General features: G+C 62.9%; 59 protein-coding genes and 1 pseudogene (2 of these 60 only partly in view). 32 read left to right on the forward strand and 28 right to left on the reverse strand.

The features are described from left to right. The 4 genes from XI09_RS37260 to XI09_RS37275 form a co-directional block, all read left to right on the forward strand. On the forward strand, positions 1–686 hold the 3' portion of the coding sequence (locus XI09_RS37260) for an NADH:flavin oxidoreductase (protein WP_271571484.1). 415 nt of this gene lie to the left of the window's left edge; 686 of the gene's 1,101 nt are visible here — the last part of the coding sequence; the start codon falls outside the window, past its left edge; its stop codon occupies positions 684–686. Positions 687–743: 57 nt separating this feature from the next. Further along, positions 744–1,532 (forward strand): crotonase/enoyl-CoA hydratase family protein, encoded by a 789-nt coding sequence (locus XI09_RS37265; protein ID WP_271571338.1) that lies wholly within the window; start codon positions 744–746, stop codon positions 1,530–1,532. 635 nt (positions 1,533–2,167) lie between these two features. Next, complete coding sequence (locus tag XI09_RS46265) at positions 2,168–2,320, forward strand: integrase (RefSeq protein WP_442869647.1); 153 nt, start codon at positions 2,168–2,170, stop codon at positions 2,318–2,320. Continuing rightward, entirely contained in the window at positions 2,320–2,703 is a 384-nt protein-coding gene (locus XI09_RS37275) for a hypothetical protein (protein WP_271571339.1), read from the forward strand. Before XI09_RS46265 ends, XI09_RS37275 begins: the two co-directional genes overlap by 1 nt. Before the next feature lie 118 nt (positions 2,704–2,821). Here XI09_RS37275 and XI09_RS37280 read toward each other — a convergent pair whose 3' ends face one another. From XI09_RS37280 to XI09_RS37300, 5 genes are all read right to left on the reverse strand, one after another. Continuing rightward, positions 2,822–3,454, reverse strand: coding sequence for a class I SAM-dependent methyltransferase (locus XI09_RS37280; RefSeq protein WP_271571340.1), 633 nt, complete (start codon positions 3,452–3,454; stop codon positions 2,822–2,824). 47 nt (positions 3,455–3,501) lie between these two features. After that, complete coding sequence (locus tag XI09_RS37285) at positions 3,502–3,912, reverse strand: nuclear transport factor 2 family protein (RefSeq protein ID WP_271571341.1); 411 nt, start codon at positions 3,910–3,912, stop codon at positions 3,502–3,504. Positions 3,913–3,997: 85 nt separating this feature from the next. Continuing rightward, positions 3,998–4,597: an NADPH-dependent F420 reductase gene (locus XI09_RS37290; protein ID WP_271571342.1), complete on the reverse strand. Its 600-nt coding sequence runs from the start codon at positions 4,595–4,597 to the stop codon at positions 3,998–4,000. Positions 4,598–4,628: 31 nt separating this feature from the next. Next, the gene (locus tag XI09_RS37295; protein WP_271571343.1) at positions 4,629–5,381 is read right to left on the reverse strand and encodes an SDR family NAD(P)-dependent oxidoreductase; all 753 of its coding nucleotides are present in this window, start codon (positions 5,379–5,381) and stop codon (positions 4,629–4,631) included. Positions 5,382–5,432: 51 nt separating this feature from the next. Continuing rightward, positions 5,433–6,167 (reverse strand): SDR family NAD(P)-dependent oxidoreductase, encoded by a 735-nt coding sequence (locus XI09_RS37300; protein ID WP_271571344.1) that lies wholly within the window; start codon positions 6,165–6,167, stop codon positions 5,433–5,435. Between the two features lie 290 nt (positions 6,168–6,457). On the opposite strand from XI09_RS37300, the gene XI09_RS37305 reads away from it, so the two are divergent. The 3 genes from XI09_RS37305 to XI09_RS37320 all read left to right on the forward strand — a co-directional run bounded on the left by XI09_RS37305 (position 6,458) and on the right by XI09_RS37320 (position 10,703). Continuing rightward, complete coding sequence (locus tag XI09_RS37305; RefSeq protein ID WP_271571485.1) at positions 6,458–7,354, forward strand: LysR family transcriptional regulator; 897 nt, start codon at positions 6,458–6,460, stop codon at positions 7,352–7,354. 681 nt (positions 7,355–8,035) lie between these two features. Beyond that, a complete protein-coding gene (locus XI09_RS37315; protein WP_271571345.1) occupies positions 8,036–8,332 on the forward strand; it encodes a hypothetical protein in 297 nt (98 codons plus the stop codon). A gap of 103 nt (positions 8,333–8,435) precedes the next feature. Next, on the forward strand, positions 8,436–10,703 hold the full coding sequence (locus XI09_RS37320; protein ID WP_271571346.1) for a hypothetical protein: 2,268 nt from the start codon (positions 8,436–8,438) through the stop codon (positions 10,701–10,703). A 94-nt stretch (positions 10,704–10,797) separates the two neighbouring features. Here XI09_RS37320 and XI09_RS37325 read toward each other — a convergent pair whose 3' ends face one another. Next, complete coding sequence (locus XI09_RS37325) at positions 10,798–12,270, reverse strand: NAD-dependent succinate-semialdehyde dehydrogenase (protein WP_271571347.1); 1,473 nt, start codon at positions 12,268–12,270, stop codon at positions 10,798–10,800. Between the two features lie 161 nt (positions 12,271–12,431). Here XI09_RS37325 and XI09_RS37330 point away from each other — a divergent pair, with 161 nt between their 5' ends. Both XI09_RS37330 and XI09_RS37335 read left to right on the forward strand, forming a co-directional pair. Then, a complete protein-coding gene (locus XI09_RS37330) occupies positions 12,432–13,691 on the forward strand; it encodes a serine hydrolase domain-containing protein (protein WP_271571348.1) in 1,260 nt (419 codons plus the stop codon). 115 nt (positions 13,692–13,806) lie between these two features. Further along, positions 13,807–14,685: an AraC family transcriptional regulator gene (locus tag XI09_RS37335; protein WP_271571349.1), complete on the forward strand. Its 879-nt coding sequence runs from the start codon at positions 13,807–13,809 to the stop codon at positions 14,683–14,685. Between the two features lie 141 nt (positions 14,686–14,826). Here the strand turns inward: XI09_RS37335 and XI09_RS37340 are convergent, their stop codons facing one another. From XI09_RS37340 to XI09_RS37355, 4 genes are all read right to left on the reverse strand, one after another. After that, a complete protein-coding gene (locus tag XI09_RS37340) occupies positions 14,827–15,276 on the reverse strand; it encodes a DUF3551 domain-containing protein (protein WP_333939167.1) in 450 nt (149 codons plus the stop codon). Positions 15,277–15,370: 94 nt separating this feature from the next. Then, positions 15,371–16,048 carry a Crp/Fnr family transcriptional regulator gene (locus XI09_RS37345; RefSeq protein WP_271571351.1) on the reverse strand — a complete coding sequence of 226 codons (678 nt, stop codon included), beginning with the start codon at positions 16,046–16,048 and terminating at the stop codon, positions 15,371–15,373. An 807-nt stretch (positions 16,049–16,855) separates the two neighbouring features. Then, positions 16,856–18,793 (reverse strand): ABC transporter ATP-binding protein/permease, encoded by a 1,938-nt coding sequence (locus XI09_RS37350; protein WP_271571352.1) that lies wholly within the window; start codon positions 18,791–18,793, stop codon positions 16,856–16,858. A 187-nt stretch (positions 18,794–18,980) separates the two neighbouring features. Continuing rightward, positions 18,981–20,141: an AI-2E family transporter gene (locus tag XI09_RS37355; protein WP_271571353.1), complete on the reverse strand. Its 1,161-nt coding sequence runs from the start codon at positions 20,139–20,141 to the stop codon at positions 18,981–18,983. 836 nt (positions 20,142–20,977) lie between these two features. Here XI09_RS37355 and XI09_RS37360 point away from each other — a divergent pair. Next, positions 20,978–21,262 carry a hypothetical protein gene (locus XI09_RS37360; RefSeq protein WP_271571354.1) on the forward strand — a complete coding sequence of 95 codons (285 nt, stop codon included), beginning with the start codon at positions 20,978–20,980 and terminating at the stop codon, positions 21,260–21,262. A gap of 318 nt (positions 21,263–21,580) precedes the next feature. On the opposite strand, the gene XI09_RS37365 is transcribed toward XI09_RS37360, so the two are convergent. Next, positions 21,581–21,922 (reverse strand): hypothetical protein, encoded by a 342-nt coding sequence (locus XI09_RS37365; protein ID WP_271571355.1) that lies wholly within the window; start codon positions 21,920–21,922, stop codon positions 21,581–21,583. A gap of 499 nt (positions 21,923–22,421) precedes the next feature. On the opposite strand from XI09_RS37365, the gene XI09_RS37370 reads away from it, so the two are divergent. Continuing rightward, positions 22,422–22,709, forward strand: coding sequence for a hypothetical protein (locus tag XI09_RS37370; RefSeq protein WP_271571356.1), 288 nt, complete (start codon positions 22,422–22,424; stop codon positions 22,707–22,709). Positions 22,710–22,905: 196 nt separating this feature from the next. Then, entirely contained in the window at positions 22,906–22,989 is an 84-nt protein-coding gene (locus XI09_RS46270) for a DUF3309 family protein (protein WP_442869651.1), read from the forward strand. Positions 22,990–23,053: 64 nt separating this feature from the next. Here the strand turns inward: XI09_RS46270 and XI09_RS37375 are convergent, their stop codons facing one another. After that, positions 23,054–23,428, reverse strand: a complete 375-nt coding sequence (locus XI09_RS37375) for a response regulator (protein WP_271571357.1) — start codon at positions 23,426–23,428, stop codon at positions 23,054–23,056. Continuing rightward, on the reverse strand, positions 23,421–24,476 hold the full coding sequence (locus XI09_RS37380) for an HWE histidine kinase domain-containing protein (RefSeq protein WP_271571358.1): 1,056 nt from the start codon (positions 24,474–24,476) through the stop codon (positions 23,421–23,423). Before XI09_RS37380 ends, XI09_RS37375 begins: the two co-directional genes overlap by 8 nt. A 181-nt stretch (positions 24,477–24,657) precedes the next feature. Here XI09_RS37380 and XI09_RS37385 point away from each other — a divergent pair. Then, positions 24,658–24,810: pseudogene (locus XI09_RS37385) on the forward strand (IS5/IS1182 family transposase); the annotation flags it as partial. 12 nt (positions 24,811–24,822) lie between these two features. Here the strand turns inward: XI09_RS37385 and XI09_RS37390 are convergent. Continuing rightward, positions 24,823–25,323: a peptide deformylase gene (locus tag XI09_RS37390; RefSeq protein ID WP_271571359.1), complete on the reverse strand. Its 501-nt coding sequence runs from the start codon at positions 25,321–25,323 to the stop codon at positions 24,823–24,825. A 75-nt stretch (positions 25,324–25,398) separates the two neighbouring features. Here XI09_RS37390 and XI09_RS37395 point away from each other — a divergent pair, with 75 nt between their 5' ends. From XI09_RS37395 to XI09_RS37405, 3 genes are all read left to right on the forward strand, one after another. Beyond that, positions 25,399–25,983, forward strand: coding sequence for a TetR/AcrR family transcriptional regulator (locus XI09_RS37395; protein ID WP_271571360.1), 585 nt, complete (start codon positions 25,399–25,401; stop codon positions 25,981–25,983). A gap of 100 nt (positions 25,984–26,083) precedes the next feature. After that, positions 26,084–26,677 (forward strand): DUF308 domain-containing protein, encoded by a 594-nt coding sequence (locus tag XI09_RS37400; RefSeq protein WP_271571361.1) that lies wholly within the window; start codon positions 26,084–26,086, stop codon positions 26,675–26,677. A 381-nt stretch (positions 26,678–27,058) separates the two neighbouring features. Then, positions 27,059–28,483: an amidase gene (locus XI09_RS37405; RefSeq protein WP_271571362.1), complete on the forward strand. Its 1,425-nt coding sequence runs from the start codon at positions 27,059–27,061 to the stop codon at positions 28,481–28,483. 140 nt (positions 28,484–28,623) lie between these two features. Here the strand turns inward: XI09_RS37405 and XI09_RS37410 are convergent, their stop codons facing one another. Beyond that, on the reverse strand, positions 28,624–29,085 hold the full coding sequence (locus tag XI09_RS37410; protein WP_271571363.1) for a cupin domain-containing protein: 462 nt from the start codon (positions 29,083–29,085) through the stop codon (positions 28,624–28,626). A 184-nt stretch (positions 29,086–29,269) separates the two neighbouring features. Between XI09_RS37410 and XI09_RS37415 the strand changes: the two genes are divergently transcribed. Then, a complete protein-coding gene (locus tag XI09_RS37415; RefSeq protein WP_271571364.1) occupies positions 29,270–30,490 on the forward strand; it encodes an MFS transporter in 1,221 nt (406 codons plus the stop codon). Positions 30,491–30,576: 86 nt separating this feature from the next. Here XI09_RS37415 and XI09_RS37420 read toward each other — a convergent pair whose 3' ends face one another. Then, positions 30,577–31,449 carry a bifunctional helix-turn-helix transcriptional regulator/GNAT family N-acetyltransferase gene (locus XI09_RS37420; protein ID WP_271571365.1) on the reverse strand — a complete coding sequence of 291 codons (873 nt, stop codon included), beginning with the start codon at positions 31,447–31,449 and terminating at the stop codon, positions 30,577–30,579. Positions 31,450–31,863: 414 nt separating this feature from the next. Here XI09_RS37420 and XI09_RS37425 point away from each other — a divergent pair, with 414 nt between their 5' ends. Both XI09_RS37425 and XI09_RS37430 read left to right on the forward strand, forming a co-directional pair. Continuing rightward, entirely contained in the window at positions 31,864–34,113 is a 2,250-nt protein-coding gene (locus XI09_RS37425) for a DEAD/DEAH box helicase (RefSeq protein ID WP_271571366.1), read from the forward strand. Between the two features lie 58 nt (positions 34,114–34,171). After that, a complete protein-coding gene (locus XI09_RS37430; protein WP_271571367.1) occupies positions 34,172–34,801 on the forward strand; it encodes a hypothetical protein in 630 nt (209 codons plus the stop codon). Between the two features lie 61 nt (positions 34,802–34,862). Here XI09_RS37430 and XI09_RS37435 read toward each other — a convergent pair whose 3' ends face one another. Next, on the reverse strand, positions 34,863–35,276 hold the full coding sequence (locus XI09_RS37435) for a cupin domain-containing protein (protein ID WP_271571368.1): 414 nt from the start codon (positions 35,274–35,276) through the stop codon (positions 34,863–34,865). Between the two features lie 80 nt (positions 35,277–35,356). Further along, a complete protein-coding gene (locus tag XI09_RS37440; RefSeq protein ID WP_271571369.1) occupies positions 35,357–35,758 on the reverse strand; it encodes an Ohr family peroxiredoxin in 402 nt (133 codons plus the stop codon). 104 nt (positions 35,759–35,862) lie between these two features. Here XI09_RS37440 and XI09_RS37445 point away from each other — a divergent pair, with 104 nt between their 5' ends. After that, positions 35,863–36,366, forward strand: a complete 504-nt coding sequence (locus XI09_RS37445) for a MarR family winged helix-turn-helix transcriptional regulator (RefSeq protein ID WP_442869648.1) — start codon at positions 35,863–35,865, stop codon at positions 36,364–36,366. Between the two features lie 42 nt (positions 36,367–36,408). On the opposite strand, the gene XI09_RS37450 is transcribed toward XI09_RS37445, so the two are convergent. Genes XI09_RS37450 through XI09_RS37470 form a run of 5 tightly spaced genes read right to left on the reverse strand, consistent with a single transcriptional unit; the run spans position 36,409 to position 40,011 of the window. Next, complete coding sequence (locus tag XI09_RS37450) at positions 36,409–37,146, reverse strand: amino acid ABC transporter ATP-binding protein (protein WP_271571371.1); 738 nt, start codon at positions 37,144–37,146, stop codon at positions 36,409–36,411. Then, positions 37,130–37,783, reverse strand: coding sequence for an amino acid ABC transporter permease (locus XI09_RS37455; RefSeq protein WP_271571372.1), 654 nt, complete (start codon positions 37,781–37,783; stop codon positions 37,130–37,132). Before XI09_RS37455 ends, XI09_RS37450 begins: the two co-directional genes overlap by 17 nt. A gap of 4 nt (positions 37,784–37,787) precedes the next feature. Continuing rightward, positions 37,788–38,405: an amino acid ABC transporter permease gene (locus tag XI09_RS37460; RefSeq protein ID WP_271571486.1), complete on the reverse strand. Its 618-nt coding sequence runs from the start codon at positions 38,403–38,405 to the stop codon at positions 37,788–37,790. A gap of 50 nt (positions 38,406–38,455) precedes the next feature. After that, the gene (locus XI09_RS37465; protein ID WP_271571373.1) at positions 38,456–39,250 is read right to left on the reverse strand and encodes a transporter substrate-binding domain-containing protein; all 795 of its coding nucleotides are present in this window, start codon (positions 39,248–39,250) and stop codon (positions 38,456–38,458) included. Continuing rightward, positions 39,250–40,011, reverse strand: a complete 762-nt coding sequence (locus tag XI09_RS37470; protein ID WP_271571374.1) for a GntR family transcriptional regulator — start codon at positions 40,009–40,011, stop codon at positions 39,250–39,252. Before XI09_RS37470 ends, XI09_RS37465 begins: the two co-directional genes overlap by 1 nt. A gap of 140 nt (positions 40,012–40,151) precedes the next feature. Between XI09_RS37470 and XI09_RS37475 the strand changes: the two genes are divergently transcribed. Both XI09_RS37475 and XI09_RS37480 read left to right on the forward strand, forming a co-directional pair. Beyond that, the gene (locus XI09_RS37475; RefSeq protein ID WP_271571375.1) at positions 40,152–41,534 is read left to right on the forward strand and encodes an amidase; all 1,383 of its coding nucleotides are present in this window, start codon (positions 40,152–40,154) and stop codon (positions 41,532–41,534) included. Then, positions 41,531–42,268 carry a 2-keto-4-pentenoate hydratase gene (locus XI09_RS37480; RefSeq protein WP_271571376.1) on the forward strand — a complete coding sequence of 246 codons (738 nt, stop codon included), beginning with the start codon at positions 41,531–41,533 and terminating at the stop codon, positions 42,266–42,268. The genes XI09_RS37475 and XI09_RS37480 overlap by 4 nt, the downstream gene beginning before the upstream one ends. Before the next feature lie 81 nt (positions 42,269–42,349). Here XI09_RS37480 and XI09_RS37485 read toward each other — a convergent pair whose 3' ends face one another. The 5 genes from XI09_RS37485 to XI09_RS37505 form a co-directional block, all read right to left on the reverse strand. Next, positions 42,350–42,499, reverse strand: coding sequence for a hypothetical protein (locus XI09_RS37485; protein ID WP_271571377.1), 150 nt, complete (start codon positions 42,497–42,499; stop codon positions 42,350–42,352). 145 nt (positions 42,500–42,644) lie between these two features. Continuing rightward, positions 42,645–42,998, reverse strand: a complete 354-nt coding sequence (locus tag XI09_RS37490; RefSeq protein WP_271571378.1) for an MmcQ/YjbR family DNA-binding protein — start codon at positions 42,996–42,998, stop codon at positions 42,645–42,647. 65 nt (positions 42,999–43,063) lie between these two features. Beyond that, a complete protein-coding gene (locus XI09_RS37495) occupies positions 43,064–44,095 on the reverse strand; it encodes a threonine aldolase family protein (RefSeq protein ID WP_271571379.1) in 1,032 nt (343 codons plus the stop codon). After that, positions 44,095–45,345 (reverse strand): dicarboxylate/amino acid:cation symporter, encoded by a 1,251-nt coding sequence (locus XI09_RS37500; protein WP_271571380.1) that lies wholly within the window; start codon positions 45,343–45,345, stop codon positions 44,095–44,097. The genes XI09_RS37495 and XI09_RS37500 overlap by 1 nt, the downstream gene beginning before the upstream one ends. Beyond that, on the reverse strand, positions 45,342–46,025 hold the full coding sequence (locus XI09_RS37505) for a GntR family transcriptional regulator (RefSeq protein WP_271571381.1): 684 nt from the start codon (positions 46,023–46,025) through the stop codon (positions 45,342–45,344). The genes XI09_RS37500 and XI09_RS37505 overlap by 4 nt, the downstream gene beginning before the upstream one ends. Before the next feature lie 152 nt (positions 46,026–46,177). Between XI09_RS37505 and XI09_RS37510 the strand changes: the two genes are divergently transcribed. The 10 genes from XI09_RS37510 to XI09_RS37555 all read left to right on the forward strand — a co-directional run. Beyond that, positions 46,178–46,813, forward strand: a complete 636-nt coding sequence (locus XI09_RS37510) for a PadR family transcriptional regulator (RefSeq protein ID WP_271571382.1) — start codon at positions 46,178–46,180, stop codon at positions 46,811–46,813. A gap of 22 nt (positions 46,814–46,835) precedes the next feature. After that, positions 46,836–47,480 carry an O-methyltransferase gene (locus XI09_RS37515; RefSeq protein WP_271571383.1) on the forward strand — a complete coding sequence of 215 codons (645 nt, stop codon included), beginning with the start codon at positions 46,836–46,838 and terminating at the stop codon, positions 47,478–47,480. A 1,023-nt stretch (positions 47,481–48,503) separates the two neighbouring features. Next, positions 48,504–50,168 carry an acetolactate synthase large subunit gene (locus tag XI09_RS37520; RefSeq protein ID WP_271571384.1) on the forward strand — a complete coding sequence of 555 codons (1,665 nt, stop codon included), beginning with the start codon at positions 48,504–48,506 and terminating at the stop codon, positions 50,166–50,168. A gap of 209 nt (positions 50,169–50,377) precedes the next feature. Beyond that, a complete protein-coding gene (locus XI09_RS37525) occupies positions 50,378–50,725 on the forward strand; it encodes a Lin0512 family protein (protein WP_271571385.1) in 348 nt (115 codons plus the stop codon). Positions 50,726–50,729: 4 nt separating this feature from the next. Further along, positions 50,730–51,422, forward strand: coding sequence for a GNAT family N-acetyltransferase (locus XI09_RS37530; protein ID WP_271571386.1), 693 nt, complete (start codon positions 50,730–50,732; stop codon positions 51,420–51,422). Positions 51,423–51,496: 74 nt separating this feature from the next. Next, entirely contained in the window at positions 51,497–52,681 is a 1,185-nt protein-coding gene (locus tag XI09_RS37535) for a serine hydrolase domain-containing protein (protein ID WP_271571387.1), read from the forward strand. A gap of 95 nt (positions 52,682–52,776) precedes the next feature. After that, positions 52,777–52,986 (forward strand): YgaP family membrane protein, encoded by a 210-nt coding sequence (locus tag XI09_RS37540; protein ID WP_038967554.1) that lies wholly within the window; start codon positions 52,777–52,779, stop codon positions 52,984–52,986. Beyond that, on the forward strand, positions 52,983–53,504 hold the full coding sequence (locus XI09_RS37545) for an RNA polymerase sigma factor (RefSeq protein WP_271571388.1): 522 nt from the start codon (positions 52,983–52,985) through the stop codon (positions 53,502–53,504). The genes XI09_RS37540 and XI09_RS37545 overlap by 4 nt, the downstream gene beginning before the upstream one ends. Positions 53,505–53,585: 81 nt before the next feature. Next, a complete protein-coding gene (locus tag XI09_RS37550; protein WP_271571487.1) occupies positions 53,586–54,251 on the forward strand; it encodes a DUF429 domain-containing protein in 666 nt (221 codons plus the stop codon). 366 nt (positions 54,252–54,617) lie between these two features. Beyond that, positions 54,618–55,304, forward strand: the 5' portion of a protein-coding gene (locus XI09_RS37555) for a glutathione S-transferase family protein (protein ID WP_271571389.1). 18 nt of this gene lie beyond the right edge of the window; the window shows 687 of its 705 coding nt (coding positions 1–687); it begins with the start codon at positions 54,618–54,620; the stop codon falls past the right edge of the window.

Here is a 55,304-nt window from a genome sequence, read left to right on the forward strand (position 1 = left end):
TGAGCGAAGAGGATATCGCGGACGCTATTCGCGCGTTCGCCGATGCGGCGCTTGCCGCGAAGCGCTTGGGGTTCGATGCCGTCGAATTGCATGGCGCGCACGGCTATCTGATCGACCAGTTCTTTTGGGAAGGTACCAATCGCCGCGAGGATGCCTATGGAGGCAAGGATCTGCCGGGCCGGGCCCGGTTTGCCGCTGATATCGTCCACGCGGTGCGCAAAGCGGTGGGACCAGACTATCCGATATTGCTGCGGATCAGCCAGTGGAAGCAGCAGGACTATGAGGTAAAGCTCGCCGACACACCTCGGGCGCTGGAAGACTGGCTAAGACCATTGGTCGACGCCGGAGTTGACGTTTTGCATTGCTCACAACGGCGCTTCTGGGAGCCGGAGTTTGATGGCTCGGATTTGAACTTCGCGGGATGGGCGAAGAAGGTGACGGGCGTGCCGACGATTTCAGTCGGATCGGTCGGCCTGACCGGCGAGTTCATCGCAGCGTACGGCGGAGAGGGCTCCCGTCCGGCATCCCTCGACGAGCTGATCCGGCGCCTCGATCGCGAGGAGTTCGATCTCGTCGCGGTGGGGCGGGCGCTGCTTCAGGACCCGCAGTGGCTGCTGAAGGTACGCGATGGCCGGACGGAAGAACTGATGGCTTTCGAACGGACTGCGTTTGCGGCGCTGAGCTGAGCAATGAACGGTTTTGACGCCGCGCGTCGCCACTGCAAGCAAATCGGAGACTAGCAAATGAGCGAGAAGACGCAGGCCGGTCAGATCCGTACCGAGGTGCATGGGCATGTGTTCAAGATCGTCATCGACAACGTGGCGAAGAAGAATTCTTTCAGCCCGCAGATGATGGCGCAGATGTCGGATGCGATGACGCTTCTCGACCGCACCGACGACTATTGGGTCGGGGTTCTTTGCGCCGAAGGCCCGGATTTCACGGCCGGGTTGGATATGCCGAAGTTCTTTGGACCGACGGCCGAGAACACCGAGCTCAGGCCCGGCAACATCGATGCCTTCGCGTTGAAGAGCAGATGCCGTAAACCGGTTGTGACGGCGGTCCAGGGGATATGCTTCACGATTGGCATCGAAATGATGTTGGCCGGCGACATTGTTGTGGCTGCCGACGACGCCCGGTTCTGCCAAATGGAATCCAAGCGCGGGATCGCGCCGCTCGGTGGCGCCCATTTCCGGTACTTGACGCGGGCCGGCTGGGGGGACGCGATGTACCACCTATTCCTGTGCGACGAGTTCAGCGCAGCGCGGGCGTACAAAATCGGGTTTGTTCAGGAAGTCGTCGCTCCTGGTCAGCAGATTCCGCGCGCGATGGAAATTGCCGGTCTGATCGCCAAGAACGCTCCGATCGGCATTCAGGTAACTAAAGAGGCCGCGCTGAAGTACATCGAGGCCGGCGAAAGAGCGGCGATCGACTATATCCCGAAGATCAAGGATCGCGTTTTCAGCAGCGAAGACATGAAAGAGGGCATCCTGTCTTTCGTGGAACGTCGCTCGGCAGTGTTCCGCGGGAAATAGATCCGGCTGACACCCGATAGACGTTCGTTTGCGGGTCGGGGGAAGCGACAAAGAGAAGCATCAAGAGAATATTCATCCCCTCGGCAAGAACGCCTTTGTCTGTGCGGACCGAGCGAGGGAACAAGCGCCCTCCCGATCTCTGACGGTATTTGAATCTACACCGCACCAGTGCGCGCACGGCGATCTTCGCTACCCAGGCAGCGCCGATCAGTCGATTGACCCCGATAGGTACCGGAACCGCCAGCGTTGCGAGCGGCTCGAATTTTTCTGTGAATTCAAGACCGAAAAATTGCAGCGGCTATATCGTCGGAATTTGTCCGTCACACGTGAAGAATTGTGCTTGCAAATCAACGGCGAAACGTCGTCCGATATGATTGAGTGGGAGTAGGGGAGGTTGCGAGGAGCTTGGACGACTTAGCTTAATGACTTTGCGACGCGCATTCTGAGAGGGCTGCATTGGCTGTAAAGCACGATCTTCGGAAGTACATCGAGGCGCTTGTTCAGCATGAGCCGGCGATCGCCGAGGGCACGTTTTCAGGGGCTCCGTTTCGGTCGGTTCTGTACCATCATGTACCATGATGGTATCTGGCGGTGTACCATGATGGTATCTGGCGGTGAACCGAACGGAGAATACCTTGTTGACCGATACGGGACTTCAGAAGCTCAAGCCTGGCGAGAAGCTTTACACGCGCGGCGACCGCGACGGCATGTACGTTGCCGTCCTGCCCATCAACAGGCGCAAGCAGATCTCGGAAAGTGGCGACCACACCATCAAGGTGGTGCGTTGATGCGCGCCGCGTTGAAAGTGGTGATGGTCGCAATATTTGCCATGCCGGCTGCGGTGGCTCTGGCGAAGTCTCCGGACTGCGCGAGTTGGCCCACGAACATGGCCCTCACGCACCTCAAGAACGCCGGCCTGATTGATATCCCGTCAGTGATCGAGGCGCAGACCAAGGCCGTTCGTCTCGCATCCGAAAAGATCGGCAAAGACCTCTACCAGCAGGTTTACGACATCACGTTTCACACGAGGGATGGCAAGAAGATCGAGGTCGTCACGAAAAGCCAGGCATCAAGCGAGGAATGCTCGATGAGCGGCGTCGACGTCTACGTGGTCTCGAAGAAAATCGGCGGGTCGGCAGAGCAGCCATCTGAGGTCACGACTAAAAAGTGATCCGGCTGCACCGAAAGCTCAAGAACTGTAATTGACCCGCAGCGGATGCGAACAAATCCAGCGAAGACGTCGAGGCAACCCGCGGGGGAGGTCGATATGACGTGGGAGCCGCGACCCGTCAGGGCCTCACGAACCGATAGGCGAAGCGATCGGTCTTGCCCTTGATCGCGGGGTCGAACACCTTGATCGCGTGCGGATCGTCCTTGTTCGCGAGCATGGTGCTTTGCGCATCCAGGACGAAGCCGGCCGCCTCCACCTCCTCGCGAACGGATGCAGGCTCAATCCGATGCAGCGACTGGGCGTCGCTCGTGCCCGCCCCGACGGCGGCGGCGTGGTCGACGATGACGTAGGACCCGCCGGGCTTCAGCCGCTCGTAGACAGCTCGATTGAACTGGGCCGCCGTCGCGCCCCTTGCCTGCATCAGCGCGGTGTGGAGATCGTGGTAGAACAGGTGCAGCCACAGGACGTCCGCCGGTAGCGTGGCCTGCGGCATCGCCACGAGATCCGCCGAGGCGACTTCGACGTTCTCTCGGCCCGGCTCCTTCGCAAGCGTCTGCATGCGGCCGACAGGATCGGTCTTGAAGTGGGCGACTTCGACCGGCACGAAGCTGTAGACCCGTCCTTCGGGTCCCACGATCTCGGAGAACAGACGGGTCCAGTCGCCGTCGCCTGGGTAAACGTCGATGACGGTGGCGCCCGCCTCGACGCGTGCGAACCGGATCAACTCGGATAGCTTGGGTTGGTCGTACATCGGGATCTCCATTTCGGGCGGGCATTCAATTCACAGGTCGAACTTGACTAGGTCTTTGCATCCATCCGCGAGGCCCGCGCCAGTGCTTGCGTGTCGATGTACTCCTGGATGTGTGCGACTTTTCCATCTCGAACGGTAATGTCGAAGACCCACTCGTCCTTGTACGGTTTGTTCGTAGCGTAGATTTTTCCCGTGGCGACGCCGACGACCAGAACCCGGTCTCCCTGCGCCACGAATTCGGGGGGCTTCGGGTATTTCATTTCCACCTCTTCAGATGCCTTCTTAAGCACAGCCGCCAATTCCGCGTGCCCGCGGTGCGTGCCTGCCAGGGGCCAGCCCTCGCCCGGAATGATCCACTCGATATCTTCGGCAGCCAACGCCAGCAGATCGCGCTCGTCGTAGCTGCCCATTGCTGCAAAGAAATCCTTCACAATCTGGACATTCTCTTCGGTGCTCATGGTCATTTCTCCTTTTCGCTCCGATCGGATCGCGCTCGATCCGATCGCGTGCGTCGTATCCCCAACGGTGGGAACGTCGCGTTGTTCAGTCGAACCTGACCAAATCCTTGAAGATCAGCTGACCCCAGCTGTTTCCGCGCGCCTGCACAAGCTGCCCACCTTCCGAAAGCCCGCCAAGTTTGATCGGCGCGAAGCCGAGCTTTTCCGCAAGCGCGCCAATCTCCGCTGCGGCAGCGTCATCGTCGCTCGCCAGGAACACGACTCTCCTGCCACCATGGACGGCCGGATCTTGGCCGAGGACGGCAGCGGCCAAATGGTTGAAGCCCTTGACCAGTCGACCGCCAGTGAAGGCCTGCGCGACGGCCTTGGAAGAAGCTTGTCCCCCCAGTTTCTCGGGGGGCACGCCGTAGGCATTGGTCACATCGACGATCGTCTTGCCCTGCCAGGTGGACAGCGCCTTCGCGACATCCGGGTGCGACTCGAAGCGGACAGCCAAAAAGATGATGTCCGCCTTGACCGCGTCCGCCAGCTTTTTGGGAATGATCGTGCGGCCGATCGCGTCCGCATCGGGTGCAAAGCTTTCGGGGGCGCGCGTCGTTGCAACGGATACTTCGATGCCGTTGCGGGCAAACGCCGTGGCGAGGGCCTGGCCGATCTTGCCGAAGCCGACAATTGCGTAGCTCATGATGTTTTCCGATCTCGTGTTGATGCCGGGGTCAGACCTGCGCCATGCCTCCATCGACAGCGAGATCCACGCCGGTGATGTAAGAACTTTCATCGGAGGCGAGGAACGTGACGGCAGCCGCGATCTCCTCTGGCTTGCCCCTGCGACCCATCGGAATCTGTGTGGTGAACTGTGCGACCGCTTGCTCGGCCTGTTCAGCCGTAAGACCCGTCGTCGTTGCTAGGGCCGGGGTATCGATTGCTCCGGGGCTCATGCAATTCACGCGGATCTTGCGGTCTTTGAGTTCCAGTGTCCAAGCGCGCGCGAAGTTTCGCACCGCCGCCTTACTCGCGGCGTAGGTGCTGAACCCCGGCAGCCCCAATACGTTGGAGACCGAAGAATTCAGGATAATCGAACCGCCGTCTCTGAATAGCGGAAGGGATTTCTGTACTGTGAAAAACAGCCCCTTCACGTTCACATCGAAGGTCTGGTCAAAATGGGCCTCAGTCGCTGCCGCGAGCGGTGCGATTGTCCCGGCGCCCGCGTTCGCGAAGAGAATGTTGATGTGACCATGTTTCTCTTTCACGACGGCATAGAGCCGGTCCAGATCTTCCAGGCGCGAGACGTCGCCCACGACCGTCGTAACGTTTCTCTCGATGAGGGCTGCGGCCTCCTTCAGCTCTTTCTCGCGTCGCCCGGTGATCACGACGTGCGCACCTTCTTCCACGAAGCGCTGGGCTGTGGCCAACCCAATCCCGCTGCTTCCGCCGGTGATGACTGCGATCTTACCTTCTAGTGTTTTCATGTTCTTTTATCTCTCATTGTGTGTGGACCAGGCACGGGACCGCGCCGGGGTTCAGAGTTGCGCCAGGCCGCCGTCGACGGCGACTTCGCTGGCGGTCATGAAGCTGCTGTCCGACGACGCGAGAAAGGCGGCCACGGCCCCGATCTCGGCCGGATCGGCCATGCGCTGGAGCGGAGTCATCGAGGCGTAGACCTTCTGGCCTTCCTCGCCGAGCGCTGCCTTCGCGAGCTCGGTCGCAGTCGCCCCGGGCGACAGCACGTTGACCCGGATGCCGGTGCCCTTCAGGTCCTCCGCCCAGGTCCGCGCGAGGTTGCGGACTGCCGCCTTGCTGGCGCTGTAGGCGCTCATTGCCGGGGCGCCCGTGGTGCCGGCGCTCGATCCGGTCAGGATGATCGAACCGCCCCGGCGCATCAGTGGCAGCGCCTTCTGGATCGTGAAGATCGTACCCTTCACATTGGTGTCGAAAGTTTCGTCAATGTGCTTGGCCGTGATCTTGCCGAGCGGAAGCGGGCTTCCCGCCCCGGCATTGGCGAAGACGATGTCGAGGGTTCCGCGCTCGGCCTTCACCGCCGCGTAGAGTCGGTCGAGGTCGGCCTCATCCGAGACCGAGCCCTTCACCGCGCGGGCATTGGGCCCGAGGGCGGCCACAGCAGCGTCGAGCGCTTCCTGTCGGCGGCCGAAGATGAAGACGAAGGCGCCTTCTTCGATGAAGCGCTTTGCCGCGGCGCGGCCGATGCCGGTAGCACCGCCCGTAATGACTGCAATCTTACCCTTAAGCTTTCCCATGACTTCCTTCCAGGCTTCCGCCTCTGGTCGCTCGGGGACAATCCGAGACCCTCGACATAGGTCCGCCGGGGTCAGGCGTTGAGTGCGGAAACGCGCACATCGGTGGTGCGAAATCGATCCGGCTGCACGACTGACGCCAGCCGCGACGATCGGCGTCCGCCGTTCGGAATTGGGCGGTTCTTGTCGGCGCCGTCTATGATAATCGCCCCGTGCCACCCACATAGGAGATGCTGTTCGATGTGCTGGACACGGGCTTTGGAAAGGCGCACCGCATGGTGCGGGATTGCACCATGATCGACTGGGATGACGTTCGCTACTTTCTTGCCGTCGCGCGCGGAGGCTCGGTGCGGGCTGCCGCCGAGCGTCTCGGTGTGAACCACGCGACCGTGCTGCGACGCATCGCCCAGCTCGAGGAACGCCTCGGGGTCCAAATGTTCGAAAAGCTGCCTTCGGGCTACCGCCTGACGGCCGCGGGCGAGGAGGTTCTCGAGTTCGCGGACCAGATGGAAGCGTCGTCGCACCTGCTGGAGACGCGCGTCTTCGGGCGCGACCAGAGCGTGCGCGGGCTTCTGCGGGTGACGCTGGCGCCGCCCCTGGCGACACACCTGCTCATGCCGGACTTTGCCGATTTCGCACGTCTGCATCCGGACATCGAGATGGAAATCTTGTCGTCCGGCGAGCTGGCAAATCTGACCAACCGGGAGGCCGACGTCGCGATCCGCGTCGTCTACGACCGCAAAACCCTGCCGCTCAATCTTCACGGCCTGAAGGGACCGGAGCTGTTCGGCGGCGTCTACATGTCCAGGGATCGACTAGCCGCGTGGCGTGCGGGCGCGCCTGATCCCATCCGGTGGATCGTCATAAGCATTCATGGAATTCCGGATTGGGCCAGCGAGGGTGAGGTTCGCACCACGGGGGGGCCGTTCAGAACCACGGACGCCGAGGCGCAGATCGTTGCAGTCAGGCAAGGGCTCGGGATCACGACACTGCCGTGCTTCGTCGGCGATGCCGACCCCCTGCTGGTGAGGGTGCCGGGCACCGACCTGCACATGTACGGAACGCTCTGGCTTCTCACGCAGGGGGAGACACGCAAGACGAAGCGCGTGCAGCTCTTCACCGAGTTCGTATCCCGCAGGCTCGCCGCGTACGCTCCGCTTCTCGCGGGGCTGTCCATATCGCGCGACTGAGGCGCGGCAGGTCGCTGGCGATGCTTGCCATAAGCCGGTCGGAAGCCGAGCTGCGATCGCTCCAAGCGGCGTCGCGGTCAATCCCTCGCGCCGCAGACGGTAGTCTTCGACCATGTCGGCGGTGCGGCGTCGCCAGGGGATTCGAGAAAAGTGGACCGATCGATATTGATAGTCGCTGAAAGCGGGGCCTTATCAGCCTGGCAGACAATTTGGAGATATTGATCTCGCGCCAGACAAACGATCCCGATGGAGCGCGATCAATCGTCAATAGGACAGGCCACGCACTTGCACCGCAGCTGACGCCGTGTACCTCGTCGACACCAATGTACTGTCTGCCGCCGTCCTGATCGTCGCGCAGGTACCTAGCGCCAACGTCGGATGTGCGTCACGCTCCGGTCTTGACGTGAGCATACCTCGCAGGATGCGCACCGAGCTACTTCGATGCCACGACTTCGTCTCGTTCAGCCCCGGTGCTCAATTGTCGCACCTTGATGTGAAGCATCTCACACGCACGCTTGCGTCAATGCTGCGATAAAGTACCTGCTGTGATTGTACGTGGTGCATTGGGTCGATTTGAGATGCCCGCCACCACATCAGCTTGAAATGAGCTGCACACGCCAGAACGACATGTTGAAATAGTCTTCAATCGGCCGCTCGGCCGAGGAGAGCTATGGAGACACTATGGCTGACAAACACGAACGGAGCATGGTTGGTACGTGGACCAAAACCACGGCGGCTGCGTGTGCGGACAAATATCCCGCCACCATCACCTTCTCGACCGGTACCTACCGCGGCATGCGCGGCGAGGGGCAGGGCATGGTGTGGTGGGACGCGGGAATCTACCGTCTCGAGGATCCCAACACACTCGTCGTCGGGACGGCGAACGATGAACTTGTGACCTATCGCATTTCACTCGAGGCCGACCGGTTTGAGTTTACGGATTCCGAGGGCTGTGTCGTGACCTATCGGCGCGCGTAGGATTTTCGCACGCCACAGCTGACTTGAGATAACGCGGGTGTACCCGCGAACGAGCCCGATGCTCACGTCGATCGCCTCGCCATTTCAACGAGGAGAATACGACATGTGCAATTGCTCAGAGCATGAGTCCAGTGGCAGCCTTGCGAAGATGACCGGGGCATCGGTCGAGCCGGCGATGAAGCCGCAGGTACCCCTGTCGCGCCAGATCAGCATCAGCGATGACGATTCCGGCGAGCAGCCGGCCTCGACCGATCTGCAGCCCTTTCCGCCCTTCAAGCTGTGCAGGCTCGACTTTCGCGAAGGCTGCTACCAGATCAACTTCAAGCCGACGGCCGGATTCGTTTCCTTCGAAGGCACGCTGCGCGTCGATCGCTCGGCGCCCGACGGCGGCGCGGACCATCTGATCGTCAGCGGCGATCTCTACTCGAAGCGGCCGGTGATTGGTCCGATCCCCCATCCGTTGCCGCCCGTGGGTCACAAGGACGGAGATGAAGCCGCAGCGGACTCGGGATTGACGAGCGTGGCAGGTTCGCTCAGCGCGGTCGACGAGCCGGCTATTCCGTTCCCGATCCGCAGGCCGAGGATCCCCATCTTCCCTCGCGCGCGCTATCACTCCTATCTCAGGGTGACCAGCGTCTCCGCGCCCGTCGCGGTCCCGATCCCGAAGAAGTGCGAGCTCACCATCGTCGCCGAGCAGTTCAATTACACGCAGCCGCCGGTCGGCCAGTTCAAGGGCACGTTCCCGGCGACGCCGTCGCGCACCGTGACGATGAAGCTTTCAAAGGTGCCGGCGCCGTTTCCGTTCTCCCTGACCGGCGGGCCGTTCTACGAGGGCCGGCTGTTCGAGGGCGGTGTGGACAAGGGCAGCGTCACGCTCGCCTGGGTGTCGAAGTTCTTCCGCCGCGCAACGCTGGAGATCGATACGCTGGTCGGAGCCGTGCGGCCCGCGCCGGTGCCCGACGGCGCCGGCGGCACGGAGTTCTTCGACACGATCTTCGCCAGGACCGGCTGGCAGCTGACGGTCGTGCAGGACCAGCTCAACGTCCCGGTTCCCGCAGGCGTGGTGGCGACCAATTGCTGGAGCTCGGCGGATCTGCACGCGCTGATGACCAATGTGCGGAATCCGGCGACGAATCTCGACACCGAATGGCGCGTGCACATGATCGTCGTGCCCGCCAAGCTCGGGTGCTCGCGCGGCATCATGTACGACCAGATCGGCGTTCCCCGCGAAGGCTGCGCCAGTTTCTCCGATGACGGCTATCCCACCTCGGACTCGTCGAACTTCGGTCTGGCCGCGAACAGGAAGCAGCGCGACGTGCCGCTTGCGTTCCTGCGCAGCGCGACCCACGAGCTGACGCACACGCTGAACCAGATTCATCAGGAGCAGGAAACTGCGGCCGACAACTCGATCATGACCACGACGCCGAGCGTCGCGGACGTGCTCGGCGGCCCCGCGACCGGCGAGCCCGGCGTGTTCCCGGATCAGATCAAGCTCGCGCACAACACCAACGTCCGTCATCACCTGAACCACATGCCGGATCCGGTCATTCGTCCGGGCGGATGGCCGTTCGCAAGCTGGTTCCCGACCGGCGCGCCGCAGGCCGCCGACCGGCACGACTTCGATGCTTCAGAGCTGGCGCTGTCGGTGACGGCCACAACCGACCGCGTGGCGCTCGGCCAGCCGCTGGATCTGTCATGGACGATGACGAACACCAGCGGCGTGTCGCTGCGCGCGCCGAACGACGTCGGCATCGAGGCCTTGTTCGCGTCGATCACTGTCACCGATGCCGAGGGCCGCGAGCGTCCGGTCAGGCCCTTTGTCATCCTGTGCGAGCACGCGAAATTGAGCGAGCTCGAGCCCGGCAAGAGCGTCACGGCCTCGGCGAAGGTGTTTTGGAGCACGGCGGGCTTCGCCTTCGAGCGGCCGGGCCGCTACCGCGTCGACGTCGCCGTGTCGTGGTCGGCGCAGGGCGTGATGGTGGGCGTGCAGTCGGGGATCGACGTGTTCGTCGACTATCCGTCCAGCTCTGCCGACAACCATTCGGCCAATCTCGTGCTGCATCCTGAGGTCGGCAAATGGGTGGCGCTCGGCGGCGATGCCTATCATCTCGGTGAGGCGTGCCGGCGGTTGCAGGCTCTCAGTCAGACCGCGGCGCCGGCAGGCGAGCAGGCCATTGCCGGCGACGGTGCGCCTGCGCCGCACGTGCTCGACGGCTTCGCGGACCTGCTGCCGGACCGCGCCAAGCTCGCCAGATTGCGTCCCGAATTGACCGCCGACACAGGCGGCCGCGCGGGACGTGGACCGACGCGAGCAGCCCCAGGCCGTAAACGCGCGGCGAAGGCGAAGAAGCGCACGGGGCGAAAGGGGTAAGCCAAAGCCGGATCGATGGGTATCGTTCGCGCGACCCATCTCATCTTACGCGCGTCACCCGCGCCACGCCGGCGCGGGTGACTCACGAGGTCGTTCAGAACCGGGCGTCGATATCGACAACGTCGATCAGCTTGTGATTGACGAATTCCTTGAGGCCAAGCCCCAACAGTTCGCGCCCGTAGCCGGAGCGGCGGATGCCGCCGAAGGGCAGGTCCGCCTCGACCTTGGTGGGATGGTTGACGAACACCATGCCGGTCGAGATCTTCCTGGCGACCTCCGCGCCATGCTTGGTGTCGGAGGTGAACACCGAGCCGCCGAGGCCGAACGGGGAATCGTTGGCGATGCGCACGGCATCGTTCTCGTCCTTGGCGCGAAACAGCATCGAGACGGGGCCGAAGAATTCCCAGTAGCGCGCCGGATTGTCGTCGCCGACATCGGTCAGGATCGTCGGCTGCACGAAGGCGCCCTGATTGGGGACGGGTGGGCCGACCTGCTCCGCCTTCGCGCCATGGGCGACGGCCTGGCGGATCTTCTCCTTGATCTCATCGGCCGCCGCCTGCGAGGAGAGCGGGGCGAGCGTCGTTTCGGGGGCGAAGGGGTCGCCCGCCCTGAGGCTGGCCACGCCCTCGCGGTAGCGCGCGAGGAACTCGTCATAGACCGCGTCGACGATGATCATGCGCTTGGACGAGACGCAGACCTGGCCGCCATTCCAGTGACGGCCGAACACCGCCCATTTGATCGTCTCGGCCATGTCGGCGTCGGCCAGCACGATGAACGCATCGGCGCCGCCGAGCTCCATGGTCGACTTCTTCAGCGCCTTGCCGGCTTGCGCGGCGACGACAGCGCCGGCATCTTCCGAGCCCGTCAGTGCCACGCCATGGACGCGCGGATCGTTGATGATCGTCTCCACCTGCGAGCGTGTCGCGTAGAGATTGATGAAGGCGCCCTCGGGCAGTCCTGCGTCACGCATCAGCCGTTCGAACGCCGCCGCACTCTGCGGCACGTTGGAGGCGTGCTTCAGCAGCATGGTGTTGCCGGCCGAAAGCTGCGGGGCGATGATGCGGGCGATCTGATAGTAGGGGAAGTTCCAGGGCTCGATGGCGAGCAGCACGCCGAGCGGCTCGCAGACGATGACGGCTTCGCCCTCGGCGGGATCGGCGACAGGCAGCTTTTCCGGACGGAGCAGGCGCTCGGCATTTTCGACGTAATATTCGAAGATCTTCGCCGACAGCTCGACCTCGGCCTTCGCTTCGGCGAACAGCTTGCCCATTTCGAGCGTCAGGAGCCTGGCATAGGCATCGGCGTCCTTGCGCAGCAGATCAGCTGCCTTTTGCAGGATCGCGCCGCGAGCGGCGTAGGACGTCTCGCGCCAGGCCAGGAAGGCCGCATGCGCCGCGTCGATCGCGCGGGCGACCTCGGCATCGCTCGCGGCGGGGAATGTCTTGAGGACTTCACCCGTGTAGGGGTAGGTGGTTGCGTAGGCCATGCGTCGTCGTTCCTTTCGCCAGTGCTGACGAAACGATGGATCACAATGGAGTTCGTCACTTTGAGGCAGGTCAATCGGCACGCCTCAACGCCGTTCACGAGACAGCGATCGGACCGCGCGGGCGGTCGCTGGGGCGGGTCATCGTCAGGGTTCACTGCACAGCACCCCGGCACAAACGCGGGATGCGAGTTGCGCCGTCCCATGATACGCCAGCCACATCGCCCTCTCTGGAGCCAGCCTTCATGTCCGTCGCGACCGCCGCCAATCAAGCCTTCGCAACCGCCGCCGAGACCGATCCCGAAACGCTCGGCTGGATGAAGGGATTCCCGCCGGCGCCGGATCGCATCATCACCTTCCAGAACGGCTCCTTCCGCAGCTTCCCCGAGCTGCGCTGGGCCTGGAGCAACGTCCGCCAGCTGGTGCCGACGGTGAACGTCTGGCGCGGGGCAGGGCCCGCGTCGGTGTTGCCGCGCGAGGACCACGACATCGGCGCGGTCGCCTCGATCACCATGGACGGCCGTCCGATGACGTTTGCGAAGATGCTGGAGGAGACTTATGCCGACGGCATTGCCGTGCTGCACCGGGGCAAGCTGATCTACGAGCGCTACTTCGGTGCGTTGAAGCCGCACAAGCCGCATATCGGGATGTCGGTGACGAAGTCCTTCACCGGCGTGCTGGCCGGCATTCTGGTCAGCGAGGGCAGGATCGATCCGCAGGCGCCCGTCACGGACTATGTGCCGGAGCTGAAGGCGAGCGCATTCGGCGATGCGCGCGTGCACGAGGTCATGGATATGACCACCGGCCTCGAATACACCGAGGTCTACACCGACAGGAATTCGCATGTGTGGGGCCTGCGGCGCGCCAACGGCATGGCGCCGATTCCGCCTGACTATGACGGCCCGACCACCATCTTCGATTTCCTCATCGCGCAGAAGAAGCAGGGCGAGCACGGCAAGGCCTTTGCCTACAAGACCGTCAACACCGACGTGCTCGCCTGGATCTGCCGGCGCGCCAGCGGTATGACGCTGTCCGATCTTTTGTCCGAGCGCATCTGGCAGCCTATGGGCGCGGAGGAGGACGCGCATTATCACGTCGACCGCATCGGCACCGAGAGCGGTGGCGGCGGCCTGTCGACGACGTTGCGCGATCTCGCCCGTTTCGGCGAGACCATGCGCAATCACGGCCGCTTCAACGGCCGCCAGATCGTCCCGTCAACCGTTGTCGAGGACATCGCGCGCGGTGGTGACCCCGAAAAGTTCAAGCCGGCCGGCTACACCACGTTGCCGGGCGCGTCCTACCGCAATCAATGGTGGGTCACCCACAATGCTCACGGCGCCACCATGGCACGCGGCGTGTACGGCCAGGGCATCTACATCGATCCCAAGGCCGAGATGGTGATCGCGCGCTACGCCTCGCACCCCGTCGCAGGCAATGCCGCCAACGATCCGGTGACGCTGCCGGCCTACATGGCGCTGGCGAAGGAGCTGATGGCGGGCGGGTAGGGTGTCACCTCTCCCCGCTGGGGAGAGGTGAAGCCGGCACCTCGCCAAACCGCAAGATCGGTCGAGCAAATCATGGCCGTCAGCGACTAACTGGAGCCGCCACGGAGGAGGGACGATGAAGGCGGCGCTGCAAAACTATCAGGACCGGATGCGGCGGGTGCTGGAGCATATCGACCGGCATCTCGACGCTGATCTGGACCTGGAAAGCTTAAGCGCTGTTGCGGCCTTCTCGAAGTTTCATTTCCACCGGCAGTTCACGGCGACCTTCGGGTTGTCAGTGCATCGCTATGTCCAGTTGGCCCGTATGAAGCGCGCTTCCTACCGGCTGGCCTACGCGGACGCCCAAAGCGTCACCGACATCGCGATGGACGCCGGTTACGATGCCCCGGATGCCTTCGCCCGCGCCTTTCGGCAACGGTTCGGGCAATCGCCGTCGTCGTTCCGCAACTCTCCCGACTGGGAGCCGTGGCTTGTGGCCTTCGGGCCTCTCGACAACGCGAGGAGCAAGCTCATGAAGACTTTTACCAATGACGACGTGACGATACGCAATGTGCCCCCGACGCGGGTGGCGATCATGGAGCATCGGGGCGACCCGGCAACGCTCGGCGACACCATCCGGCGGTTCATCGCGTGGCGCAAGGCAGCGGGCCTGCACCCCAGGACAAGTCCGACCTTCAATGTCTGGCGGTCCGAACGGCGTCCTGACTCGCCGGCCGCTTACAGCACGGATCTTTGTGTCGGGACCGACCAGCCGATCGAGGCGAATGGCGAAGAGATCAAGGCCGGCGAGATCCCCGGCGGGCGCTGCGCGGTGCTGCGGGTCGTCGGCTACACCGACAATCTGGAGCCCGCCGCGCTCTACCTCTATCGCGACTGGCTTCCGGCCAGCGGCGAGGAAGCCCGCGACTTCCCGATCTATTGCCAGCGGCTGAGCTTCTTCCCGGAGGTGCCGGAGCATGAGACGGTTGCGGACGTGTTTCTGCCGCTGAAATAGCGCATTGGTGGAGATCGCAAGGGCTGTGGGGCGGATGGGCCGCAAGGCGTAATCCGCCGTTCTTTCCTCGTCGCGCGCTCGACACGGCGGATTACGCCGCCAGGCGGCAGACATGCGCGAACACGGTCGGCCCGTCATCCGTCACATGTATCGTCTCACGCTGTCGAGAAATCGTTGCTTTTCGCCCGGCGCATAGCCTTGGGAAGCTCCATAATATGGTTCATTGAATTGATTGTACGGTGCGGCCCGGTAGCGGATTGGCGGCTTGGGCGGCGTGTCCGTTTGGCGATAGTTACGGCGATTGTTCGCTCTGGCCGTCGCACCGGCGTAATACGGATTGAGGACGCACATCTGACCGTTGGCTGACGCCCTGCATTGGTCCATCGTCGTGTAGCTGCATCTGTAATATGGGGTGGCTCCGCGAGAGACGACGTTCAAGCAAACGGGGAAAGCCGGATCATATCTTTGAGCCCGGGCGTGCCCTGCTGTTAAGGCCAGACTCACTGTCAAAATCGTCAAAGCCCATTTGCGCATTGGAACCTCCTCCAAGTCCGCACGACACGGGGTGCATGATCTAGGCCGTGTACCCATAGACTTCGTGGTGTAACGCGACGATGTCCGCTTTGCTCACAGTGCGGCGGCGCAATATGTTGCGATGGGCCACTAGCGGTCTAGACTTTGCTTGTTAGTCATTCCGCTCTATCTCGGGCTTTTCATGCAAAACAGCGTTCAACAGCGAATTATGAACTTCTATCCTTCCATTGTAGCTGATGAGTCCAAGTTTGCGGAACTTGTTCATGAAGAAGCTCACGCGGGATCGGGTCGTTCCAATCATCTCTGCCAACGTTTCCTGGCTGATATCCAATAAGATAGGCTGAGGTATACCTTCCTTTCCAAAATGTGCGAGCAGCAGGAGAAGGCGCGCGAGCCGCTTCTCGCTTGAATTGAAAAGCTGGTCGATCAAGTCCTCTTCAACTCGGCTGTTCCGTGTCAAGAGATACGCCATGAACAGCTCGGAAAATTTCGGCTCAGTATGAAGGGTGGCAATCATCGCTTCTTTGGTTATTGAGGTAATCACACATTCTTCCATCGCCGTTGTGGTCGCGATGCGCAATGGATGGCCATTGAGGCATCCCTCGCCGAAGAACTGGCCCGGTTCTAAAATCCCGACTACGGCTTCCTTGCCTTGCTCGGATAGGACGGTGAGTTTGACCTTGCCTTTTTGAATGTAGAAAACCGTGTCCGCCACGTCTCCTTGCTCAAAGACGTGCCGAGCTTTCTCGAATTTCAGGATCGTCTTGCCCGCCCCTACCTTGGCGAGAAAGGCTTTGGGATCGAACTCGTTATTGGCTGGCGTCTCCACAGGAGCCTCCTTTGCTCCGATGAACGAGCGTGCTTCAAATCATAGCGGTTCCAACGCCGTAATGAAGCAGCTACTTTCGGTGATGAGGGAAATTTGACCGGCTGGAGCGAGTCCGGCGGGGGAAACCGGGACTCACTCATGCGCCAGACGTCGGACTGGCGGTGATTTGTTTCGAAATTGAGCAATATTGACCAGCGGTTCCGGAACCCGGAAGAGCACACTGTTTTCCATCACCGCCCCGTACAGGCTTTTACCGGTGACTGAGAGTGTCGCGCTCCCGCCTGATCCAAGGTGAGCACCATGCCATCCATGCATCCCGATCCACTTTACAGCCGGGCCGAAATCGGAATCCTGGCCTGCTCCAAGTGCCGCAAGCCAATGAGGCTGTCTTGTATCGAGCCGTCAGCGCCTGGCTTCGACATTCGCACTTTCGAATGCCTAGCGTGCAACAGGACTGAGAAGTTCTCGGTTGCGATCTAGGTCGCCTCTGTTGGCGTGCGTTTTGCCTTCCATTCATCCGCGCGTCGGTGGTTGTGGCGGGGTAACCGACCCGACGCAGGCAAAGCGAACGTTGCCCCCGACGGCCCGTTTCTCGAGTCGTTCAGACCAAATCTCCGGTTTGGTCCTTTCCGAACCTCCCGCACGCAATCGCGATGTTCGCTCACCCCGATGAGCCGACTTCGTCAGCTTAATTCCTTACGTCCGAAAAGTGCAAAAATCGGATGCCGCCGGGTCATTCAGTCGCGAAAAACGCGGGCTGTTTGCCCACCGGATTAGGTTTCCGAAAGGGACAGTCAGACGCAGGCTTCAGGCCACCTGCCGGGCCGGGCGCGGAGGCTCCTTGCGTTTGCGCAGCCAGCGTCCCATTAAGCGCCTGCGGCTATCAAGCGGAATCAGATCAATGTCGCTGACAAACCTCGCCCCGCCCTTGCGGCGCTCAAGCGTGATCTTGCGGCTGTGGAACTCCTCCAGTTCGGCGCGATGGGCAACGCTGACGACGGTCGCGTCCTTAAGTTCTTCGTTAAGCAGCTCCATCAGCTTGTCCTGACTGCGGTCATCGAGCGCGGACGTCGCCTCGTCAAGCACGATGATATCCGGGCGATGAAGAATGAGCCGCGCGAAGGCAAGCCGCTGTTTTTCGCCGCCCGACAACGTCTGGTCCCAGGGAGCCTCCTCCTCGATGCGCTCCTTCAGATGACCCAGCCCCACCTTGTCGAGCGCTTCCCCGATCTGCTCGATGCTCCAATCTTCGGCGGCCGCGGGATAGGCGGCAGCGCGACGCAACGTGCCCGACGGCACATAGGGTTTTTGCGGCAACATGAACAAACGGCGATCCGCATGGAAATCGACGCTGCCTCCGCCCCATGGCCAAAGCCCAGCAATCGCGCGCACCAATGTGCTCTTGCCGGTCCCGGACTCGCCTGACACCAGAACCCACTCGCCAGGTTCGATCAGAATCTCCGTCTCGCCAACCACGGCGGTGCCATCATCAAGTGTGACTGACAGGTCATTCAAACGAAGCATTGTATTGCCCTCGGTTTCGCCGCGCTTGATGCGATTGAGGCCCTCGCCACTTTCCGCACGTTCAAGCCCATCGAGGGACATCATCAGCGATGCAATGCGGCGCGCTCCCGCATTCCATTCTGCCAAGCGGGGATAATTATCCACCAACCAGCCGAAAGCGCTTTGAACGATGGTGAACGCCGATGCCGCCTGCATCACCTGGCCCAGCGTCATGCTGCCTTCGAGAAATTTAGGCGCGCAAAGCAATATCGGAATGACGGGCGCGATCAGGCTCGATCCCTGCGAAACGATGGTGGTGCGCATGTGCTGACCGCACAGCAGCGCCCATTGCTTCAGCACTTTGCCGAACGATTTGTCGATGCCCGAGCGCTCCTCTTCCTCCCCTCCCAGAAGCGCAATGCTCTCACCGTTCTCGCGTACGCGCATCAGGGCGTAACGATACTCAGCTTCAGTCTGATTCTTGCTTTCCGAAATGGCCACGAAATTTCGCCCGATGACGACCATCGAGCCGCTCGCGATCGCTGCATACAGCACTGCCGCTACGACGAGAAAGCCTGGAATCGTCGCAGTGGCGCCTGCAATTGTCAGCGTCAGCGAACCGCCGATCGTCCAGAGTACGATGATGAATGTCGTTGCCGACAGGAACGCGGACGTTACGCCGGTGGCGAAATCAATCGGCGCGTCGGTCGCCACGCGCAAATCCTCGGCAATGCGGTACTCCGGATTCTGGTGATCGCCGCTGACCAGGTTGAGCTGGTAGTAGCGACCGCTCTTCAGCCAGCGGGAAATAACCGAACTGGTCAGCCACGCCCGCCATCGCCTCTGGATGCCCATGCGGGTGTAGACCTGAATTACGCCAAGCAGCACGCTGCCGATTGCCAGTGGAAAGAACACCCCTGTAAGATGCAGCACGACGTCTGCATCCCTCCTCTCGATGGCATCGAAGATCGCTCTGTTCCAGAGGTTGATGCCGTACTGGAAGGAGAGCTGCAGGAATATCAGCACCAGCAATCCGCCGGTGAGAACCCAAGCCAGCCTGCCGCCAGCCGCTCCCCAAAAACCCTTGGCGCTGATCCAGAACCGCTTCAGTAAGTAGTCGCGGCGAATTTGCTCGACTTCTTCCGGCGACAGCCCAGGATCCGTTTCGAGAATCTCTGGTGGTGGGGCGTCGATCGTCTTGCCGGTTTCTGCGACGACGTTCTCGATCGGCTGCCGATTCATGCGCTGTCAACGCAAATGGAACCTGAAAGTTCCATTCCATGTCGCAGCGCACCAATTCGGCGGCTCGGCTGCCGCAACTGATTGCACGGGGCCGGACGACGAGGTCCGCGCAGGTCCGCATGACGCAAAACGAGCCGTTACAAACATCTCAGTTGCTATGGGACGTAGCAGCGAGAAGGCAATGCCACTATTCCCCTTCAAGGAAATGCCCCAGAGCCTTTAGCGGGCGCAACCTATCAGAAATGATCTTCAGGATAGCCAACATGGGGACGGCCAAGATCGCGCCAGGCACGCCCCACATCCAGAACCAGAACACCAGCGACAAGATGACCAACACCGGGTTCAGCGTGAAGCGCCGCGCAAGCAGCATGGGTGTCAGTGTTTCACCCTCGATGAGATGAATGCCAAAGTAGAGGGCCGGCGGCAGCAACGCCCACCATAAGCTTTCGAAGCTCAGCATTCCGACCAGCACGAAGATGCAGACCCCGAAAAACGGCCCCAAAATTGGAATGTAGTTGAGCAGGAAGGCTGTGGTGCCCCACAACAAGGGGTCTCCAAGGCCGCAAAGATACATCGCGGCCGCCGTCGTGATCCCCACCGCGGCATTCATGGCCGTGATCGTCACCAGATAGGCCGATACGTCCTCTTGGATCTGCTGAGAGATATCGACGGCTTGTCGCTTGTTGCTGAACGTCGGCAGGATTTCAACGATGCGTCGAAGGAAAATGTTGCCCGCTACCAAAAGAAAATAGAGCACCAAGACCGTCGTAAACAGGCCATCGAGCACTGAGCGCGTCCCTGCGAAAAGTGCGCCCGTCAGGCCAAGATCGCGGCGAACCGAAACGATCGAGCCCTGGCTAGGGGGAGCGTCTGCAACCTGCTCGGCCTGTTGGATAACCTTTTGCAATGCCTGGATTGGCCCTTTTATAACCTGCAGATGTGCTTCCAGGCGCGGTATGCCCTCGGGCAGCCGCTCAGCCCAAGTCGTGGCCGGTACCGATAAGGCTGCTATAAGACCCACCAGCGCTCCAATAACCAGGAAAACGGTCAAGAGCGCTGCGACAGCGCGGGGCAGATGCACACGGCCTAGAAGACGGACAGCGGGTTGAAGAAGGAGGTTCAACACGAAGGCGAGTACGACGGGAAGGATGATCGCGCTTGCCACGTAGAGCACTGCAAAGACACCCAACGCGAACAAACCGCCGAGAAAGAATGTCTGCAGATTGGACGGCAGCGGCATCTCCGTCTCGTCGGCAGCCTCCGTCACAGCAGCCTGTGGCTTTGGCAGATGGTCGTCTGAGACCGGCGTAATAGGGGGGCGCTGTGGTGGCGGTGAGGCAGCAATCATTGTTCTCCCTCCCGGACGCGAATGTCATCGTGCCAGACAGGAATTATACCGTTTTGGTCGACCTCGGGCGAGAGGATGAAAGGGCTTGATGTTGGCTACGGCGTACTCTGTCACCGGTTTGACCTGCGCCGGGCGGGGCAGCATTAGCAGTTCAATTGGCGTGGAAGGCGTTCTTGGGGCGAGAGTTGTACCAAGCGCCAGCGGATTGCTCTCAGTTATTACTGCCTTTGGCCAGCCATGATAAGATCAGGTCAAAATCATATCGGATGGTTTGATCAACGCAGCCCGAGGAATCCGGCAACGAAGATTATGACGACCACGACGCCGATGATGTAAAAAATGTTCATTGCACACTCCGAGATTGAGGCATGCGCGACTTCGGGACGAAAGCACGATGCTCCAATAGGAGACGTTTTGAGACGATACTAAGTTCCGAAGTTCACGAAACTATAGCGCCGCGAAGGAAGAGCGTAAGGCTAGGGCGTACTCATAACGGCGGATGTCAGCTTCTGACGTTCAAGCGGAAATCTTACGATCAGTCAGACATTACCGCTCGTGACGACCCGTGGCTGACATTCTTGAACTCGTCAGAGCGTCCATGTCCATCTCTGCGTCTCTCGACACGGCGACGGTCCACAAGGAGTGCAAGAGCTCCAGATTTGCACGCGGGACGTGGCTAGCGCGCCAAAAGCGTGGCCGAACTGCCTGTGCAACCGAACGTGCGTAAGCACTCCATCCTATCCGAACGCAAGGGTCTCTAAAAAATAGCTAGCGCCGGGAAACGTCTGGAATTTGGTGCGTTACCACGTCAGGGTAGCCCACGGAGGAGAGAGCCCATGCGAACATCAATTTTCGCGATGATTGTTGCCGGAAGCGCGGTCGCTTTCCCCGCAATGGCGCAACAGCAGCCCGGACCGCAGAAGGCCGCCCCCAGCCCGCAAACCAGCGAGCAGATGCACCAGGATGCAGAAAAAAACAAGGCTAGCGAGCAAACCACCGGGCAGGCGCAACAGCAGCAGGCCGCACCTAGCCCGCAATCCAGCGAGCAGATGCACCAGGATGCAGACAAAAACCCCAAGGCTAGCGAGCAAAGCAGCGGGCAGATAGACAAGCCCCGCTAACGATCGTGGTCCGCGAAGAAGTTCCACCAAGACCAACCTGACTCCGCAGAGCCAAGGTTGGATTCGTACTCGTGGGCGCCCTGACGGCGGCGCGGGTTTATGAGTACACGCCCTAGACCACTGCCCGTAGCCCCTCATCTTCATTTGAGCGAGTTCGTGCTGTCTGCTTGGCTGTTCTTCCATCAGCATTGCTAACAGTCGAGTGTCGCACTCCCGCCGTGCTTCCCCCTGAGAGGAGGAAAACGAAATAGACAGAAGAAAAAGGAAATAGACAGAAGAAAAAGGTCGCTGCAACCTCATTTCCGTTTAGCCGTGTATTTACCAGCGATCGTTACCAACGCCTACACCGACACTCACGCCCGGGGCACTGAAGCCAATGCCGGAGCGCGGCTGGTCGTTATAGTAGCCGCGTCTTTCGATGTACCGCTCGCGGGGAGCATAGTTGTACGAATCGCCGTAGCCTTGCTGGATAACCGCGCGCCGCGATCCACGGGATTGGTAGCAACGGCCGGAGTCATCGCAAACCAGGCGTACTTGCTCCACGTTTGATTGGCTCACGCCGAGATACGTGGCGTCATTGGTAAACACGCCGGCGGCCATGGCGCTGTTCGCGAACAGAACGCCTGCGCCAGTCAAGAGTACAATACTGATCTTTCTCATGGGGTAACCTCCACCTGGTCGGTAACGGTACCGCCGGGAGACCAACATTGTGAGATCAGCTTTGTTCCAGTCATCCCCGTTTCATCCGGCGAGAGCGCGGCTGTCGCACTGACCTGGACAGATGTCGCACCTCGTATCGCGGTGGCGCATGCAAAGCCGTAAATCAAGAATGAACAGGCAGCGACCCGTGCGAGTGTCTGAATACATTAAATGTTCGAAACTGAGCAATTTTGACCATGACACGGAAACTGGGAATGGCAGATTAGCCAATCACCAGCATCACGATGACGCAGATCCGAGATCGGTGGCTGCCATGCCATCTGTTGCTCGTACGTAGGCGCTTGCTCTGGATCCTGCGTTGATCGACGTGATTTCAGTCGCGTTATTTCGCATCCATCTTCCAACCCAAGATCGTCATGGCGGAACTATAAGCTGTGGGGACCGCTCGGCTCTATCGCTGACGTTCGTCGGCACAAGTTAAGATGTAAGGAGGAATCAGATGAGAAAAACGTTGATGGTTTCTGTGGCCGTTGCGGCCTTGCTGGCCGCGACTGGGTTTGCGGCGGCTCAAGGTGTTAATCAGGGCGGAGCAAAGGGTTCGGAGTCGCCGGCTGCCGCTTCGCCAAAAGGTGACACTGCGGCGCCGATGAACGCACCCGCAGCAAAGGGAGCCGAGACCGTAACAACCGGCGCCGCGTCAAAAGAGGTGGTACCTCAACAAGCGCGGGGCAATCCGGATGCAGAAACGACCGGCGCGATGAAAGTGGACGGCAACGAAAGCGTCTGATTCGACGACCAATTCGAAGGACTTCGAAGCCAACCGTGGCGTGACCCTCTTAATTGTCCTAGCCGGGAAGAGTTTGAAAGTGAGCAATATTGACCAGCTCGTATGGAATCCAAAGAGATGCTCACGGCCCGCTAGGCGGAACTTAGTTCACGGTAAGCGGTTCGCTATTTGAAGTCATTACCAAAGGAGACTTCCTATGGAATTGATCCTTATCATAGTTGTCGTGCTGCTGTTGTTTGGCGGCGGCGGATACTGGGGCCGCCGTAGAGGTCATTGGTAAGAATTTGACCCGGCGGCGTCACCGAGCGTACGCGCCTTCGTCGAACAAATGAAAATCTGCGCTATCACTCGACCGGCGCGAGTTTGAGGCGGGTAAGTATCGCGACCAGATCCTCATATTTGAACGGCTTTCTCAGCACTGGCCGGTCGGAGTAGCCGTCTCTTGAACCGTGATCGGTGTTGCCGGTCGAGTAGACAAGCGGTACTCCGCGCGCCGCGAGCGCCTCCGCCACCGGGTGGCTGTCCCTGCCATTCAGATTTATATCCAGCAGGGCGAAGTCGAAGGCTTGCGCATCAATCAGGGCGAGAGCCTTGTCGACCGTCGCGGCAGATGTCACCGACTTGCATCCAAGGTCGGCCAGCATGTCTTCAATCATGATAAGAACCAGCATCTCATCCTCGACAACGAGGACCCGCCGGCCGGAAAGCAATTTATCCAACGCGAGCACCTCGTGGTAAGGGAATGTCCATCGTGCAGACGAGGCCATCCGGTCTGTAGTCGAGATAGATGGTGCCTTCCAGTTCATGGGCGAGACCACGCTCAATCACCCGCGATCCAAATCCCTTATGTGCAGGTGGCGTGACCGGGGGGCCATCTTTCTCCTTCCAGTTCAGGAGAAGCTGCAGTCCTGCCGGTGTAGTCTCCATCGTCCACTCGATCAGGATTGATCCGGCCGCGTTGGACAATGCACCGTATTTCACAGCGTTCGTCGCGAGCTCGTTGAACGCAATGCCAAGGGCCAAGGCTGACTTTGGCGGGAAACGGATGTTCTCACCCGTGACGGCAATGCGATCCGCCCGCCCTCCTGAGACCCCGAATGGCTCCAGGGCATCATGAACGATGTCGAGCAGTCCTGCACTTTCCCATTTTTCACGGGTTAACAGGTCGTGCGATCGGGAGAGCGCAAACAGTCGGGACTCGATTGATTCCCGGATGACCTTGGGATTGGAAGGCGTTCGCAACGTCTGCCAGACAATCGATTGTACCGTTGAAAGGGTGTTCTTTACGCGATGGTTCAACTCGTCGATGAGCATCTTTGACTGGGCTTCATCCTCCTTATGCTTGGTAAGATCGACGAACGATGCAAAATATTGAACGATGTCACCGGCCTCATCACGAACCGGGCTGACGAAGACGCCGGTCCAGAACTCGCCTCCATCCTTGCGGCAACAAAGGACTTCAGTCCCGACGCTGGGCGAACCTTCGAATTCGGCTTTAATGCGCGTTCGCACCTCAGCATCGTCACCATGCGCCATCAGAAAATTGAAACTCTTGCCGAGTACCTCTTCGCGGTCGTACCCGGTTAAAGAGAGAAAGCTGTCGTTGGCAAAAATAATCGGGTTGTCGGGCTTCGTCGCGTCCGTAAACACCATCGCCATTCGAGTAGTTTCAGCGGCAACGACAAACGGACCGAGCTCCCTCCGAAAGCTCTCGACTTCGGCTTCGGCGACTTTCTGCTGGTCAGATTTTTTTGTTATTTCCGACATGCCATGGGTCGATCAATCTATTTTACATGTAATGCTTATGAACGTGGCGCGGATTTCTTCCTGAATCAAGGCCTTCACGGTAGCATAGTTACGTTGCTGCGACGGCCATTCATTGCTGTAATCAAAATATTCTCGTACTCAGACCCCCCGGATCTGCAGGCCAACTCGATTAATTTAACCCAATCGCAGCAGTCCAATCTGCTTTAGCCCTTATCTCTACCGCGCCCGGAACAAGGTCGAGCGGTTCTTCAATCGGATCAAGCAGTGTCGTCGGGTGGCGACGCGTTACGACAAGCTTGCCGTCAACTACCCAGCATTCGTCCAGTTTGCGTCAATAAAACCCACCCTACAAGTCCCGCGACATCTTCTCGAACTTCTTCACCAGCCGCTCCCGCTTCAGCCGCGACAGCCGCTGGATCCAGAACATCCCGTCGAGCTGATCGATCTCGTGCTGGTGACATACGGCCCGCAAGGCTTCCGACTCCTCGGTCTGCATGGTGCCGTCGAGATCCCAGTAGCTGATCCGCACGCGGGCGTGACGCTGAACCTCGTCGTTGACGCCGGGCATCGAGACGCTGCCTTCGCGGTGCATGATCATCTCCGGCGAAGCCCATGTGATCTCCGGATTGACATAGGTCCGCGGGCCGTCCTTGGCGTCGAGCTCGAGCACCACGACGCGCAAGGGCACGCCGATATGCGGCGCCGTGATGCCGATGCCGGGCGCGGCGCGCATCGTGTCGAGCAGGTCCGCGGCAAGCTCGCGGAGCTGGTCGTCGAATGCGGTGACCGGGCGGGCAGGCATCGCGAGCCGGCGGTCGGGGTAGCGGACGAGGGGGCGGATGGTCATGCACGCTCCTACCACTCACGGATGGTTGAAGCACCCGGTTCTGACGCCCTACCAACTGGAAGGTAGCTACTGGCCATGACCAACGTTTCCTCGACCGCCGACGACATTCTGGCCTGCGCCCGCACGCTGATCATTGCCGGCGGCTATAACGGCTTCAGTTACGCCGACATCGCCGATGTCGTCGGAATTCGCAAGCCGAGCATCCACCACCATTTCGCCAGCAAGGTCGATCTGGTCCGCACCCTCGTATCGCGCTATCGCGAGGAAGCCGCGGCGGGACTCTCCGCAATCGAGCGCAATATCCCGGACCCGGGCGGACAGCTCAAAAGCTATCTCGCCTACTGGGAGGCGTGCATCAAGGACGCGACGGCTCCCTTCTGTGTCTGTGCGCTTCTTGCCAGCGAGCTCCCGCTGCTGCCCGAGGAGGTGGCGCTTGAAGTCCGCGCGCACTTCCGCGCCCTGGCGTCCTGGCTGACCTCGGTGATGGAGCGCGGCAAGCGGCAGGGGCGGCTCCAGCTTTCCGGCACCGCGCGGGTCGAGGCCGAAGGATTCATGGCGACCGTTCACGGTGCGATGCTGTCGGCGCGCGCCTATGGCGATCCCAAGATGTTCGGTGTCATCACCCGGCCGCTGCTGGAGCGGCTGTCCGCGACGCGCTGAGATTCATCCGAAGAGCCCGACAATCACAAGCTGCGAGACATTCGTCGCGGCGACTTCGCTTCGCTCGAAAGACTACCAACTAGTAGGTCAGGAGACTGTCATGGAAGACCATCATCAGCTGGATTCGGCCCTGGCCGATCAGGCGCAATGGCTGAGGCTGTACTACTTCGCGCGCGCGGGGTTTTCCGTCGCCTGGGTCGTCGCGGCGTTTGCCGTCGGTCAATCCTCCGCGCCGGTCGCCGCAGCTTTGCTCATTGCCTATCCGGCGTGGGACGCCGCGGCCAATTGGCTCGACGCGCTGCGCAGCGGTGGGTTCAGCCAAAACCGCACGCAGGCTCTGAACGTCCTGGTCAGTCTGGCGACCACGGTCGCGGTCATCCTTGCATTGCAGGTCAGCATGAACTGGGTGCTCGGCGTGTTCGGTGCATGGGCGATCCTGTCCGGATTGCTCCAGCTGGGGACGGCGATCCGGCGCTGGAGGCGCTTTGGCGCGCAGTGGGCCATGGCGCTCAGCGGTGGCCAATCGGCACTCGCAGGCGGCTTCTTCATCGCTCAGGCCGCGATGCCCGCGGCGCCGTCGATCACGAATGTCGCCGGCTATGCTGCGGTCGGCGCGCTCTACTTCCTGGTCTCGGCGATTTGGCTCACCGTCAGCGCGCGGCGGCGTGGCGTCAGGCGGGCTCAGCTGGGGTGATGCGATGGCGTTGGCGGGATCATGACAAGATGCCGGTGTTTTGCCCGACGAGTCAAATCGCGGCTTGGCATCGCAGGTGACCGGCTTCGTAAGTGACCGGCCTCGCAAGTCATTGATCCCGCTGGGGCCGTCTACTGTGCATGGGGTTGTTTTCGCGATTTTTGTTGGCAGGCCGTAACATCTTCGAAAGGGCGGGCACGTTCATGCGCAGCCCGGGCGCGGGTGCCGCAGGAACCGAAGGCGCAAGTGCGCTCCTTGAGATGCGCTCTCCTTGAAAATTGCATGATCGGTTGATCGATAGTTGGTTTATGACCTACAGGCGATGATCCAAAGCGCGCGAAGGCTTCTCCTCGCGCCAGAACATGCGCCAAAGCATGCCCCATGTCTGATGATCTGAACTGGCTTTCCGCCTGCGAGTTGACCCGGTGCTTCGCCAAGGGCGAGCTGTCGCCGGTCGATGTGCTGGACGCGACCCTGGCGCGGCTGCACACGGTCGATCCCGTCCTGAACGCGGTGTGCCTGCTGGACGAGCCGCAGGGGCGGCGTCTGGCAGCGGAGTCCGCGGATCGCTGGCGTCGCGGAACGCCGCTAGGGCCGCTCGACGGCGTGCCCGTCGCGATCAAGGATACCGCGCAGGTCACGGGATGGCCGATGCGCATCGGCTCCCACGCCACTGCGGCCGCGCCCAGCACGCAGGATACGTCCGGTGTGGCCCGGCTGCGCGAGGCCGGGGCCGTGTTCTTCTGCAAGACGACGACCCCCGAATTTGGCTGGAAGGGCATCACCCATGGCCCGCTGACCGGCATCACCCGCAATCCCTGGGATCTTTCCCGCACGCCCGGCGGCTCCAGCGGCGGCTCGGCCGCATTGGTGGCGGCCGGAGTGGTCCCGCTCGCCACCGGAGGCGACGGCGGCGGCTCCATCCGAATCCCGGCGGCGTTCAGCGGCGTGTTCGGATTGAAGCCGAGCTATGGCGTGGTGCCGAACTTCCCCGGCGTCATGGGAACGCTTGCGGTCTACGGTGGCCTGTCGCGCGATGTCGCCGACAGCGCGCTGTTGTTGAACGTGCTCACGCGCCCGGACCCGCGTGATTCCTTTGCCATTCCCCATCGCGGCATCGATTATCTCGATGGCCTCGACCGCGGTGTTGCGGGCCTGCGGATCGCATGGTCGCCAGATCTCGGCTTTGCGGTTGCCGACCCTGCCGTGGTGGCTGGCATGCGGCCGGCGATCGACGCGCTGGTTGTGGCAGGCGCCGACGTGCAGAATGTTGCTCTCGATCTGTCCGGCGCGCAGCATGCGCTGGAAGTGATCTGGGGGGCGTCGCATGCCGCGCTGGTGCGTGATTTCACCGGCGCGCAGCTGGCAGCGCTCGATCCGGGCCTGCTGCGATTGGTCATCGCGGCCCAGGATCTGTCCGCGCGCGAATTGCAAGCCGCCCATGTCGAGATGCGCGCGCTGAGCCAGCAAATGCAGGCGTTTCATCAGGACTACGACCTGCTGCTGACGCCGACGATTCCCATCACCGCTTTCGCGGCCGGGATCGATACGCCCGACGCCGCGCGCTTCCCGCAATGGTTCGACTGGACGCCGTTGACATGGCCGTTCAACCTGACGCGCCAACCCGCCGCCTCGGTGCCGTGCGGATTTGTCGAGGGGCTGCCGATCGGCTTGCAGATCGTGGGGCCGATGTTCGCCGAGCAGAATATCCTGCGCGCAAGCCGGTGCGTCGAGCAGGCCTGCGCCACCGCTGCGCGACCAAGCCTGGTCGATGGCGCTGCGCGGACGTCTCTTCAGGGACGATGACCGAGGTCGGCGGCAAGCGCGAGGCGTTCGAGGGCGAGCAATTCCCGATCGAGGCGTTCGATCAGTTCGCAGAGCATCCCGCGCTGGGCGACCAATGACGCTGCCACGCAAAAAGCCTATCGAGAAACAGGACTGGCGAACTAGCCGTCCGGATAGGGCGTGCCGTTCTTGTGCAGGAACCGCCCGTCGGAAGCCGGGCTCATCATGTCGATGTCGGAGCAGGTGATGAGGTCGTCGGGCGAGCGCGAGCCGACTTCGAGATAGAAGGCCATCGCATCTGACCGGTTGATCATGTGATGGCCGTTGCCGCTGCCTTTCGGAAAGGCGGCGCAATCGCCCGCGCGCAGCGCGGTTTCACCGTCGTCCTCGACCAGTGTCAGTTCGCCTTCGAGCACGTAGACGAACTCGTCCTCGTGCGAATGCCAGTGCCGCTGGCTCGACCAGCTGCCCGGCGGCAGCCGCATCAAATTGACGCCGAAATCGGAAAGGCCCCCGGCATTGCCGAGCCGCTGCCGGATACGCTCGGCGCAAGGGGCGCTGAAGGGCGCGGGATAGCCTGAGCCCTTGCGGGCGGGCACGGCGGCGATGTCGACCTTTGGCATGCGGGTGCTTTCCTGAAATCTTTGGAGTTATAAGGCGCGAGCAGGCCGCACCGGGGGCGGCGCTTGCGGAACCGCGCGCCGGCGGCGCGGTCGCGATCGTCGGAAAATTAAAGTACCGTCGCCTGTCGGCCCGCGCCAACCCCATTCGTCTTTCACCCAGACAGACTGACGGGAGACAAGGAAAATGAACTCGTCCCACTATCGCTGGGTGATCGTCGCCGCGGGCGGCCTGCTTGGCTGCGTCGCGATCGGCGGCATGTTTTCGCTGCCGGTGTTCCTGCAGCCGATCGCCAAAGACACCGGCTGGTCGGTGACCGGCATCTCCAGCGCCATGACGATCGGCTTTCTGGCAATGGCCTTCACCAGCATGGCCTGGGGCACGGCGACGGACAGGTTCGGGCCGCGGGCCGTGGTGCTGACGGGATCGACGGTGCTGGCGGCGAGCCTGTTCGCCGCGAGCCATGCGACCTCGCTCATCGCGTTCCAGTTCGTGTTCGGCCTGCTGGTCGGCGCCTCCTGCGCGGCGATCTTCGCGCCGATGATGGCGACTGTCACCGGCTGGTTCGACACCCATCGCAGCCTCGCGGTCTCGCTGGTGTCGGCCGGTATGGGCATGGCGCCGATGACGATGTCGCCGCTCGCGGCCTGGCTCGTCTCCGGCCATGACTGGCGCACCTCGATGCAGATCGTGGCGCTGGTGGTCGGCGCCATCATGATCCCGGTGTCGCTGCTGGTGCGCCGTCCGCCCGCGCTCGCGCAGGCGATGCCCGTGCCGTCGGGCGAGGACGCTGCGCAGGCGGAGATGTCGCTGGGGGAGGCGCTGCGCTCGCCGCAATTCCTCATCCTGCTCGCGACCAATTTCTTCTGCTGTGCCACCCACTCCGGCCCGATCATCCACACCGTCAGCTATGCCGTGAGCTGCGGCATCCCGCTGATCGCGGCGGTGACGATCTACAGCATCGAGGGGTTTGCCGGCATGGGCGGCCGTATCGCCTTCGGGCTGCTCGGCGATCGCTTCGGCGCCAAGCGCGTGCTGGTCACGGGGCTCCTGTTGCAGGCGTTCGGCGCGCTCGCTTACGTCTTCGCGCATCAGCTCGCGACCTTCTACGCGGTCGGCGCCATCTTCGGTTTCATCTATGCCGGTACCATGCCGCTCTACGCGGTGCTGGTGCGCGAAAACTTTCCGCTGCGCATGATGGGCACGGTGATCGGCGGCACCGCGATGGCCGGCAGCCTCGGCATGGCGACGGGCCCGCTCGCCGGCGGCCTGATCTACGACGCGTTCTCGAGCTACGCCTGGCTCTACATCGCCTCCTGGGCGATGGGTCTCGGCGCCTTCCTGATGGCGATGACTTTCCGCCCGTTCGCCAAGCCGCAAGGGCAGGCCGCAACCGCGGCGGCGTGAACCTGTAGCCCGGGTGAGCGAAGCGACACCCGGGAATGTCTCAGCGAATCCCGCGTGTCGTTGCGCTCACGCGGGGCTACGGCACCTCACAGCCGCTTTTCGAAGAACAGGTCCGGATAGGGATCGTCATTGAAACGCGGAATCTCGCGCCAGCCCGTGCTGCGGTAGAGCTGGCCGGCCTCGGGGAGGGCGCTGTTGGTGTCGAGCCGCAGCAGCGCGATGCCGAGCCCGCGCGCCGCATCCTCGGCCGCGTCCATCAGGCGCCGGCCGAGCCGCAATCCGCGCGCGGCGGGGGCGACCCACAGCCGCTTGATCTCGGCATAGCCGTGATCGGTTCCCTTCAGCCCGACACAGCCAATCGGCAGCGTATCCGACATCGCGACGATGAATGCGCCGCGCGGGCGGCGCATGTCCTTGGCATCAGGGTCGCGCGACAGCGAAACGTCAAAGCCCTGTTTGAAGCGGCGGCCGAGCTCCGCGTAATATTCGCCGAGGCAATAGCGCGCCTCCTCGGATCGCGGGTCCATCTCCTCCAGCGCGATGCGCTCGCGCGTCAGCGCGGAGGCGATCATGTCCATCGCCGCCAGCAGCGCCTCGCGCTGCGAATGGTGCGCAAGGAAGCTCTCGGCCTGCGCGTTCGACAGCGTCTCGTAGGCTGCGAACTCGCGCCGGCCCGTGCGCGTGAGTTTTGCCACGCGGCGGCGGGCATCGTCCTCATGCGCCGTGGTCTCGACCAGCCCTTCGTCCTCGAGGCTGCGGAGCAGCCGGCTCATCAGCCCGGAATCGAGCCCGAGATAGTCGCGGATCTCGGCCACGTCCGAACGTCCATGCCCGATCGCGTTGAGCACGCGCGCCGCGCCGAGCGGCCGCCCGCGTCCGAGGAACGACGTATCGAGCGCGCCGACGGCGGAGGTGACGGCACGGTTGAAGCGGCGGATTCGGGAGACGGGATCGAGCATATATCTGACTTTAGTCAGGTATATTGGCGTGTCAATCACTCGCCGGATTCTGGAACTGGTCTGAGGGGAGTTCCTCGGTAGGGCAATGGGGATCGCTGAGGTGGTGGCAGTGGATTTCGGAACGAAGCCGGTTATCCCGCGATTGCGCACGCGGTAATATCGAGCGCAACTCGGACCGCTTGCCAGGACGAAAGCCCATACATGACATCTGTGACAGCCCGCGACACGGTACCGCGAAAACAAGTCAAGCTATCCCGGACGCACGCGCCAACCGACCTGTCGACGATCGAGTGGCAACGCGGACTGCGCCGTCAATTCGGCCGCGAGCAATCGTTCCTCCTGGAAAATCTCGGCGCCGATCCAATCTTCTCGGAGTTCAAGGTCACCAATCCGGCCTCGAAATCGAGCTATCGCGTGGCGATCCGCGGCCTCGGACCCGGCGGCAATTTCTGCTCGTGTCCGGACTATGCCACCAACGAGCTTGGGACCTGCAAGCATCTCGAGTTTGTACTTGCTCAACTGGAGAAGAAGCGCGGCGCCAAAGTGGCGTTCGCTCGAGGCTACCACCCGCCGTTTTCCGAACTCTACTTGCGCAACCAGGGCCGACGTAGCGTGCATTTCCGGGCGGGCACCGATTGTCCGACGAAACTGAAGGAAGCGGCCGCCCGGCTGTTTGATCAGGACCGCGACGGCCTCCTGCCGGAAGACCGCCTGGGCGAACTAGACGATTTCATCGGTTTGGTGTCGAAGAGCCGACACGAGCTGCGCGCCTACGACGACGCGCTCGATTTCGTCGCGGGCCGCCGGGATGCTGACCGCCGGGCCGATCAACTCGCTCGGTTGTTTCCGCGTGGCGCGGGCGACCCCAAGCTTCATCGACTGCTGAAGACGCCGCTCTATCCCTATCAGGCCGAAGGCGCATTGTTTGCCGTGCGCACAGGCCGTGCGCTGATCGGCGACGACATGGGTCTTGGGAAGACCATCCAAGCGATCGCTGCGACGGAGATCCTGGCCCGTCACTTCGGCGTATCGAGGGTCCTGGTGATTTGTCCGACTTCACTCAAGTATCAATGGCAAAGCGAAATGGCCCGATTTACGGGCCGGAGAGACAAGCGAGGCGCGCGTGTGATCGAGGGGGGCCGCGCACAACGCCAGAACGACTACGCGCTCGACAATTTCTGCAAGATCACGAATTACGAGAAGCTCCAGCCTGATCTCGAATTGATCGCCGGCTGGTCACCAGAACTGGTCATCGTCGACGAGGCGCAGCGTGTCAAGAACTGGAATACGGTTGCCGCACGAGCCCTGAAGCGCATCGACAGTCCATACGCGATTGTGCTCACGGGAACGCCGCTGGAGAACAAGCTCGAAGAACTGATCTCCATCGTCCAGTTCGTCGATCAACATCGCCTGGGCCCGACCTGGAAACTCCTGCATGACCACCAGGTCAAGGACGAGGGCGGCCGCGTGACCGGCTATCGGGCACTGGACAGGATCGGCGAGACCCTGGCGCCCATCATGATCCGCCGGCGAAAATCCGAGGTGCTGCGGCAACTTCCGAGCCGCACCGACCAGAATGTGTTGGTGCCGATGACCGGGCCGCAGATGGACCTGCATCGGGAGAATGCGGACACGGTGGCCAAGATCGTGCAGCGCTGGCGCAAGATCAAATTTCTCTCCGACAAGGATCAGCGCCGGCTGACTTGCGCGCTTCAGAACATGCGGATGTCCTGCAACAGTACGTATCTGCTGGATCAGGAGAGCGATCACGGCGTCAAGGCAGATGAGCTTGCTGCACTGCTTGATCAACTGTTTACCGCGCCGGACGCCAAAGCCGTGGTGTTTTCGCAGTGGACGCGCACCCACGACGTCGTGATCCGCCGCCTCCAGGCGCGCGGGATCGGCTATGTCAGCTTCCACGGCGGCGTACCGTCCGACAAGAGGCCGGAACTCGTCCAGCGCTTTCGGGACGACCCGGCCTGTCGCGTGTTCCTGTCGACGGATGCCGGCAGCACCGGTCTCAATCTTCAGCACGCCTCGACGCTGGTGAATATGGATATGCCGTGGAATCCCGCCGTGCTCGAGCAGCGTATCGCGCGTATCCATCGTCTCGGCCAGGCGCGGCCGGTTCAGATCGTCAATTTCGTTGCCAAGGGGACCATCGAGGAAGGTATGCTGTCGGTGCTGGCGTTCAAACGCTCGCTGTCGGAAGGCATTCTCGATGGAGGCAGCAACGAGGTCTCGCTGGGGGGATCGCGCCTGAATCGCTTCATGAAGGATGTGGAGAGCGTGACTGGGAGCATGGGGAGCGGCGAGGCCGTGACTGCGGCTGAGGAGGCCGACCCCGTCGATGGCGCGAGCGATGCCGAATCCTCAGGCGATCGCGCGGGAGAAGCCGCGGTCGTACAAGCCGAGGAAGCCACCACGGGATCGCGCGATGCGTCGTCCGATCCGTGGCAGGCATTGGTTCAGATGGGGATGCAGTTCATCGGCGCCATCGCTGCGGCAAATGGGTCCGGCTCTGCTGCTCATCCCTGGCTCGAGCGCGATCCCGCCAGCGGTTCACAAAGTCTCAGGATCCCGCTCCCTTCTCCAGAGACCGCCAGCCGATTGGGCGACCTCCTGTCCGAGTGGGCCAGATCCTTGCGCGGAGGGACGGTCTAGCTGATCATACCAGGGGCAGGAAGATCTACGGGGGCGCGTCGCCAGCCATGGAGGGACAGTGAGGCGTTCGGAGATCGCGGAACAGAATCGCTTCATGCTGCTTCGGCAGCGCGAGTTCAGAATTGCTGCTGACGTCGTCACGGATGCGTGGACGTCTTTTCCGGACGTGCGGGCCGTAGCCGTGATCGGCTCGGTCGCCAAGGCGCTATGGAAGGAAGTCCCGCGGTTTTCGGAGTTTCGACGGCAGGGCATCGAGGTCTGGCATGAATGCCGCGATCTCGACCTGGCGCTTTGGATCGATTCGCAGCAGCAACTTGATGGGTTACGTCGCGCCGCGGCCCGGGCGCTAAGAGCGGCTTTCGAACGAGGAGCCGGTACCAGCGTGGTCAGCCAACAACTCGACATATTTCTGATTGAGGCGCTCACGGACCGCTATCTCGGCCGGCTCTGTGAGTTCAAGGCTTGCCCCAACGTCCAACGAGATTGCGCCGCGCCGGGCTGTGGCGCGATCCCGTTCAACAAAGTGGTTCCTGATTTCAGACCCGGTACGGACCTCCTGGAGCCGGCAACCTATGCAATGTTGTACGAACGCGGCAAAGGGCGACTGCGTTCGGCGCTCGATCTTCCCAACGTCGAGGAGGACCTTCCGAAACTCCATAGCTCGAAGGCACGACAGTCGCAGCAGTGAGCTGCGCAAGACCGAATCCGACACGGGACGGAGAACCGACCTGCGTCCAAATGCGTTCCCCTCACTTCACCAGCCTCACGAGCGGCTTGTCCTTCGCCACGATATAGGTCGCAAGCTCGCTCGCGGTCTCGTTGCCCGCGTTCTTGGCCGCATGCACCGTGCCGGCCGGGATGAACAGCACGTCGCCGGCCTTCAGCGTCACCGGCGGCTTGCCTTCGACGGCGTATTCGATGGCGCCCGACAGCACGTAGATGATCTCTTCGCCCGGATGGGTGTGCCGGCCGAACGCCACGCCGGGGGCGAGGTCGACGCGCACCTGCACCGCTTCGCGGCCGGGTGCGCTGAGATCGTGGCGCTGGAGGTCGGTGCGCGTGACACCGGCCGGCTGCGCCGCGGCCGGCAGGGTGAACAGGTTTGCGGCGAGCAGGACGGCGCTCGACAGCACGCGCAGGGTTCGCAAAAGACGATGGCTCATGGTCGGCTCCGTGTGGTCGCTGGATTGATCGCGCCGCGCGGGCCCGGCCGACTTTCGGCCGGCTCCCGCGTCGTGGCGCTTCAGACAAGGGATGTGGTCACCTCGATGTTGCCGTGCACCGCCTTGGAGTAGGGGCAGATGCCGTGCGCGGCCTCGATCAGCTCCTGCGCCACCGCGCGGTCGACGCCGGGGACGCTGACGTCGAGACGGGCGCGCAGGAAGAAGGCGCCACCGGCGTTGTTCAGGTCGATCGCGGTGTCGACCGACGGCTCGCTCGGCAGCTTGACCTTGCGCTGGGCGGCGGCGAGCCCGAGCGCGCCGAGGTAGCAGGCCGACCAGGCGGCGGCGAACAGGTTTTCGGCCGCCGGATGCGGCTGCGCCAGCTTGATGTCGAGGAAGCCGTCGCTGGAGTGCGCGGCACCGTCGGAGCCTGAGGTGACGTGGGTCTTGCCGGTAAAGAGAAGCTTGGCAGCGGATGACATGGCGGGGTCCTTTCAGGATTGATATAGATCGTATCCGATCTAATCGGATGCGGTGTGAAATAAACCCTATGCATCCGCCGGTCAAGCTCTTCCGATTTAATCGGATGCGATTTATATCGGTGGGCAGATCACGAATTGCGGAGGTTCCCGTGGCCCGTTCCCCCAAAGCCGCCGGCAAAGGCCGGAAACTGTCGAATTTCCTGTGCTTTGCGATCTATTCGGCCAATCTCGCCTTCGGCCGCGCCTACAAGCCGCTGCTGGACAAGGTCGGCCTGACCTACACCCAGTACATCGCGATGGTGGCGCTGTTGGACGAGGACGAGCAGACCGTCAGCGCGCTCGGCGAGAAGCTGTTCCTGGAATCCAACACGCTGACGCCGATCCTGAAGAAGCTCGAGCAGACGGGCTACATCAAGCGCCACCGCGATCCCGCCGACGAGCGGCAGGTGCGGGTGAGCCTGACGCCGGCCGGCCGCAAGCTGATCGAGCAGGACCTCAGCGGGACCCTGATCGAGGCGACCGGCCTCGGCGACGAGTTTCCGGTGGTGCAGAAGACGGTGAGCCGCCTGCGCGACAATCTGCTGCGCGCGACGAAGGGCGACGACTAGCGCATCAGCAAATCGGCCGTCGGCGGCCGCTTTAGTTGCGTATTAATTGTGGAGCGATGACAGAAATTGCCGAAGCTCGGGAGTCCTGGGATTGGCAAAGAGCTCCTCGGGCGGTCCCATCTCATGGACCTTGCCCTGATGCATGAAGATGAGGCGATCGGCGATCTTGCGCGCAAAGCCGATCTCGTGGGTCACCATCATCAGCGTCATGCCCTCCCTGGCGAGGCTTTCGACGACAAGCAGAACCTCTCCAACGAGCTCGGGATCGAGCGCGCTGGTGATCTCGTCGCACAGGAGCACGGCCGGTTCCATGGCAAGCGCGCGCGCGATGGCGACGCGCTGTTGCTGGCCGCCCGAAAGGCGGTCGGGCATCGCGTCGAATTTCTCCTCCAGACCGACGCGTGCGAGCAGGGCGCGTGCCTGCTCTTCGCCTTGTCGCGCTGCGCGCTTCTTGACGAGCTTCGGGGCCAACATGATGTTGCGCCCGACGTTCAAATGGGGAAACAGGTTGAAGCTCTGAAAAATCATCCCCACCTGTTGGCGTAGCTCACGCATCGCAGTCGCGCTGTCATGATCGATCTGCTTGTTCTTGATCAGGATTGCGCCGCTGTCGAAGCGCTCCAGCCCATTGATGCAGCGCAGGAGGGTCGATTTGCCCGAGCCGCTCCTGCCGATGATCGCGATCACCTCGCCGGGCTCCACGTTCAGGTCAACGCCTCTGAGGACCTGTGTTTCTCCAAAGGACTTGTAGAGCGCGGCGATCTCAACGATGGGCGGCATGGAGCGTCCTTTCGAGCGCGCGAGCGGTAAGGCTGATCGGATAGCACAGGGCAAAATAGATCAGTGCGACCACGGCATAGACCGTGAAAGGCCGGAAGGTTGCGTTGGTGATCATGCCTCCGGCCTTGGTCAGTTCGACGAAGCCGATGACGGAGGCGAGCGCCGTGCCCTTGATGACCTGGACCAGAAACCCAACGGTTGGGGGAATCGCGATGTTCAGCGCCTGAGGGAGGATGACGTGACGCAACTGCTCCCCAAAAGTGAGAGCCAGGCTTCGGGCCGCCTCCCATTGGCCACGCGGAACGGAGGCGACGCAGCCGAACCAGATCTCGCTCAGAAAAGCACTCGTATAGGCGGTCAGCGCCAGCGCCGCGGCGGTCCACGCCGAGGTTTGGACGCCAAACAGCGCCAGGCCGAAATAGGCGAGGAAGAGCTGGATCAGAAGCGGAGTGCCCTGGAACAGCTGGATATAGAGGCTAACGAGACGGCGGGCAGCGTCCGAGGACGTCAGGCGGGCAATCAGGAGGGAGAAACCGACGAAGCCTCCGCCGATGAAGGCAATCAGTGACAGGCCCACTGTCCAGCGCGCGGCGAGCAGCAGGTTACGCACAATATCCCATAGCGTGAATTCAACCATGCCCTCAGTCTCCAAACAGGAAGCGTGGGCCGAACCAATTGAGCAATCGCCGCAGAACGATCGACAGAGCGAGATAGATCAGGGCGGCGACGATGAAGGCTTCGAAGGCCCGGAAGTTGCGGCTCTGGATCAAATTGGCGGCAAAGCTCAGCTCCTCGGTTGATATCTGCCCGCACACCGATGAGCCAAGCATCACGATGATGATCTGGCTGACGAGTGCAGGCCAGATCTTGCGCAGCGCCGGCGGCAGCACGACGTGAAAGAAGGTCTGCATCGGCGAAAGCGCCAGGCTCAAGGCGGCCTCGACCTGACCGCGCGGTGTCGCCTCGATGCCGGCGCGGATGATCTCGGTGGCATAAGCGCCGAGATTCACCACCATTGCGAGGATGGACGCGGCCTCCGGCGACAGCCGGAATCCTGCCGCCGGCAGGCCGAAGAAGATGAAGAAGAGCTGCACGATGAACGGCGTGTTGCGGAATAGTTCGACGTAAGCACCCGTCACGGCCTTCAACCAGACCGGTCCATGAATGCGCGCCCAGGCGCATCCAACGCCCAGCGCAAGTCCTCCGGTCGCGGAAGCCGCGGTCAATCCAAGCGTCCATGCGACGCCCTTGGCGAGCATGCGCCAGTCGAAAAGGATAGCCCCAAAATCGAGATCGACCACGGCCCGGCTCACTCCGGCAGCTTGCCGGTGGACCTGCCGAGCCATTTCCGCGAGAGCGCCTCGAGGGTGCCGTCAGCCTTGGCTGCGAGGATGATTTCGTTGAGTTTGGCGCGCAGCGCGTCCTCACCCTTGCCGACGCCGATGAAGTTCGGACTGTCCTTGAGCAGGAATTTGTATTCGGCGCCGAGTTGCGGGTTCTTGGTGATCATCGCCGCGGCGACTTGCGCGCTGGTCGCGACCGCCTGGGTCTGGCCGGCGACGAAGGCGGAAATCGTGGCGTTGTTGTCTTCGAACCGGCGAATCTCGGCGGTCGGAGGCGCGACCTTCGTCAGTTCGGAATCATCCACCGAGCCGCGCGTCACAGCGATCGATTTCCCAGCCAGCGCTTCTGGTGCCTTCAGCTCCATCGCCTTGGGAGCGAACACGCCGATGAAAAACGGCGAGTAGGCGACCGTGAAGTCGATGACTTTCTCGCGATCCGGATTCTTGCCGAGCGTCGAGATGACGAAATCGGCTTTCCTGGTCTGAAGATAGGGAATGCGGTTGGCAGTCGTGACCGGGATTAGCTCCACCGTCGCGCCAAGTTTCCCGGCGATCAGTCGTGCCATGTCGATATCGAGACCCTGCGGCTGCATGTCGGAACCGACGAAGCCATAGGGCGGGAAGTCCGTCGGAATGGCAATCCGGGCCACCTTGCTGCGGACAATGCCGTCAAGCGCTGTCTGTCCCGAGGCCTGCGCGGCGACAAATACCGAGAGAATGACGGCGAAGCCGATCGAAAAACCACGCCTTGAAACCTGCATCACGATTTCTCCTTGCTGACTGGACGCGACTTGGCGGTGCGACGATTGGATCGCGCCCCCTTGGCCAATCTTGTATGCAAGTCTTGTTCCACAGGATCGATCGGCGACAAGGCCTGGCGCAACATCGCCAGCGGATCGCTGCCAGAGGTGAGGCGAAGCTTTTCCTTCCAGGTGCGCAGATGGACGCCCATGCGCCGTTCCGCGAGCGACATGTCCTGCGCCTCCAGGGCCGCGACGATCCCGACATGCTCGTCGAACGATCGCCTGGCTTCGCCTTGTGTCTGATGGTGCGCGGCGATCAGCGCCGTGCGAACGGTGAGATCGCGCAAAGTCTGGGCAAGAAGCTCGTTGCCGAGGCAGCGGGCAAGGCAGACATGGAAATCGCCGAGGATGAAGCTTCTCAGTCCGACGTCAGAACCCTTGATTGCCTGCGATTGACGCCGCAGATGATCCCGCAGGAGGCGAAGCTCCGCCGCACCCAGTGGGCCGGCGCCACGCAACAGCCCGGTCTCGATCACGAGTCGCGCCGCGAACGCTTCGGCTGCCTGTTTTTCTGTCGGCTCCAGCAGGTACCATCCGCGGCGGGCGCTGACCGAAACGAGGCCTCGTGTTTCGAGCCGCACCAGCGCCTCGCGTACGATGGTGCGGCTGCATCCGAACAACTCGGCCAGTTGCTGCTCGCCGAGGCGGCTTCCCGGCTCCAGCTTCTTCGCCAGGATGGCGTCCAACAGTCGATCGCTGATCTGCAGGGCTGAGGTCATCGCTTGTCTCGCATGAGGGCATATTCTGACACGGTTGCGTCATTCTTGTATACAAGACTGGCCCAACATGCTATCGCCCCGACCGGCCCCTAAAACGATAATTCCGCATGACCCATTTCTGGCATCTCGATGTCGCGCAATTGATCCAGGGCTATGCAGAGCGCGCGTTCACGCCGGTCGACGTCATCAAGGATTGCCTGGATCGCACACGGACTTGCGATCAATCGCTCAACGCCTTCTTGCACGTCAGTGAGGCCGACGCGCTGCGATCGGCCGAAGCAAGCCGCAGGCGCTGGGCGGTGGCAAAACCGCTTGGCGCCCTCGACGGGGTCCCGGTTTCGGTGAAGGACAATTTGCATGTCGCGGGCATGCCGACCACGTGGGGCAGCGAGCTGATGCGCGGCTTCGTCGCGACTGAGGACGAGGATCCGGTGGCCAGGATACGGGCGGCGGGCGCGGTGCTGTTCGCAAAGACCAGCCTGCCGGAGTTCGCGATGCAGGGCCATACCGCAAATGCCCTGAAAGGCACCACGTTCAACCCGCACGCTTTATCGCTGACGCCCGGTGGTTCCTCGGGCGGCGCGGCAGCCGCTGTTGCCGCCTTCTGCGGACCGCTGGCGCTGGCGACCGACGGCGGCGGTTCAATACGGCGGCCGGCCTCGCATTGCGGCCTCGTCGGATTCAAGCCCTCCGCCGGGCTCGTGAAGCGGCACGGTGGTCTGCCGGAGATATTTTGGGGGCACGAGGTGGTCGGCGGAATCGGGCGAAACGTTGCGGATGTCGCCAGCTTCACGGAGACGCTGGCCGGGCAGCAACTCGCCGCCGCTTCGAAAAAGGTCAGAATCCTGTATGCGCCAAGCTTTTCGGGCGCGCCCGTCGATGCGGGTATCGCGGATGCCGTCGAAAGGGCTGCGCAGCGCTTCGAAGCGATAGGACATTTCGTCGAGACCAGGGCGTCATTCGACCTCGCCGAAGAGATCAACGACTTGTGGCCGCAGCTTTCAGCGATCGGTCTGGCCTGGCTGTTTGAAGATGGCGCACGCTGGCCTGAACTCGGCCTTCGCCACGGGACGCAGCCGGAGCAGTTGATGTGCGGCGAGGCGGCTCGCGCTGCCCTGCAAGAGGGCCGCTCGGCCCGGGCGACCGCCCTGTTCAACCTCGTCAATGCGATTGAGGGGCTCAAACGGCGGTTGGATGCGCTGTTTGCTTCCTACGACGCGATCCTCACGCCCGCCACTGCGGCTTTGCCCTGGCCTGCCGACCGACCCTACCCGGAAACGATCGCAGGTCAGGCGGTCGGGCCGCGCGGGCACGCCGTCTTCACCGCCATCGCCAACGCCGCTGGTTTGCCCGCGCTCGCGCTACCTTGCGGATGGGTGTCGAAGCTGCCAACCGGCTTCCAGTTGCTTGGCCCGAAGGGAGCTGACGCCGCCGTGCTGGCATTGGGTCGGGAATTCGAGCAGAACTTTCCTCTTGGAGCGCCTGTCGGCGAGGCTGGAATACACGAGGGGAGGACATCGTGAGCAACGCGAGTGAAGTGGCGGAGCGGTTGGTCGCAGCCCGAAGCAGCGGGCCGGTCTCCTGGCGCGATATTCTGCCATCGGATCGTGCCGCCGCCTACGCGATCCAGGATGCCACGCTTGCCCGGATCGGCCCGGCCGGCGGCTGGAAGGTCGGGGCGTCGAACCCGGAGGCCGAGCCTATCTGCGCGCCGCTGCCCGCGTCGTGTCTGCTTGCCTCCGGCGTGCGACTGGGGACGGGATTGCTGCGAGGTGTGGAAGCGGAAGTCGCGCTCCGGGTCGGGCGCGGGCTCACGATCGACGATGCTGCTTTGCCCGATCGCGAATTGGCTCGCGCCTTTGATGCCGCGTATCCCGTCATCGAGGTGGTCGAGACGCGCCTCGAGGATTGGACCAACAGCGCGGCCTTGGCCCAGCTCGCGGATTTGCAGAGCCACGGGGCGCTGCTGATCGGACCAGCCTCGACAGTCAGCCCTGCTTCCATCGATCTGAGGAGCGTCGAGGCGCACATCTCTATCGGCGATGACATCAGTAAGCGAACGACAGGCGGCAATCCGGCAGGCGACATCTGGCGTCTGCTGCGCTGGCTCGTTCGCCATTGTGCCGAGCGAGGCGCGCCTCTCTTGCCGGGCCACATCGTCACGACCGGTTCGTGCACCGGCATGATCTTCGCACAAGAGGGCGCCAGCGTCCGTGCGCGCCTGGCGGGCTTCGGCGAGGTTGCCGTCGATTTCTGAAATCAGCGCTGATCAAAACGCGGCGCGCGTTCGGACGCGACGACTGCCTCCGACGTAAATATCAACGACGTGGGCGCCGATCTAATTGCAGATTGCGCGCGGAATCATCCACGTCGCAAGGGTCTGCCAGATCCCGCTCTCACGGCGCTGATAGGCGACGAAATCGGCGCCTTCGCCGCGCATCAGCTCGTAGCGATGGGTCTTGGTGGATGCAGTGCTGGACTTGGTCATGGAACTCTCCATCTGAAATGGGGTTTCCTCTGAGCTAGTTGCGGTGCAGCATCGCGCCAATGGGGGATGAGGATCATCTCATCACGTTGTGGAGAGGGACGAGCCCAGCACATAGGCTTGCTCACGCGGCGGCGGCCGCTTGTATTCACTCCAGCCCCAGCAGCTTGCGCGATTTGCGCGTCAGCTTGGCCACGATCAGCGCATGGGCCTGCGCCAGATAGGCGGTGAGCTCGGCATCCGGCAGGGCGTTGTTGCTGACGAGCTGCACCCATTTGGCGCGGGCCAGATACGGCGCCGGACGTGCCACGCCGTGCTCGATCAGGATCGCATAGGCCATGTCCGAGACCTTGAACATGTAGCCGCCGGAGCTTGCGGCAAAGCCACCGCCGAGCGCGAACATCTTGCCGCCGACCTTGAACACGGAGGTGCCCTCCCACTGCACCACCTTGGTGGCGGCGGGCAGGCGCAGGCAGCGCGCTTCGAAGCTTTTCGGAGTCATGATGCGAGCGATAGCACGCCGCGCGCGGCTTGCAATGGGCGCGCTTGCTGCTTGCAATGCGCGCGCTAGCGGCCGAGCGCCGCGAAGGCGGCAATGGTGCGGTCCACCGCCGCTTCGTCGATGTGGCGATGGGTGACGAGCCGGAGCTGCGAGGGGGCGCTGGCCTGCACCAGTATGCCGTGCCGCTTCACGCCCTCGGCCCATGCGGTGGCCTCGCGCCCGCTTGCAGAGACGTCGATGCGCAGGATGTTGGTCTGCACCTGGTCGGGATCGGCAAGCGCCGGGTCGAGCCAGCTCAAGGCGGTGGCGAGCCGTCTTGCCGCCGCGTGATCTTCGGAGAGGCGCTCGATCATCGTCTCCAGCGCGACGAGGCCCGCGGCCGCGACGATGCCGGACTGGCGCATGGTGCCGCCGACGAGTTTTCGCAAGGCCCGCGCCCGCGCGACGAACGCCGCGCTGCCGCACAGCAGGCTGCCGACCGGCGCGCTCAGTCCCTTGGACAGGCAGATCATCACGCTGTCGGCATGCTCGGCGATCCGTGCCGCCGTCACGCCGAGCGCGACCGAGGCATTGAAGAGGCGGGCGCCGTCGAGATGCACGGGAATCCCGTTGCTTTGTCCGAGCGCACGAATTCGCATCATGTGCGGCAGGGGCAGCACGGCGCCGCCGGCGCCGTTGTGTGTCGTTTCCATCGCGATCAGGCCGGGACGTTCCGAGCCGCGGATCGCGTCCGCAAGCGCTGCTTCGTCCATCGCGCCGCGACGGCCCGGCATCGGCTTCGGCACCAGCCCCGCGATCGTCACGACGCTGCCGAGCTCCGAGTTGAGCAGATGCGCGCCGCGATCGGCGAAGACGTCCGCGCCGCGCTCGGCATGGGCGAGCATCGCCAGGAGATTGCCCATCGTGCCGCTCGGCACGAACAGGGCAGCTTCCTTGCCGATCAAGGCGGCGCCGCGTTCTTCGAGCGTGCGGACGGTCGGATCGCCCTCGCGGCCGTCGTCGCCGAGCGGGGCGCGCTGCATGCGCTCCAGCATCGCCGCCGTCGGCAGCGTGACGGTGTCGCTGCGCAGATCGACATAAGACTGCTCCGCGGCCATCACGCGTCCTGCGTTTGCAGGTTGGCCGCAACCGGCTGCACCTCGTCGGCGGCCATGTCGCCGGCAAACTTCTCAACCAGCTTCACCGCGACCGTATTGCCGAACACGTTGATCGCGGTGCGGCCCATGTCGAGGAAGGCATCGACGCCGGCGATGACCGCGAGCGCCTCGATCGGCAGCCCGATCGCCGACAGCACCATGGCGATGGCGACGAGCCCGCCGGAGGGGACGTTGGCGCTGCCCTTGCTCGCGATGGTCGTGACCATGACGATGGTGAACAGCGTCGACCAGGTCAGCGTCACGCCGTAGGCTTCGGCGAGGAAAGTAACGGCGAGGGCGAAATACATGATGGCGCCGTCGCGGTTGAAGGCATAGCCGAGCGGCAGAACCACCGAGACGATGCGCTCGGAGGCGCCCATCGCCCGCAGCTTCTCCATGTGCAGCGGCAGGGTCACTTCCGAGGAGCGGGTGGAGAAGGCCAGGATCATCGGCTCCATCACCGCCTTGGTGACGGCGAGCGGCTTCTCGCCGATGGCAAGCAGCATCAGCCAGAAGATCGCGACCATGATCGCGAGGCCGAGATACATCACGCCGACGAGTTTGGCGAGCGCGAGCACGGTGGCTAGGCCTTGGGTCGCGAACAGCCACGCCATCACGGCGAAGATGGCGATCGGGGCGAGCGAGGTGATCCATTTGGTGATCTTGAACATCGCCGCCATCACCGCCTCGAGCACGGCGACCATGGGCTCGCCGACCTTGCCGACCGAGGCGAGGGCCAGGCCGAACAGAATGGCGAAGACGAGCGTCGGCAAGATCTTCTGCTCGGCCATCGCCGCGACGATGTTGGAGGGGATCATGTCCATGAAGAACTTGATCCAGTCGACCGACACCGCCAGGTTCTGCGGCACCTTGCCGGTCGCGGCCAGCGGTGCGCCGGCGCCGGGATGGAAGGCGGCGTTGAGGAGCAGGCCGATCAGGATCGAGACCACGGTCGCGAGGTAGAAATATCCGAGGCTGATCGCGGCGACGCGCCCCAAAACCTTCAACTCGCTCCCCATGCGATAGAGGCCGAGCGTGACGGCTGCGAACACCACGGGAATGACGATCATCTTCACCGCCTCGACGAAGGCGGTGCCGATCGGGCGCAGGCCCGCGCCGAAATCCGGCCAGAGCAGGCCGACGCCGAGGCCCAGCACCAATCCGAGCAGCATCTGGAACACGAGTGGCAATCTGAACAGCGGCCGGATCATGCGTGATGGTCTCCTTGTCCCGGATATTGCGTGCGGATCGCGCCCAGCGCGGTGAGGCGCGCCTCGAACGCGGACGACAGATGTCGCCACATGCGCTGCTGCGCGGCGTCAGGGTCGTGCGCCTCGACGGCCGCGTAGATATCGAGATGCTCGCTCACGGCCTGGCGCGTGCGCTCGACGCTGTATTGCCGCATCTTCTGGAGGGCGAGGCCGCTCTGCGCGCGCAGATTGTCGTAGGATTGCGCCAGCCGGCCGTTGCCGGTCGCGCGAAACAGTTCGTCGTGGAAGGCCCAGCCGACCTGCTGCGCCTCCTCGACATCGAGGCTCGCGCGCGACTGGATGCTGCGCAACTCTTCCGCACAGTTTCGCAGCGGCTCCGTCGGCCCGCGCGTCGCGGCGAGATAGGCCGCCATGCCCTCGAGCGCGAGCCGCAATTCATGGATTTCGCGCAGGTCGTCAAAGGACATCTGGCGCAGGAAGGTGCCGCGCATCGGATGGATGGTGAGCAGGCCGTCCTTGGCGAGCGCCTTCAGCGCCTCGCGGATCGGGGTGCGGCCCAGCGCCAGCCGGCTCGACAGGCTGCGTTCGGAGAGGGGTTCGTCAGGCGCGAACTCGCCGGAGATGACGAGATCGCGGAGCAGCGAATAGGCGCGGTCGCGGTCGAGGGAGGTAGTGGGCATAACTGACATACCAGCGGTATGGCAGAGGGATGTCAAGCTCGTCCGCTGATTTTGCTGGTGAAACGAGCCGTGAGACAAGTCACGGACCCGTGCCTTGCGCATCGCATCTCAAAACATATCTTACGATATATCTAACAACGGAGACGTAAGATATGTTTCGAGACAAGAACGACGGCAGACACGGCCGGGATGATCATGAGTTCCGCTTCGCCTTCGCCATGGGCCGGCACGGCGGCGGGCGGCATCGTTTCGGCCGCGGCGGGCACGGTTTCTTCGGGCGCGGCGGCGACGATTTTCCGGGGGCGCGACGACTCTCGTCGCAGGACCTTCAACTGGTGATCCTGGCGCTGCTGGCCGAAAAGCCGGCGCATGGCTATGAGCTGATCAAGATCATCGAGGAGCGCTCCGACGGGTTCTACACGCCGAGCCCCGGCGTGATCTATCCGGCGCTGACCTATCTCGAAGAGGTCGGCCACGCCGGCGTCGAACAGGATGGCGGCCGCAAGCTCTACAGCATCACGCCGCAGGGCGAGGCGCATCTCACTGAGCAGCGTGCGACCGCGGACGCGATCCTTCAGGCGCTGTCGCGGATCGGGCGCCGCATGGACGAGGTACGCGAGGCCTTCGCCGGCGTCAGCGATCTCGACGGCGGCGCCTCGGACGAGCTGCATCGGGCTCGCCACAATCTCAAGCGCGCGCTGCGTAGCAAGCACGGCAGCGATGCCACTGAAGCAAGCCGCATCGCTGCGATCCTGGACCGCGCCGCGGCGGAAATTCTCGGGAAGTGACGGACTGCAAAGGAAGCAACATATGAATGATCGGCCCCACAGCCCGATTCAAGACCCGCGCGTCAACGCCGTGATCGCGCGCCTGCAAGGCGCGCGGCAGCGGCCGCCCGGCGGTGGCCCGCGGGGCGGTTTCAACAGCCGCGATCCGCACGCCTATGCCGAGCAGGGCTTTTCGATCCATCCCGAGCAGGGCGAATTGATTTACCTCTTGTGCCGCGGCTTGCGCGCTACGCGCGTGGCGGAGTTCGCCACCTCGGTCGGCATGTCCACGCTCTATTTCGCGGCGGCGCTGCGCGACAATGGCGGCGGCACCGTGATCGGCTCGGAGATCGTGCCGGCCAAGGTCGAAACCGCGAGGCGCAATCTCACTGAAGCGGGTCTTGCCGGCTACGCCGAGATCCGCGAGGGCGATGCGCGGAAAACGTTGCGCGATCTCGGTGGCCCCGTCGATTTCGTCCTGATCGACGGCTGGCCGGGCGAGGGAGGTCCGTCGCTGGCCCGCGAGGTGATCGAGATCGTCGCGCCGCAGCTGCGCAACGGCGGCTACGTCATGAACGACAACGCCGAGCCCGACTACCTCGATTTCATCCGCGATCCCAAGAATGGTTTCGTCTCGATGACGCTGCCGCTCAAGGGCGGCACCGAGCTGTCGCTGAAGGTGAAGTGAAGCTATCCGTTTTCCCGTAGCCCGGATGAGCGAAGCGATATCCGGGACCGCCGCTCGCACGAATCCCGGATGTCGCTTCGCTCATCCGGGCTACAAGACCTTGCGTTGCCCGACGGGCAAAACACCCAAGCTGCGGGTCAATCCACTCAAGCAAAAATATTCCACTTTACCGAAATTCGGCTTTGGCGTATTCGTGCCGCACCTCATCCCGGTCAGAGGGGCGTATCGCGATCGTCACGACATGCGGGGTGAGCTGCGGTGGACGCTAGTCACATCGGCGCGAAGAGCTTCGCAGGGCGGGCAACCGTGAGCGAAAGACGTCGCGTACACGACCGGTGTGATCTGCGTACGGCAAAACCGTGTCGTCCTGGCGCCCGGGGTCTGTGCGCCAAGTCTTGCGGTGATGCGGCGGCCCGACCGGGCACGCGCATCAGCGATCCGCAAGGCGACGGGGGCAATAGTGCATCGCTCCCCGGGGAGAGCTCGGCACCGTCAAACCACTGCGCAGGGAAGGCCGTGTGTTGGGCTTCACCTGTATGCCGCTGTGCAGCTTCCTGTAGCGCAACTTTCGCACAGTGGACCGCGGGTGCCAGCCGGCACCCGGCCTTCCCTGCGCCCTCTGACAGAGGAGGGTGTCGAGATGAAGCAAAGCTCGGGCGAAACAAGCCGCGGGGATGCGGATTTATGTCCGCGAACCGAGATGCGAGTTGAGCAAGCGCTGCCCCTTGCTCCGTCATTGCTTCGCTGCGCTCGCAATGACGATGTAAGTCGAGCTGCGCGCCACATTCTCAACTGTCATCGCCCGACTTGATCGGGCGATCCAGTATCCAGAGACAGCAGTGAGTTGACCGAGAGGCCGCGGCGTACTGGATGCCCCGGTCAAGCCGGGGCATGACAGCGGAGTATGGAGGACGCACTGCACATCACAGACCACGCCGCATTGTGAGTTGTGCCTGCGCCGTAGACCGCTACCATGCGCCCGCTACCGTGGAACACGGGACCAGAACAGCGAGCGGAGGCGACATGAGCGGGCAGGAACGCAAGGTGAAGGGATCGGACCTGTTCGTCGCGGCGCTGGAGAACGAGGGCGTCGACCGCATTTTCGGCGTTCCCGGCGAGGAAAATCTCGATCTCGTGGAATCGCTCCGCACCTCCAAGATCGAGCTGATCCTGACCCGCCACGAGCAGGCGGCCGCCTTCATGGCTGCCACCCATGGCCGGCTGACCGGCAAGCCCGGCGTCTGTCTCTCGACGCTCGGCCCCGGAGCGCTCAATTTGTCTACGGGGGCGGCCTATGCGCATCTCGGCGCCATGCCGATGATCCTGATCACCGGCCAGAAGCCGATCATGAGCAGCCGGCAGGCGCGTTTCCAGATCGTGGACGTGGTCGCGACCATGAAGCCGCTGACAAAGCTGTCGCGGCAGATCATCAGCGCCTCCAGCATCCCGACCGTGGTGCGCGATGCCTTTCGCGTTGCGATGGAGGAGCGGCCGGGGCCGGTGCATCTCGAACTGCCCGAGGACATCGCGGGCGACGAAGTGCCGGCCGTTCCCGTGATCCCGGTCCATCCGATCGAAATTCCGGTCGCCCATCGCGCCGCGCTCGATCGTGCCGCCGAGATGATTCTCGCTGCAACGCATCCGCTGGTGATGATGGGCGCTGCGACCAGCCGGCCACGATCGACCCACGGCATTGCGAGCTTCGTGCGGCGAACCGGCATTCCCTTTTTCACCACGCAGATGGGGAAGGGCACCGTGCCCGGCGGGACCAATCTCTATATGGGAACCGCGGCGCTGTCCGAGCGCGACTATGTCCATGACGCGATCGACGCCGCCGATCTGATCGTGGCGATCGGTCATGACCCGATCGAGAAGCCGCCCTTCATCATGGGGCCGTCGGGCCCGAAGGTGATTCACGTCAGCTACACGTCGGCGAGCGTCGAGCAGGTCTATTTCCCGGATGCCGAGGTCGTCGGCGATGTCGGCCCGAGCCTGGAGTTGCTGGCGGACCGCCTCGAAGGCAGGCTGCCGCAGGCGGCAGCGCTCCTGCCATTGCGCGAGAAAATCCTCGCGCATATCGCCGACCGCGCCACCGAGGCGCGCTGGCCGCCGACGCCGCAGCGGATCGTGCACGACATCCGCCAGGTGATCCCGGAGAACGGCATCGTCGCGCTCGACAACGGCATGTACAAGATCTGGTTCGCGCGCAACTACCGCACCCGCGTCGCCAACACGCTGCTGCTGGACAACGCGCTGGCGACCATGGGCGCCGGCCTGCCGTCGGCGATGATGGCCGCGATGCTCTATCCCGACCGCCGCGTGCTCGCGGTCGCCGGCGACGGCGGCTTCATGATGAACAGCCAGGAGATGGAGACCGCCGTCCGTCTCAAGCTCAACCTGGTCGTGCTGGTGCTGGAGGACAACGCCTACGGCATGATCCGCTGGAAGCAGGCGGTCGATCATTTCGCCGATTACGGCATGACCTTTGGCAATCCCGATTTCGTCCTCTACGCGAAGGCCTATGGCGCCAAGGGGCATCGTATCGCCAGCATCGACAGCTTCGGCCCGACGCTCGATGCGGCCTTCAAGGAAGGCGGCGTGCACCTGGTCGTGGTCCCGATCGACTATTCGGAGAACGTGCGGGTGCTGGTCGACGAGCTGCGGGCGCATGAGACGTCGAAGGCGTGATGTGATGGGGCGAAGCTATTTCCACGTCGTCATTGCGAGCGCAGCGAAGCAATCCAGACTACCTCCGCGGAAAGATTCTGGATTGCTTCGCTGCGCTCGCAATGACGGAGTATGTAGCGAGGACTTGGCCCGAATATGTCTACCGTACTTGTGTCGCGATCACTGATCCCCCACACTCTTGATCACTCAACCAACCACAGGAATATGAAATGACTCGCGTTCGTTGTGTCACCGAGATGGGCATGGGCGTCGACGTCCACGGCAGGGACGCCACCAAGGCGGCGAAGCGGGCGGTGTCGGATGCGATCAGGCATTCGAGCCTCGGTTTCTTCCGGATGATCGGCAAGACCGCGAACGACATGTTCGTCGATGTCACGATCGGAGTGCCCAATCCTGAGGCGGTGGACAAGGAAGCCGTTGCGAAGGAGCTGCCCTACGGCACGGTGACCGTCAACGCGGTCAAGGGCGGGTTGGAGATTCCCTCGGCCACGGAAGTGGCCAACGACCCCATCCTCATCGCCAATGCGGCTGTCATCGTCAGCTTCGACAAGGACTAGGCCGATGTCCGACAGCGATGAGGCGCTGCTGGATCGCCCGATCTGGAGCGCGCTGACAACGAGCCAGAAGCATCTGGCGGAGGGCGGTCCGCGGGCGCTACGCTATCCCGTGGACATGACGCCGTTTGCCGACATGGTCGACATGTCCCCGGCAAGCTTTGCTGCGCTCCGTGATCTCCTGTCGGGTTCGCAGGTTGCCGCGCTGTTCACGCCGGAGCCGGTCGAAATGCCCGCCGGTTTCAAGGTCGTGCTCGCCGAGACCGGCGAGCAGATGATCGGCTCGCCTGCCGACAGTCCGCTCCGCGATGCCGAGATCGTCACATTGGGCGCCGGCGACGTCTCCGCCATGATGGCGCTGACGGAGCTGACCAAGCCCGGGCCATTCGCGCTGCGGACGCATGAGCTCGGCACGTTCCTCGGCATCCGCGACGGCGGCGAATTGGTCGCGATGACGGGCGAGCGGATGAAGCCGGGAAAGTTCGTCGAGATGACGGCCGTCTGCGTGCATCCGGAATACCGCGGGCGTGGCTACGCGCAGGCGCTGCTCGCGGCGGTCGCGCGCCGGATCGAGGCGCGCGGCGAAATTCCGTTCCTGCACGTGTTCTCGAGCAATACATCTGCGATCGCGCTGTACCAGCGACAGGGCATGCGGATTCGGCGGCGCCTGTACGTCACTGCGTTCATGAAGGAGGGATAGGCTCCCTCAGGTGCCGCCCTTCATTTCCTTCGAATTCACGCTATATCCGTCCGAACCACAATTGGGGGAGACACATGGACGCCAGGACAAGCGATTTTTCCGCCGTGCGGACGGCGATGCAGCGCTACGTCGATCAGGAGATCATTCCCGGCGTGTCCTGGGCGGTGCTGCGCGGCGGCGAGGTCGTTGACCAGCAATGCGTCGGGCTTGCCGACCGCGAAGCGAAGACCGCGCTGCGGCCCGACCACATCTTCCGCGCGTTTTCGAATACCAAGATCTTCATCACGTGCTCGATCATGCTTCTGGTGGAAGAGGGCCGCATCGGGCTTGACGACGTTGTCGAAAAATTCCTGCCGCAGCTCGGCAATCGCAAGGTGCTGAAGCAGGGCGCGTCGAGTCTTGCCGATGTCGAGCCGGCGAAGGGGTCGATCACGATCCGCCAGCTCCTGACCCACACCTCCGGCCTCAGCTACGGCATCTTCGATCCCGGCACGGTGCTGTTCAGGGGTTACAACGAGGCGAGCGTGCTCAATCCGCTGACGCCGCTGACCGACATGATCGACAAGCTCGCCGATCTGCCGCTGTCCTATCATCCCGGCAACGGCTGGGAATATTCAGTGGCGACCGACGTGCTCGGCCGCGTCGTCGAGGTTGTCTCCGGAAAATCGCTCGATGCCTTCCTCAAGGCGCGTATTTTCGATCGGCTCGGCATGACCGACACCGGATTTTACGTGCCTGAAGCGCAGCAGGGCAGGCTGGTCGCGCTCTACACCGGCGCCGACGTGCTCGATCCGATGAAGCCCGGCCTGACGCGGGCCGACAATCTGCCTTATCCGCAGGCCTATCGCCGTCCGTTCCCGCGGCTCTCGGGCGGCGGCGGCCTGGTCTCGACCCTGCCGGACATGCTCGCGCTGGTGCGCGCATTGGTGCCGGGGTCGGATACGCTGCTGAAGCCGGAGACGCTGCGGCAGATGATGACGAACCAGCTGCCCGCAGGGCAGACCATCCGTTTCGCCAATCTCGGGCCGATACCCGGCAAGGGGTTTGGTCTCGGCGGCGCGGTCACCTTCGCGCCGACGCCGTTCGATCCCCCGAATTCCACCGGTGAATTCCAATGGGGTGGCCTTGCCGGCACTCATTGGTGGATCTGCCCGCAGGCCAATACCGCGGGCGTCCTGATGGCCCAGCGCCACATGGGTTTCTGGAATCCGTTCTTCTTCGAGTTCAAGCGCCTGGCCTACCAGGCGGTCGGAGGCTGATCGCGAAAAAATTGCAGGCCTCCGCGAATCCTTTTCGCTCGTCGCGTCCTCCTTGTCGGCGAGGCATTCCGCCTCGGCTCGTGTCGGAGGATGTGATGGGATTTTACAGGAAAAACATTGGTGGCCTGCATCAGGCGGTGCGGGTGGCGCTCGGAATTGCGGTTGCGATTGCGGCGTTCGCGTATCTGTCCGGGCTTGCAGCATGGCTGGTCGCGCTCGGCGGCGCGGGCTTCGCGCTGACCGGCCTCGTCGGTTACTGCCCGATGTGCGCGATGGCCGGGATCGGACGAGGAGGCGTGTCGTGAGTGCGGCTGCGATCTCGCCCAACCTGTTCGAGGCTGCGCGCCTCGGCGATCCCGAGGCGATCGCGGCGCTGCTGGTGACGGCGCAGCCGGATATCCGCCGCTACGCGCGCGCGACCTGTCGCAGCTCGGCGGATGCCGAGGACGCGACGCAGGAGGCGCTGTGGATTCTGTTCCGCCATGTCGGCACCATCCGCTCGTGGTTGGCGTTTTCCGCCTGGCTGTTCAGCGTGGTCCGCCGCGAATGCCTGCGGCTTGCGCGCAAGGCCGGCCTTATGCCGGCCATCGATTTCAGTGAAGCGGAGGCCGCACTGCTGTCGCGGCCCGAGGCGGATCTGCGACTCGACGTGGCTGCGGCTTTCGAAGCGCTGCCGCCGCACTATCGCGACGTCGCGCTGATGCGCGACGTCAAGGAAATGACCATCGACGAAATCGCCGTCGCACTCGGCGCGTCCAGGCAGACCGTCAAGGCCCGCCTGCATCGCGCCCGCGCATTGATGCGCGAATATCTGACGAGATGAGACATGTTGGCGCAACGCCTGTTCGAGCGACATCGAGGGGAAACTGCGGGATGAATGCGCATCGGAGCCTCGGTCGTACGCGTGTATAATTATCTCGGCCTCGACGGATTTCGCTACGGCTGGGTCGGAGCCTGGATCGACGAGCGCGGCGATCACGGCTTCGACTATTCGCCGGGGCTGACGCGCTTGCTCGCGACGCCGCATGCGCGCGCGATGATCGACATGCCGATTGGATTGAATCCCAGCGGTTATCGAACGTGCGACTTGCGCGCCCGCGAACTGGTTGGCCCCGCCGTGTTTCTCGGTGCGCGCCGGGACCTCTGGACATTTTCCGACATGGCGACAGCCAATCGTCACTACTGGACGCACGAGGGCAAGGGCAGCGGCGTGTCGGCGCAGCTCTGGAACATCAGGGACAAGATCAGGGAGGTCGACGAGATCATGACGCCCACGCGGCAAGCGATGATGGGCGAGGCGCATCCGGAGTTGATCTTCTGGAATCTCGCCGGCCGCCTGCGGCTCGACAGCAAGACGTCAGCGCAAGGCCGCGAACAACGCATCGCGCTGCTGGAGCGACGCGGCTTCACACGCTTGCGGAAATGGCTGACGCAGCGCCACGGCACCGGCATTGGCCGCGACGATCTCATCGACGCGTGTGCCTGCGCGATCGCAGCGCGCGACAGCACGCAGTCGGTCGGCGACGACGAGACCGATCCGCGCGGATTACGGATGGAGATCAATTATTGAGGCCGATCGGCCGCCAAGGCGCATTCGGGAAAAAGCGGCAATTTATTTGAGATGTGTAGGAACTGTCGATGCTCGGCCCGCGTTCCCCGTGCGAAGGGAACACAGAGAACTCTCGCGATGAATGATACCAGTCAATTCGCGACCGCGCTGCTCGCTCTCGTTTTCATCGGAGCTCTGCTCGTCACCGGGCAGCTCTTCATCGAGCAACGTGCGCAGCGCGACATCGCGTACGCGACAAGTCACTTGCTACCGCGGCTGTGATCCAACTTCGGTGCGAAACGATCGTGTGACCTCTGCATCGGCCTTGTGCCGTTCGTCCGCTCGCCTAGATTAGGCGACAATCTCAGGAACGATGCCGGGGTCCCGATGTCCGATCTCTCCACCTTTCCCATCACCAAGCGCTGGCCGGCCAGGCATCCGGAGCTGCTTCAGCTCTATTCGCTGCCGACGCCGAACGGTGTCAAGGTTTCGATCATGCTGGAGGAGATCGGGCTGCCCTATGAAGTCCATCTCGTCGACTTCGGCAAGGACGACCAGAAGACGCCCGAGTTTCTGTCGCTCAATCCGAACGGCAAGATCCCCGCGATCCTCGATCCCAACGGTCCCGGCGGCAGGCCGCTGCCGCTGTTCGAGTCCGGGGCGATTCTGCAATATCTCGCGGAGAAGACCGGCAAGCTGCTGCCGCAGGATGCGGCGCGCCGCTACCAGGCCATCCAGTGGGTGCATTTCCAGATGGGCGGCATCGGGCCGATGTTCGGCCAGGTCGGTTTCTTCCATAAATTCGCCGGCAAGGAGTTCGAGGACAAGCGGCCGCTCGAACGCTACGTGGGCGAGTCCAAGCGTCTGCTCGGCGTGATGGAGACGCATCTGGCCGGCCGGCAATGGGTCATGGATGACGACTACACCATCGCCGACATCTCCACGCTCGGCTGGGTGCGCAACCTCATCGGTTTCTACGGCGCCGGTGAGCTCGTCGAATTCACCCGGTTCAAATCGGTTGCCGCGTGGCTCGAACGGGGACTTGCACGTCCCGCCGTGCAGCGCGGGTTGAAC

Source organism: Bradyrhizobium sp. CCBAU 11386 (assembly GCF_028128955.1).
Lineage (GTDB): Bacteria > Pseudomonadota > Alphaproteobacteria > Rhizobiales > Xanthobacteraceae > Bradyrhizobium.

Coding starts and splice junctions, on each gene's coding strand:
- XI09_RS37265 (WP_271571338.1), top strand. CDS start 744: ATGAGCGAGAAGACGCAGGCCGGTCAGATCCGTACCGAGGTGCATGGG.
- XI09_RS37275 (WP_271571339.1), top strand. CDS start 2,320: ATGCGCGCCGCGTTGAAAGTGGTGATGGTCGCAATATTTGCCATGCCG.
- XI09_RS37280 (WP_271571340.1), bottom strand. CDS start 3,454: ATGTACGACCAACCCAAGCTATCCGAGTTGATCCGGTTCGCACGCGTC.
- XI09_RS37285 (WP_271571341.1), bottom strand. CDS start 3,912: ATGAGCACCGAAGAGAATGTCCAGATTGTGAAGGATTTCTTTGCAGCA.
- XI09_RS37290 (WP_271571342.1), bottom strand. CDS start 4,597: ATGAGCTACGCAATTGTCGGCTTCGGCAAGATCGGCCAGGCCCTCGCC.
- XI09_RS37295 (WP_271571343.1), bottom strand. CDS start 5,381: ATGAAAACACTAGAAGGTAAGATCGCAGTCATCACCGGCGGAAGCAGC.
- XI09_RS37300 (WP_271571344.1), bottom strand. CDS start 6,167: ATGGGAAAGCTTAAGGGTAAGATTGCAGTCATTACGGGCGGTGCTACC.
- XI09_RS37305 (WP_271571485.1), top strand. CDS start 6,458: ATGATCGACTGGGATGACGTTCGCTACTTTCTTGCCGTCGCGCGCGGA.
- XI09_RS37315 (WP_271571345.1), top strand. CDS start 8,036: ATGGCTGACAAACACGAACGGAGCATGGTTGGTACGTGGACCAAAACC.
- XI09_RS37320 (WP_271571346.1), top strand. CDS start 8,436: ATGTGCAATTGCTCAGAGCATGAGTCCAGTGGCAGCCTTGCGAAGATG.
- XI09_RS37330 (WP_271571348.1), top strand. CDS start 12,432: ATGTCCGTCGCGACCGCCGCCAATCAAGCCTTCGCAACCGCCGCCGAG.
- XI09_RS37335 (WP_271571349.1), top strand. CDS start 13,807: ATGAAGGCGGCGCTGCAAAACTATCAGGACCGGATGCGGCGGGTGCTG.
- XI09_RS37340 (WP_333939167.1), bottom strand. CDS start 15,276: ATGGGTACACGGCCTAGATCATGCACCCCGTGTCGTGCGGACTTGGAG.
- XI09_RS37350 (WP_271571352.1), bottom strand. CDS start 18,793: ATGAATCGGCAGCCGATCGAGAACGTCGTCGCAGAAACCGGCAAGACG.
- XI09_RS37355 (WP_271571353.1), bottom strand. CDS start 20,141: ATGATTGCTGCCTCACCGCCACCACAGCGCCCCCCTATTACGCCGGTC.
- XI09_RS37360 (WP_271571354.1), top strand. CDS start 20,978: ATGCGAACATCAATTTTCGCGATGATTGTTGCCGGAAGCGCGGTCGCT.
- XI09_RS37365 (WP_271571355.1), bottom strand. CDS start 21,922: ATGAGAAAGATCAGTATTGTACTCTTGACTGGCGCAGGCGTTCTGTTC.
- XI09_RS37370 (WP_271571356.1), top strand. CDS start 22,422: ATGAGAAAAACGTTGATGGTTTCTGTGGCCGTTGCGGCCTTGCTGGCC.
- XI09_RS46270 (WP_442869651.1), top strand. CDS start 22,906: ATGGAATTGATCCTTATCATAGTTGTCGTGCTGCTGTTGTTTGGCGGC.
- XI09_RS37380 (WP_271571358.1), bottom strand. CDS start 24,476: ATGTCGGAAATAACAAAAAAATCTGACCAGCAGAAAGTCGCCGAAGCC.
- XI09_RS37390 (WP_271571359.1), bottom strand. CDS start 25,323: ATGACCATCCGCCCCCTCGTCCGCTACCCCGACCGCCGGCTCGCGATG.
- XI09_RS37395 (WP_271571360.1), top strand. CDS start 25,399: ATGACCAACGTTTCCTCGACCGCCGACGACATTCTGGCCTGCGCCCGC.
- XI09_RS37400 (WP_271571361.1), top strand. CDS start 26,084: ATGGAAGACCATCATCAGCTGGATTCGGCCCTGGCCGATCAGGCGCAA.
- XI09_RS37405 (WP_271571362.1), top strand. CDS start 27,059: ATGTCTGATGATCTGAACTGGCTTTCCGCCTGCGAGTTGACCCGGTGC.
- XI09_RS37410 (WP_271571363.1), bottom strand. CDS start 29,085: ATGCCAAAGGTCGACATCGCCGCCGTGCCCGCCCGCAAGGGCTCAGGC.
- XI09_RS37415 (WP_271571364.1), top strand. CDS start 29,270: ATGAACTCGTCCCACTATCGCTGGGTGATCGTCGCCGCGGGCGGCCTG.
- XI09_RS37420 (WP_271571365.1), bottom strand. CDS start 31,449: ATGCTCGATCCCGTCTCCCGAATCCGCCGCTTCAACCGTGCCGTCACC.
- XI09_RS37435 (WP_271571368.1), bottom strand. CDS start 35,276: ATGAGCCATCGTCTTTTGCGAACCCTGCGCGTGCTGTCGAGCGCCGTC.
- XI09_RS37440 (WP_271571369.1), bottom strand. CDS start 35,758: ATGTCATCCGCTGCCAAGCTTCTCTTTACCGGCAAGACCCACGTCACC.
- XI09_RS37445 (WP_442869648.1), top strand. CDS start 35,863: ATGCGATTTATATCGGTGGGCAGATCACGAATTGCGGAGGTTCCCGTG.
- XI09_RS37450 (WP_271571371.1), bottom strand. CDS start 37,146: ATGCCGCCCATCGTTGAGATCGCCGCGCTCTACAAGTCCTTTGGAGAA.
- XI09_RS37455 (WP_271571372.1), bottom strand. CDS start 37,783: ATGGTTGAATTCACGCTATGGGATATTGTGCGTAACCTGCTGCTCGCC.
- XI09_RS37460 (WP_271571486.1), bottom strand. CDS start 38,405: ATGCTCGCCAAGGGCGTCGCATGGACGCTTGGATTGACCGCGGCTTCC.
- XI09_RS37465 (WP_271571373.1), bottom strand. CDS start 39,250: ATGCAGGTTTCAAGGCGTGGTTTTTCGATCGGCTTCGCCGTCATTCTC.
- XI09_RS37470 (WP_271571374.1), bottom strand. CDS start 40,011: ATGACCTCAGCCCTGCAGATCAGCGATCGACTGTTGGACGCCATCCTG.
- XI09_RS37485 (WP_271571377.1), bottom strand. CDS start 42,499: ATGACCAAGTCCAGCACTGCATCCACCAAGACCCATCGCTACGAGCTG.
- XI09_RS37490 (WP_271571378.1), bottom strand. CDS start 42,998: ATGACTCCGAAAAGCTTCGAAGCGCGCTGCCTGCGCCTGCCCGCCGCC.
- XI09_RS37495 (WP_271571379.1), bottom strand. CDS start 44,095: ATGGCCGCGGAGCAGTCTTATGTCGATCTGCGCAGCGACACCGTCACG.
- XI09_RS37500 (WP_271571380.1), bottom strand. CDS start 45,345: ATGATCCGGCCGCTGTTCAGATTGCCACTCGTGTTCCAGATGCTGCTC.
- XI09_RS37505 (WP_271571381.1), bottom strand. CDS start 46,025: ATGCCCACTACCTCCCTCGACCGCGACCGCGCCTATTCGCTGCTCCGC.
- XI09_RS37510 (WP_271571382.1), top strand. CDS start 46,178: ATGTTTCGAGACAAGAACGACGGCAGACACGGCCGGGATGATCATGAG.
- XI09_RS37515 (WP_271571383.1), top strand. CDS start 46,836: ATGAATGATCGGCCCCACAGCCCGATTCAAGACCCGCGCGTCAACGCC.
- XI09_RS37520 (WP_271571384.1), top strand. CDS start 48,504: ATGAGCGGGCAGGAACGCAAGGTGAAGGGATCGGACCTGTTCGTCGCG.
- XI09_RS37525 (WP_271571385.1), top strand. CDS start 50,378: ATGACTCGCGTTCGTTGTGTCACCGAGATGGGCATGGGCGTCGACGTC.
- XI09_RS37530 (WP_271571386.1), top strand. CDS start 50,730: ATGTCCGACAGCGATGAGGCGCTGCTGGATCGCCCGATCTGGAGCGCG.
- XI09_RS37535 (WP_271571387.1), top strand. CDS start 51,497: ATGGACGCCAGGACAAGCGATTTTTCCGCCGTGCGGACGGCGATGCAG.
- XI09_RS37540 (WP_038967554.1), top strand. CDS start 52,777: ATGGGATTTTACAGGAAAAACATTGGTGGCCTGCATCAGGCGGTGCGG.